The sequence below is a fragment of the Mycobacterium sp. 2YAF39 genome (genome assembly GCF_052114565.1).
GTDB lineage: Bacteria > Actinomycetota > Actinomycetes > Mycobacteriales > Mycobacteriaceae > Mycobacterium.
Map to the genome: position 1 here is coordinate 458,854 of NZ_JBFREZ010000003.1, position 57,671 is coordinate 516,524.

54 protein-coding genes, 1 tRNA gene, 1 rRNA gene and 1 other annotated feature (2 of these 57 only partly in view) are annotated in these 57,671 nt (G+C 64.6%); of the genes, 19 read left to right on the plus strand and 37 right to left on the minus strand.

Annotated features, from left to right (window positions below):
- Positions 1-559 carry the 5' portion of an Lrp/AsnC family transcriptional regulator gene (locus tag AB4Z42_RS11620; RefSeq protein WP_442009304.1) on the minus strand. 386 nt of this gene lie to the left of the window's left edge, so the window shows 559 of its 945 coding nt (coding positions 1-559); its start codon is at positions 557-559; its stop codon lies beyond the left edge, outside the window.
- A gap of 223 nt (positions 560-782) precedes the next feature.
- On the opposite strand from AB4Z42_RS11620, the gene speB reads away from it, so the two are divergent.
- Genes speB through AB4Z42_RS11640 form a run of 4 tightly spaced genes read left to right on the plus strand, consistent with a single transcriptional unit; the run spans position 783 to position 6,338 of the window.
- A complete protein-coding gene (gene speB, locus AB4Z42_RS11625) occupies positions 783-1,742 on the plus strand; it encodes an agmatinase (protein WP_442009305.1) in 960 nt (319 codons plus the stop codon).
- Positions 1,735-3,360 carry a thiamine pyrophosphate-binding protein gene (locus AB4Z42_RS11630; RefSeq protein WP_442009306.1) on the plus strand — a complete coding sequence of 542 codons (1,626 nt, stop codon included), beginning with the start codon at positions 1,735-1,737 and terminating at the stop codon, positions 3,358-3,360. Before speB ends, AB4Z42_RS11630 begins: the two co-directional genes overlap by 8 nt.
- A gap of 14 nt (positions 3,361-3,374) precedes the next feature.
- Positions 3,375-4,856: a sodium:solute symporter gene (locus AB4Z42_RS11635; protein WP_442009307.1), complete on the plus strand. Its 1,482-nt coding sequence runs from the start codon at positions 3,375-3,377 to the stop codon at positions 4,854-4,856.
- Between the two features lie 42 nt (positions 4,857-4,898).
- The gene (locus AB4Z42_RS11640; RefSeq protein WP_442009308.1) at positions 4,899-6,338 is read left to right on the plus strand and encodes an amidase; all 1,440 of its coding nucleotides are present in this window, start codon (positions 4,899-4,901) and stop codon (positions 6,336-6,338) included.
- Positions 6,339-6,348: 10 nt separating this feature from the next.
- Here AB4Z42_RS11640 and AB4Z42_RS11645 read toward each other — a convergent pair.
- Positions 6,349-6,431: transfer RNA gene (locus AB4Z42_RS11645), tRNA-Leu, on the minus strand.
- 110 nt (positions 6,432-6,541) lie between these two features.
- On the opposite strand from AB4Z42_RS11645, the gene AB4Z42_RS11650 reads away from it, so the two are divergent.
- Genes AB4Z42_RS11650 through AB4Z42_RS11660 form a run of 3 tightly spaced genes read left to right on the plus strand, consistent with a single transcriptional unit; the run spans position 6,542 to position 7,972 of the window.
- Positions 6,542-7,288, plus strand: coding sequence for a helix-turn-helix domain-containing protein (locus AB4Z42_RS11650; RefSeq protein WP_442009309.1), 747 nt, complete (start codon positions 6,542-6,544; stop codon positions 7,286-7,288).
- Positions 7,269-7,643 carry a hypothetical protein gene (locus AB4Z42_RS11655; RefSeq protein ID WP_442009310.1) on the plus strand — a complete coding sequence of 125 codons (375 nt, stop codon included), beginning with the start codon at positions 7,269-7,271 and terminating at the stop codon, positions 7,641-7,643. The genes AB4Z42_RS11650 and AB4Z42_RS11655 overlap by 20 nt, the downstream gene beginning before the upstream one ends.
- On the plus strand, positions 7,640-7,972 hold the full coding sequence (locus AB4Z42_RS11660; RefSeq protein WP_442009311.1) for a DUF3817 domain-containing protein: 333 nt from the start codon (positions 7,640-7,642) through the stop codon (positions 7,970-7,972). The genes AB4Z42_RS11655 and AB4Z42_RS11660 overlap by 4 nt, the downstream gene beginning before the upstream one ends.
- Positions 7,973-7,976: 4 nt before the next feature.
- Here the strand turns inward: AB4Z42_RS11660 and AB4Z42_RS11665 are convergent, their stop codons facing one another.
- On the minus strand, positions 7,977-8,861 hold the full coding sequence (locus AB4Z42_RS11665; RefSeq protein ID WP_442009312.1) for a haloalkane dehalogenase: 885 nt from the start codon (positions 8,859-8,861) through the stop codon (positions 7,977-7,979).
- Positions 8,862-8,916: 55 nt separating this feature from the next.
- On the opposite strand from AB4Z42_RS11665, the gene AB4Z42_RS11670 reads away from it, so the two are divergent.
- Entirely contained in the window at positions 8,917-9,537 is a 621-nt protein-coding gene (locus AB4Z42_RS11670; protein ID WP_442009313.1) for a TetR/AcrR family transcriptional regulator, read from the plus strand.
- Here the strand turns inward: AB4Z42_RS11670 and AB4Z42_RS11675 are convergent.
- Entirely contained in the window at positions 9,495-10,952 is a 1,458-nt protein-coding gene (locus AB4Z42_RS11675) for an MFS transporter (protein WP_442009314.1), read from the minus strand. The genes AB4Z42_RS11670 and AB4Z42_RS11675 overlap by 43 nt on opposite strands.
- 46 nt (positions 10,953-10,998) lie before the next feature.
- Complete coding sequence (gene rdgB, locus AB4Z42_RS11680; RefSeq protein ID WP_442009315.1) at positions 10,999-11,610, minus strand: RdgB/HAM1 family non-canonical purine NTP pyrophosphatase; 612 nt, start codon at positions 11,608-11,610, stop codon at positions 10,999-11,001.
- A gap of 292 nt (positions 11,611-11,902) precedes the next feature.
- Here rdgB and AB4Z42_RS11685 point away from each other — a divergent pair, with 292 nt between their 5' ends.
- Positions 11,903-12,070 (plus strand): hypothetical protein, encoded by a 168-nt coding sequence (locus AB4Z42_RS11685; RefSeq protein WP_442009316.1) that lies wholly within the window; start codon positions 11,903-11,905, stop codon positions 12,068-12,070.
- An 85-nt stretch (positions 12,071-12,155) separates the two neighbouring features.
- Here AB4Z42_RS11685 and rph read toward each other — a convergent pair whose 3' ends face one another.
- The 10 genes from rph to clpS are packed head-to-tail and all read right to left on the minus strand — an operon-like array spanning position 12,156 to position 18,933.
- Positions 12,156-12,938 (minus strand): ribonuclease PH, encoded by a 783-nt coding sequence (rph, locus tag AB4Z42_RS11690; RefSeq protein WP_442009317.1) that lies wholly within the window; start codon positions 12,936-12,938, stop codon positions 12,156-12,158.
- Between the two features lie 32 nt (positions 12,939-12,970).
- Positions 12,971-13,744 (minus strand): cyclic nucleotide-degrading phosphodiesterase, encoded by a 774-nt coding sequence (locus tag AB4Z42_RS11695; protein WP_442009318.1) that lies wholly within the window; start codon positions 13,742-13,744, stop codon positions 12,971-12,973.
- 58 nt (positions 13,745-13,802) lie between these two features.
- Entirely contained in the window at positions 13,803-14,636 is an 834-nt protein-coding gene (murI, locus tag AB4Z42_RS11700) for a glutamate racemase (RefSeq protein WP_442009319.1), read from the minus strand.
- Complete coding sequence (locus AB4Z42_RS11705; protein WP_442009320.1) at positions 14,633-15,316, minus strand: rhomboid family intramembrane serine protease; 684 nt, start codon at positions 15,314-15,316, stop codon at positions 14,633-14,635. Before AB4Z42_RS11705 ends, murI begins: the two co-directional genes overlap by 4 nt.
- Positions 15,307-16,278, minus strand: a complete 972-nt coding sequence (locus AB4Z42_RS11710; protein WP_442009321.1) for a cysteine synthase — start codon at positions 16,276-16,278, stop codon at positions 15,307-15,309. Before AB4Z42_RS11710 ends, AB4Z42_RS11705 begins: the two co-directional genes overlap by 10 nt.
- Positions 16,279-16,551: a MoaD/ThiS family protein gene (locus AB4Z42_RS11715; protein ID WP_442009322.1), complete on the minus strand. Its 273-nt coding sequence runs from the start codon at positions 16,549-16,551 to the stop codon at positions 16,279-16,281.
- Between the two features lie 24 nt (positions 16,552-16,575).
- A complete protein-coding gene (locus AB4Z42_RS11720; RefSeq protein WP_442009323.1) occupies positions 16,576-16,989 on the minus strand; it encodes a Mov34/MPN/PAD-1 family protein in 414 nt (137 codons plus the stop codon).
- Between the two features lie 30 nt (positions 16,990-17,019).
- The gene (locus AB4Z42_RS11725) at positions 17,020-18,039 is read right to left on the minus strand and encodes a P1 family peptidase (protein ID WP_442009324.1); all 1,020 of its coding nucleotides are present in this window, start codon (positions 18,037-18,039) and stop codon (positions 17,020-17,022) included.
- Between the two features lie 2 nt (positions 18,040-18,041).
- On the minus strand, positions 18,042-18,623 hold the full coding sequence (aosR, locus tag AB4Z42_RS11730; protein ID WP_442009325.1) for an oxidative stress transcriptional regulator AosR: 582 nt from the start codon (positions 18,621-18,623) through the stop codon (positions 18,042-18,044).
- A 7-nt stretch (positions 18,624-18,630) separates the two neighbouring features.
- On the minus strand, positions 18,631-18,933 hold the full coding sequence (clpS, locus tag AB4Z42_RS11735; RefSeq protein WP_442009326.1) for an ATP-dependent Clp protease adapter ClpS: 303 nt from the start codon (positions 18,931-18,933) through the stop codon (positions 18,631-18,633).
- Between the two features lie 332 nt (positions 18,934-19,265).
- On the opposite strand from clpS, the gene AB4Z42_RS11740 reads away from it, so the two are divergent.
- From AB4Z42_RS11740 to AB4Z42_RS11750, 3 genes are all read left to right on the plus strand, one after another.
- Positions 19,266-20,606 (plus strand): nicotinate phosphoribosyltransferase, encoded by a 1,341-nt coding sequence (locus tag AB4Z42_RS11740; RefSeq protein WP_442009573.1) that lies wholly within the window; start codon positions 19,266-19,268, stop codon positions 20,604-20,606.
- A gap of 35 nt (positions 20,607-20,641) precedes the next feature.
- Positions 20,642-22,594 (plus strand): ATP-dependent DNA helicase, encoded by a 1,953-nt coding sequence (locus AB4Z42_RS11745; RefSeq protein WP_442009574.1) that lies wholly within the window; start codon positions 20,642-20,644, stop codon positions 22,592-22,594.
- Positions 22,595-22,669: 75 nt separating this feature from the next.
- Entirely contained in the window at positions 22,670-24,109 is a 1,440-nt protein-coding gene (locus tag AB4Z42_RS11750) for a neutral zinc metallopeptidase (RefSeq protein ID WP_442009327.1), read from the plus strand.
- A 10-nt stretch (positions 24,110-24,119) separates the two neighbouring features.
- Here the strand turns inward: AB4Z42_RS11750 and AB4Z42_RS11755 are convergent, their stop codons facing one another.
- The 3 genes from AB4Z42_RS11755 to AB4Z42_RS11765 all read right to left on the minus strand — a co-directional run bounded on the left by AB4Z42_RS11755 (position 24,120) and on the right by AB4Z42_RS11765 (position 28,456).
- Positions 24,120-24,878: an MspA family porin gene (locus AB4Z42_RS11755; RefSeq protein ID WP_442009328.1), complete on the minus strand. Its 759-nt coding sequence runs from the start codon at positions 24,876-24,878 to the stop codon at positions 24,120-24,122.
- Positions 24,879-24,998: 120 nt separating this feature from the next.
- Positions 24,999-25,847: a virginiamycin B lyase family protein gene (locus tag AB4Z42_RS11760; protein ID WP_442009329.1), complete on the minus strand. Its 849-nt coding sequence runs from the start codon at positions 25,845-25,847 to the stop codon at positions 24,999-25,001.
- Positions 25,844-28,456 carry a glycosyltransferase family 1 protein gene (locus AB4Z42_RS11765; protein WP_442009330.1) on the minus strand — a complete coding sequence of 871 codons (2,613 nt, stop codon included), beginning with the start codon at positions 28,454-28,456 and terminating at the stop codon, positions 25,844-25,846. The genes AB4Z42_RS11760 and AB4Z42_RS11765 overlap by 4 nt, the downstream gene beginning before the upstream one ends.
- 164 nt (positions 28,457-28,620) lie before the next feature.
- On the opposite strand from AB4Z42_RS11765, the gene AB4Z42_RS11770 reads away from it, so the two are divergent.
- Complete coding sequence (locus AB4Z42_RS11770) at positions 28,621-30,711, plus strand: alpha-1,4-glucan--maltose-1-phosphate maltosyltransferase (RefSeq protein WP_442009575.1); 2,091 nt, start codon at positions 28,621-28,623, stop codon at positions 30,709-30,711.
- Between the two features lie 4 nt (positions 30,712-30,715).
- Positions 30,716-32,923 carry a 1,4-alpha-glucan branching protein GlgB gene (gene glgB, locus AB4Z42_RS11775; protein WP_442009331.1) on the plus strand — a complete coding sequence of 736 codons (2,208 nt, stop codon included), beginning with the start codon at positions 30,716-30,718 and terminating at the stop codon, positions 32,921-32,923.
- Positions 32,924-32,937: 14 nt separating this feature from the next.
- Here the strand turns inward: glgB and AB4Z42_RS11780 are convergent, their stop codons facing one another.
- From AB4Z42_RS11780 to AB4Z42_RS11790, 3 genes are read right to left on the minus strand one after another with little or no spacing between them, the layout of a single operon-like run.
- Entirely contained in the window at positions 32,938-33,828 is an 891-nt protein-coding gene (locus tag AB4Z42_RS11780) for a co-chaperone YbbN (protein ID WP_442009332.1), read from the minus strand.
- Between the two features lie 13 nt (positions 33,829-33,841).
- Positions 33,842-34,225: a DUF3817 domain-containing protein gene (locus tag AB4Z42_RS11785; RefSeq protein ID WP_442009333.1), complete on the minus strand. Its 384-nt coding sequence runs from the start codon at positions 34,223-34,225 to the stop codon at positions 33,842-33,844.
- 44 nt (positions 34,226-34,269) lie between these two features.
- Positions 34,270-35,451 carry an acetyl-CoA C-acetyltransferase gene (locus AB4Z42_RS11790; RefSeq protein ID WP_442009334.1) on the minus strand — a complete coding sequence of 394 codons (1,182 nt, stop codon included), beginning with the start codon at positions 35,449-35,451 and terminating at the stop codon, positions 34,270-34,272.
- An 81-nt stretch (positions 35,452-35,532) separates the two neighbouring features.
- Between AB4Z42_RS11790 and mce the strand changes: the two genes are divergently transcribed.
- Positions 35,533-36,003, plus strand: a complete 471-nt coding sequence (mce, locus tag AB4Z42_RS11795; RefSeq protein ID WP_442009335.1) for a methylmalonyl-CoA epimerase — start codon at positions 35,533-35,535, stop codon at positions 36,001-36,003.
- A gap of 9 nt (positions 36,004-36,012) precedes the next feature.
- Here mce and AB4Z42_RS11800 read toward each other — a convergent pair whose 3' ends face one another.
- Both AB4Z42_RS11800 and nucS read right to left on the minus strand, forming a co-directional pair.
- On the minus strand, positions 36,013-36,306 hold the full coding sequence (locus tag AB4Z42_RS11800; RefSeq protein WP_442009336.1) for a hypothetical protein: 294 nt from the start codon (positions 36,304-36,306) through the stop codon (positions 36,013-36,015).
- A 10-nt stretch (positions 36,307-36,316) separates the two neighbouring features.
- Positions 36,317-36,988 (minus strand): endonuclease NucS, encoded by a 672-nt coding sequence (gene nucS, locus AB4Z42_RS11805; protein WP_442009337.1) that lies wholly within the window; start codon positions 36,986-36,988, stop codon positions 36,317-36,319.
- Positions 36,989-37,034: 46 nt separating this feature from the next.
- Here nucS and AB4Z42_RS11810 point away from each other — a divergent pair, with 46 nt between their 5' ends.
- On the plus strand, positions 37,035-38,639 hold the full coding sequence (locus AB4Z42_RS11810; protein WP_442009338.1) for an adenylate/guanylate cyclase domain-containing protein: 1,605 nt from the start codon (positions 37,035-37,037) through the stop codon (positions 38,637-38,639).
- Between the two features lie 2 nt (positions 38,640-38,641).
- On the opposite strand, the gene AB4Z42_RS11815 is transcribed toward AB4Z42_RS11810, so the two are convergent.
- Entirely contained in the window at positions 38,642-39,148 is a 507-nt protein-coding gene (locus AB4Z42_RS11815; RefSeq protein ID WP_442009576.1) for a hypothetical protein, read from the minus strand.
- Between the two features lie 162 nt (positions 39,149-39,310).
- Here AB4Z42_RS11815 and AB4Z42_RS11820 point away from each other — a divergent pair, with 162 nt between their 5' ends.
- Both AB4Z42_RS11820 and AB4Z42_RS11825 read left to right on the plus strand, forming a co-directional pair.
- On the plus strand, positions 39,311-40,795 hold the full coding sequence (locus AB4Z42_RS11820; protein ID WP_442009339.1) for an AlkA N-terminal domain-containing protein: 1,485 nt from the start codon (positions 39,311-39,313) through the stop codon (positions 40,793-40,795).
- Positions 40,795-41,298, plus strand: a complete 504-nt coding sequence (locus AB4Z42_RS11825; protein WP_442009340.1) for a methylated-DNA--[protein]-cysteine S-methyltransferase — start codon at positions 40,795-40,797, stop codon at positions 41,296-41,298. The genes AB4Z42_RS11820 and AB4Z42_RS11825 overlap by 1 nt, the downstream gene beginning before the upstream one ends.
- A gap of 67 nt (positions 41,299-41,365) precedes the next feature.
- Positions 41,366-44,522: a sequence feature (most likely nonfunctional fraction of RNA operon), on the minus strand.
- A gap of 441 nt (positions 44,523-44,963) precedes the next feature.
- On the opposite strand, the gene AB4Z42_RS11830 is transcribed toward AB4Z42_RS11825, so the two are convergent.
- Together AB4Z42_RS11830 and murA are read right to left on the minus strand one after the other, a co-directional pair.
- A 16S ribosomal RNA gene (locus tag AB4Z42_RS11830) occupies positions 44,964-46,483 on the minus strand.
- A gap of 202 nt (positions 46,484-46,685) precedes the next feature.
- A complete protein-coding gene (murA, locus tag AB4Z42_RS11835) occupies positions 46,686-47,939 on the minus strand; it encodes a UDP-N-acetylglucosamine 1-carboxyvinyltransferase (protein WP_442009341.1) in 1,254 nt (417 codons plus the stop codon).
- Positions 47,940-48,009: 70 nt separating this feature from the next.
- Here murA and AB4Z42_RS11840 point away from each other — a divergent pair, with 70 nt between their 5' ends.
- A complete protein-coding gene (locus tag AB4Z42_RS11840; RefSeq protein WP_442009342.1) occupies positions 48,010-48,588 on the plus strand; it encodes a cob(I)yrinic acid a,c-diamide adenosyltransferase in 579 nt (192 codons plus the stop codon).
- Here the strand turns inward: AB4Z42_RS11840 and AB4Z42_RS11845 are convergent.
- The 11 genes from AB4Z42_RS11845 to AB4Z42_RS11895 all read right to left on the minus strand — a co-directional run.
- A complete protein-coding gene (locus AB4Z42_RS11845; RefSeq protein ID WP_442009343.1) occupies positions 48,585-49,031 on the minus strand; it encodes a DUF2550 domain-containing protein in 447 nt (148 codons plus the stop codon). The two genes, AB4Z42_RS11840 and AB4Z42_RS11845, sit on opposite strands and share 4 nt — an antisense overlap.
- Before the next feature lie 7 nt (positions 49,032-49,038).
- Positions 49,039-49,404, minus strand: coding sequence for a F0F1 ATP synthase subunit epsilon (locus tag AB4Z42_RS11850; protein WP_442009344.1), 366 nt, complete (start codon positions 49,402-49,404; stop codon positions 49,039-49,041).
- A gap of 3 nt (positions 49,405-49,407) precedes the next feature.
- A complete protein-coding gene (gene atpD, locus AB4Z42_RS11855) occupies positions 49,408-50,928 on the minus strand; it encodes a F0F1 ATP synthase subunit beta (RefSeq protein WP_442009345.1) in 1,521 nt (506 codons plus the stop codon).
- A gap of 24 nt (positions 50,929-50,952) precedes the next feature.
- Positions 50,953-51,882 carry a F0F1 ATP synthase subunit gamma gene (locus AB4Z42_RS11860; protein ID WP_442009346.1) on the minus strand — a complete coding sequence of 310 codons (930 nt, stop codon included), beginning with the start codon at positions 51,880-51,882 and terminating at the stop codon, positions 50,953-50,955.
- Positions 51,883-51,919: 37 nt separating this feature from the next.
- A complete protein-coding gene (atpA, locus tag AB4Z42_RS11865; RefSeq protein WP_442009347.1) occupies positions 51,920-53,563 on the minus strand; it encodes a F0F1 ATP synthase subunit alpha in 1,644 nt (547 codons plus the stop codon).
- Between the two features lie 50 nt (positions 53,564-53,613).
- Entirely contained in the window at positions 53,614-54,945 is a 1,332-nt protein-coding gene (locus AB4Z42_RS11870) for a F0F1 ATP synthase subunit B/delta (RefSeq protein ID WP_442009348.1), read from the minus strand.
- Positions 54,946-55,449, minus strand: a complete 504-nt coding sequence (locus tag AB4Z42_RS11875; RefSeq protein ID WP_442009349.1) for a F0F1 ATP synthase subunit B — start codon at positions 55,447-55,449, stop codon at positions 54,946-54,948. It abuts the gene before it with no gap.
- 9 nt (positions 55,450-55,458) lie between these two features.
- Entirely contained in the window at positions 55,459-55,713 is a 255-nt protein-coding gene (locus AB4Z42_RS11880) for a F0F1 ATP synthase subunit C (RefSeq protein ID WP_014212097.1), read from the minus strand.
- An 87-nt stretch (positions 55,714-55,800) separates the two neighbouring features.
- Positions 55,801-56,595 carry a F0F1 ATP synthase subunit A gene (gene atpB, locus AB4Z42_RS11885; protein WP_442009350.1) on the minus strand — a complete coding sequence of 265 codons (795 nt, stop codon included), beginning with the start codon at positions 56,593-56,595 and terminating at the stop codon, positions 55,801-55,803.
- Positions 56,596-56,605: 10 nt separating this feature from the next.
- Entirely contained in the window at positions 56,606-57,052 is a 447-nt protein-coding gene (locus AB4Z42_RS11890) for an ATP synthase subunit I (RefSeq protein ID WP_442009351.1), read from the minus strand.
- 245 nt (positions 57,053-57,297) lie between these two features.
- Positions 57,298-57,671, minus strand: partial view of a glycosyltransferase family 4 protein gene (locus AB4Z42_RS11895; protein WP_442009577.1) — the final stretch only. It continues 841 nt past the right edge of the window; only the last 374 of its 1,215 coding nucleotides appear in the window; its start codon lies off the right edge, out of view; it ends in the stop codon at positions 57,298-57,300.

Below are 57,671 nucleotides of genomic sequence, written 5' to 3' on the forward strand. Positions count from 1 at the left end.
CGCGCCGCCGCGCGCCCGCGGGCGAAAGCCCAACCACGGCAGCGAGATCGACGTAGGAGGCACGACCGTCGTCCTGCAGCGCTCGCAGCAGCGCAAGGTCGACGGTGTCGACTTCGGTACGCATCTCGCCGACCGGGCCGATCACGTCGCGGACCACCTCGACATAAGTCAGGGTGTCAACGCCGACGACGTTGTCGAGCGCGCGCAGTTCGGCGATCGTGTGGTCGATATCGCGAGCGGAAGCGGCGCGCACCTCGGCGACCAGCCCATGGGCTCCGCTGGTCAGTGACAGGAATGGCACGTCGTCGCGCAACGCGATCTCGGCGGCCAAAGGTGCCGCGGGCCCACTTACGACGAAGCCGACATGTGCGAGCGCAGCCTGACCGATCACCGCGGGATGCACCGCGCCGCGCACGATCACCTGACCGCTGGTGATCAGGCGCTGCACGCGGGCCGCCGACGCCGACCGAGACAAGCCGACTAACCGTGCGATTTCGCGATGAGTGAGGCGCCCGTCGACCTCGAGGAGTTCGACGATTGCCTCGTCGATCTCGTCCATTCAGACCCCTATCGCCAAGGTTTTTCGAAGATTTTTCGGCCAGCACGGCGCTACAGATGCGTCGTGAACCAGCACAATAATGCCCATTATGGAGCGATAGATGCCTTGATACCGGTAAATCGTGACGAATTAACTCCGTGTTACGAACGAACTGCTTGCAGGCGCCAGTGGATGGTCATACAGTGACGCGCACCACACTTCCCCGAGGCGCAAGGACTCCACCATGACCCAGACGATCGGCCCCGTGGATGCCTCGAAGACGCCGCGCTTCGCCGGCTTCGCCTCCTTCGCCCGGCTGCCACGGCTCGATCAGGTGGCATCGGCGGACGTCGTCGTCGCCGGCGTGCCGTTCGACTCGGGCGTCTCTTACCGTCCCGGTGCGCGGTTCGGGCCCACCCACGTGCGGGAGGCCTCGCGACTGCTCCGGCCCTACAACCCGGCGCTCGACGTTTCACCGTTCGATATCGCCCAGGTCGCCGACGCCGGCGATATCGCGGTCAACCCGTTCAACATTCACGAGGCCATCGAGACCATCGAGGCCGCCGCACTGGAACTGACGGCCGACGGCACCAGCCTCGTGACGATCGGCGGCGACCACACGATCGCTCTTCCCCTGCTGCGCGCCGCAGCCAACCGGCACGGCCCGGTCGCGCTCGTGCACTTCGATGCCCACCTTGACACCTGGGACACCTACTTCGGCGCCGAGTACACCCACGGCACCCCGTTCCGGCGCGCGGTCGAGGAAGGCATTGTCGACACCGAGGCGCTGAGTCACGTCGGGACGCGGGGCCCGCTGTACGGCAAGAAGGATCTCGAGGACGACCGCCGTTTCGGTTTCGGCATCGTCACCTCGTCAGACGTCTATCACCAGGGCGTGGTTGAGGTCATCGACAAGCTGCGGCAGCGAGTCGGCGACCGGCCGGTGTACGTCTCCATCGACATCGATGTGCTCGATCCAGCGCATGCACCGGGCACCGGCACACCCGAGGCCGGCGGGATGACGAGCCGCGAGTTGCTCGAGATCCTGCGTGGCTTCCGTGGTTTGAACATCGTCGGCGCCGATGTCGTCGAGGTCTCCCCCGCGTATGACCACGCCGAAATCACCGGCATCGCCGCATCTCACGTCGCCTACGACCTGGTCTCGCTGTTGGCGCTGCGACACGAGGAGGCCGCCGGTGGCTGATCATGTCCGCAACGGCGGCGACGTCGTCGTGGAAACACTTGCTGCACTCGGTGTTTCGCATGTCTTCGGCATCCCGGGTCAGCATGCACTCGGCTTGTTCGACGCCATACGCCGCAGCGATTTGCGGTTTGTCAGCTCGCGGGTGGAGAACAACTCGGCATTCGAGGCCGACGGATATTCACGAGCCACGGGCGAGGTCGGCGTGCTGTTTCTCTCCACCGGTCCCGGTGCGCTGACGGCGTTGGGCGCACTGCAGGAGGCGTACGCGACCGGCGTGCCGCTGATCGTCATCGCCAGCCAGGTTCCGCGTACCGGCCTCGGACTGCGCAAGGGCATGCTGCACCAACTCGACGATCAACAGCGCAGCGCCGTCAATGTCACCAAGAGCACCGCCGTGGCCCGCGAAGCGGCCGAGATCCCCAGTCTGCTCGCCGATGCGTGGGCGCTGGCCCAGTCGGCCCCGGCCGGCCCCACCTGGGTCGAGATCCCCGAGGATGTGCTGCTCGAGGCGACGGGAGTTCCCGAAGTGAAGTCGGTGGTGACGCACATCGCCGAACGACCTGCGCGCCGAGAACTCATCGAAGAGGCTGCGGCCCTGCTCAATTCGGCCCAGCGGCCGGTGATCCTGGCCGGCGGCGGCGTTCGGCGCTCCACCGACGGACCCGGAGCACTCGCCGCCCTCGCGGAACTCCTGGACGCGCCCGTCGTCAGCACCGTCGGCGGTAAAGGCGCCCTGCCCTTTGACCATCCGCTGTCCGCCGCATCCTGGATCGAGGATCGCCACACCACCGAGCTGCTCGAGAACGCCGACGCACTCCTTGCTGTGGGCACGTCGATGGGCGAGGTGACGAGCAACTACTTCACCTTCCGCCCACGCGGCCGCCTCATTCACATCGATGCCGAACCGCGGGTGCTCGAGGCCAACCATCCCGCCCTGGGCATCCACGCCGACGCCGCGCTGGCACTTCAGGCGATCGCGAAGCTGGTGTCCCCGAGGGAGGCGAACACAGGGTCGACGACTGCGGCTGAACTGCGGAAGTCGGTGGAGCGCAGGCTCGCTGAGCAGGATCTTGCCGCCGAGCTGACTCTCATGCGCGATCTGCGCGTCGCGGTCCCGCCCGCCACTGACACGTTCTGGGATATGACGATCGCCGGCTACTGGGCGTGGTCGGCGTGGGATCCGCTCGACGGCGAGTTCCATTCAGCGCAGGGCGCGGGCGGCCTCGGGTTCGCTTACCCGGCGGCGCTCGGCGCGGCGATCGGCTCGGGCCGTCGCACGTTCGCGGTCTCAGGTGACGGCGGCGCCATGTACTCCATCGCCGAGTTGGCGACCGCCCGACAGCACGACGCCGACGCCACCTGGCTCATCGTCGACGACGGCGGCTACGGGATCCTGCGTGAGTACATGACCGGTGCATTCGGCCAAGCCACCGCCACCGAACTCGCGCGGCCCGACTTCGCAGCCTTGGCAGCAAGTTTCGGCATTCCGGCCCATACGGCCACACTCGAAACCGTCGGCCGAATCGTCGCCGAGACGTTCGCGTCCACAGGTCCCGCTGTGGTCGTCCTCCCCACCGTTCTGCGGATGTTTTCTCCCACTCATCTCTCGGCCAACTGAAGAGGAGCATCACCATGGGTAAGCCCCTTGACGTCGCGATCATCGTCGTCTACCTCGCCGCCATGCTCGCGTTCGGCTTCTGGGGCAAGACGCGGACGAAGGACTCCGCCGACTTCCTCGTCGCGGGCCGGCGACTCGGCCCGACGCTCTACACGGGCACGATGGCGGCGGTCGTTCTCGGCGGCGCCTCGACGGTCGGCGGCGTCGGCCTCGGCTACAAGTTCGGCATCTCGGGCATGTGGCTCGTCGTGGCCATCGCCATCGGTCTGCTGTTGTTGAGCCTCATCTTCGCCGGACGCATTCAGCGCCTGAAGGTGTACACCGTCGCGCAGATGCTCAAGCTGCGGTACGGCATCGACGCCACGTCGGCATCTGGGATCGTCATGGTCGCGTACACGCTGATGCTTTCGGTCACCTCGACAATCGCGTACGCCACAATCTTCAACGTGCTGTTCAACACCAACCGCACACTGTCGGTGGTCATCGGCGGCGCGATCGTGATGCTCTACTCGTCAATCGGCGGCATGTGGTCGATCACGTTGACCGATATGGTCCAGTTCGTCCTCAAGACCATCGGCGTGTTCTTCCTGCTGCTGCCGTTCACCTGGAACAAGGCGGGCGGTCTCGACGGGATCAGGGAGCGCGCCGGCGACACGGTCTTCGACCTCGGCGCGATCGGGATGCCCACCATCATCACGTTTTTCGTCGTCTACAGCTTCGGAATGCTGATAGGCCAGGACATCTGGCAGCGCGTCTTCACCGCGCGCTCGCCGCAGGTCGCGAAGTGGGGCGGCACGACCGCGGCGATCTACTGCCTGCTCTACGGCATCGCCGGTGCGGTGATCGGGGCGGCGGCGTCGACGTTCCTCCCGGACGTCGAGGCGAAGGACGACGTCTACGCACTGATCGCCGAGACCATCCTGCCGGTGGGAATCAGCGGCATCGTCCTCGCGGCTGCTGTCGCCGCCATGATGTCCACCGCGTCGGGCGCGCTCATCGCGACGGCGACAGTGGCGAAGACGGATGTGGCTCCCCTGCTGACAAGGATGTTGGGACGCGGGACAGAAACCGCCGACGACGACGAGCGCGACGTGCACTCCGACCGGCTGTACACAGTGGCGCTGGGGATTGCAGTCATCGTGATTGCCGCTCTGCTCAACGACGTCGTGAACGCACTGACCATCGCCTACGACATCCTGGTCGGTGGCCTGCTGGTGCCGATCCTCGGCGGGTTCCTGTGGAAGCGTGCGACCGGCATCGGTGCCCTCAGCGCGATGGCGGCGGGAACCGTTGTCACGCTCGGCTCCATGGCCATCTTCGGGGTCGCCGCCAACGAACCGATCTACTACGGACTCGCCGCCAGCCTCATCGCCTACGTGGTCGGCAGCCTGGTCAGTTCTCGCACGCCGGCGAATGTTCTGCAGGTGTGGGACGACCGGCTCGCAGGGCGTGACGCCGCAGCGGCCGAAAGAGTGGACAAGACCTCGCCCGCCTGAATCTCGCAGGAGCAGACACCAGTTCGTGCTACACAGGCTGACATGGGCGCGCTCGCTGATCAGACACGCTGGATGGATGCGACGGACCAGGCCGCACTCGTCGCATCGGGCGACGTATCGCCGAGCGAGCTGTTGGAAGCGGCGATCGAGCGCATCGAACGCATCGACCCTGCGTTGAACGCCGTCGTGATCCGCTGGTTCGACCACGCCCGCGACAACGCCGTCAGCTCAGATCTCCCCGGCGGGCCGTTCCGTGGTGTGCCGTTCCTCATCAAGGACCTCTTCGCCGACTACGCCGGGCAGCGGATCAGCAACGGCAACGTCGCATTCAAAGACGCGAACGTCATCGCCGACGCGGACACGACGCTCGTCAGCCGCTATCGCGCGGCGGGCCTGGTGATCGCCGGCCGCACGAACAGCCCCGAACTCGGCAGCGTGCCAACCACCGAACCCGTGGCATGGGGCGCGACGCACAACCCGTGGGATACAACGCGCACGCCGGGCGGATCGAGTGGTGGTGCGGCCGCAGCGGTGGCCTCGGGGATGGTGCCGTTCGCCCACGCCAGTGACGGCGGCGGATCGATCCGCATCCCTGCGTCGTGTTGCGGGCTGGTGGGGCTCAAACCGAGCCAGGGTCGCATCACGCTCGGCCCGATCCGCGACGAGAGCGGGCTTGCGGTCGAGCATTGCGTTGCCCGCACCGTCCGCGACTCGGCCGCACTACTCGACGCGACTCGCGGACCAGGCGTCGGCGACACGGTGATCGCACCGCCACCCGCGCGTCCCTATGTCGAGGAACTCGGCGCAGACCCGGGCCGGTTGCGCATCGGGATCCTCGATCACCACGCGCAGGGCGGGCGAGTGGATTCCGAAGTCACCCAAGCGACGCAGGCGGTCGGGCGGCTGCTCGAATCGTTGGGTCACCACGTCGAGGCGGCGTGGCCGAAGGCCTTGGAGGACGAGACGCTCGGCTCCAAGTTCGGCGCGATGTGGAGTGTCAACGTGGGAGTCTCCAAGCGCCGGTTCGAGGAACGGCTCGGGCGCCCGCTCGAGGATGGCGAATTGGAACCGATGAATCGGGTCCAGGCCGACTTCGCCGACCAATTCACCGCCGTCGACTACGCGCTTGCGCTCTCCGGTATCGCGCAGTTTCGCCGCGCGATGCACGCGTGGTGGCACGAGGGGTGGGATCTGCTGCTGCTGCCGACGGTTGCCGAACTGCCGCTCAAGCTCGGCACGATCGTCAACGACCCCGACAACCCGATGGCACCGATGCGTCGCGCAGGCGAGTTCGTACCGTTCACTCCCCCGTTCAACACCAGCGGCCAGCCTGCGATCAGCCTGCCGCTCGAGTGGACGCCCGAAGGCCTGCCGGTCGGCGTGCAGCTCGTCGCGGCCTACGGGCGCGAAGACGTACTGATTCGGGTTGCGAGTCAGCTCGAGCAGGCCAAGCCGTGGGCCGATCGGAAACCGGAGATCTGAGAGAAAAGAGTGCGCGAGGGGGGACTCGAACCCCCACGCCCATAGGACAATGGCACCTAAAGCCATCTCGTCTGCCAGTTCCGACACTCGCGCGCAAGTGGAAATCGTACCTGCTGGCTCGTCCCGTCTGTCGGTGGCGCTTCCTATGGTGGAGGCACCCGGCGAAAGGCCCGATGATGCGGTCAGCAGACGAATTCGAGACGGTGCGGAAGCTGATCGCGGCGGGCATGAACGATTGCGCCATCGCTCGACTAACCGGCATTCCGCGACCAACGGTGCGCGACTGGCGCTGCCGTCCGCAATTCCGATCAAGAGTCCCGGCCGGCTCCGCGGAGTGCGGCGTTGGCCATAACTTCGCGGCATTGCCCGCAGCGCCATATTCGTATCTGCTCGGCATGTATCTCGGCGACGGTTGCATCTCGCGGAGTCGTCAAGTCTGGCGTCTCCGCATCGTGCTGGACGCGAAGTACCCAGCAATAATCGAACGCTGCTGTCAGGCCATCGCGATGCTCATGCCAGACCAACGAGCAGGCATTGTGAAATGCGTTGGATGTGTTGCCGTTTCGTTGTACTCAAAGCACTGGCCTTGCCTGTTCCCCCAGCACGGCCCAGGAGTGAAGCACAAGCGGCGGATTGCCCTCGAACCGTGGCAACAAGTTCACGTCGATCAGGCCACCGAAGAGTTCGTCCTCGGATTGATCCACAGCGACGGCTGCCGCGTCATCGCCAACGACCGCGGGGTCCGCAGCATCCGTTACCACTTCTCGAACCGGTCCGAGGACATCATCGGTCTGTTCACCGCCGCCCTCGACAAGCTGGGCATCCATTGGACGCGGTCGACGAAGTACATCGTGTCCATCTATAGAAAGGCCGATACAGCTCGTCTAGACGAGTTCATCGGCCCGAAGACCCGCGCGGTACCGTTGGAAGGTGTCCACTACGCGGCGTAGGAGACCGGCGCTCATCGCGCTGGCGGCCCTCGGCGCCGCCGGCTGCCTGGTCCTTGCCTGGTGGCAGTGGACGCGCTTCGAGTCCGCATCGGGCACCTTCCAGAACCTCGGCTATGCCCTGCAGTGGCCGCTGTTCGCCGGGTTCGTCGTCTACGCGTACTACAAGTTCGTGCGCTACGAAGAAGCACCGCCCGAGCCAAGGCGGCAGGATGAGATCACCGAGATACCTGCCGGCCTGCTCCCCGAACGACCCACGGCCGCGACCCAACCGAACGACGACGACCTCGCGCTGAGCGAGTACAACGCTTATCTCGCCGACCTCGCCAAAGAAGACAAGGAACGACCGACGACATGACGGAGACCACCGGCACCCCCGTTGAAAGCATCCGCAAGGCACTGCTGGGCTATCGCGCCACGGCGTGGATCACGGGCATCTGGCTCATCGCACTCTGCTACGAGATGGTGATGAAGTACGGCTTCGGAGTCGAGGGCCTGAACTGGATCGCCGTAGTCCACGGCTGGGTGTACTTCGTGTACCTGCTCTTCACCGCCAACCTCGCGGTCAAGGTGCGCTGGCCGATCGCCAAGACCGTCGGTGTCCTGCTGGCCGGCACCATCCCGCTGGTCGGCATCATCGTCGAACAGATCCAGTCCAGGGAGATCAAGCAGAAGTACGGGCTCTAGCCCCTCAGGTCAGGTGTTTGAGCACCTCTTCGGCCAGACGCTCGCCGCGATCCTCCTGCAGGAAGTGTGACGCGCCCTCGACCTTCACCTGCTCCGTCGCGGTCGGAATCAAATCGCAGAAGGCCTGCCCCGCTTTGGGATACGGGAAGATCGGATCCTGATCGGAGAACGCGATCAACGCCGGCTTCTGCCATCGTGACAGCTCATCGGCGACCACACCCATCTCACGCGCGCCGGGCGCGTCCTCGGAGATCGGCACCAGAAGCGGGAACTGCGCCGCACCGGCCTTCGACTCGACCGTCGGAAACGGTGCGTCGTAGGCGGCCACCACATCGTCGGGGAGTTCCGTCGCCGTGGCGCCCTGGATCACGAATCCGACGGGCAGGTCCGGGTTCTTCTCGGCGAAGGCCCGCCAGTTCAGGAACCCTTTGGAAACCCGTCCGGTGAACAATCCGGTGTTGAAGATCGCCAGCGCCCCCACACGATCGGCGTTCTCCACGGCCCACCGCAGTCCGATGGCACCACCCCAGTCCTGCACCACCACGATGGCGTCGCTCAGATCGAGACCGGCGAGCACACGCGACGTCAGCTCGGTGTGCCGGTCGTAGGTGTACCAGCCCCGGTCGGTCGGCTTGTCCGATCGTCCGAAGCCCGCGTAGTCGGGAACGACCACGCGATGACCCGCCCCCACAAGTGGGCCGATCATCTTGCGGTACAGGTACGCCCAGCTAGGTTCGCCGTGAAAGCACACGATCGGCCTGCCGGTGCGTGGCCCCTCGTCGACGTAGTGCATGCGCAAGCCGTCGACGTCGACGTAGTTGGGCGCGAAGTCGTAGCCCGGCAGATTGTCAAAGCGTTCGTCCGGTGTCCGGAAGACCTCATCATTCATGCTGACAACCTATCCACGACTTGACCGACCGGTCAACTACCGTAGAATCATCCCCATGCCACGGACGTCGGATGCGCGCGAGCGGATCGTCGCGACGGCCGCACGGCTCTTCCTCGAGCGCAGCTATCAAGCCGTCGGCGTGGACGAACTGTGCCAGGCCGCCGATGTCCGGAAGGGCAGCTTCTACCACTACTTCTCGTCGAAGTCCGAACTCGCCAAAGCGGTGATCGACCTGCACGCCGAGGTTTTTGCGCGACGGTTGGGCGGCTCGCCCGCCACGACGCCCGCGGAAAAACTGCACGCGATACCCGACGCAATCGGCCGAATACAGTCCGCGCTGGAAGCACAGTTCGGGCGAGCGGTCGGCTGCCCCTTCGGGAACCTCGCCGCCGAACTTTCAACGACGGACGACGATCTGCGAGCGCACCTCGCCGGGGTGCTCGGCGCGATGGAGGGTCACCTCGCAACGGCGTGCCGCGACGCGGCGGCGGCCGGCGTGCTGCGCGACAGCACCGACCCGCACCGCCTGGCCCACGCACTACTTGCGCAATATCAGGGCCTCATCCTGCTCGCCAAGCTCAACGACTCGGGAGTCGAGGACCTCGCTCCGGCGCTTCACGACTTCCTCGACGGCTACCTCGTCGACGCGCGCACCTCCACCGACACGAGATCCTGATCGGCATCGGCCACCGGAATCAATACCGCCAGGACCCCCGCGAGTACCGCCATGCCCGCTGCGATCAGCAGACCGATCCGAAACGCGGTCATTGACGGAAACTGGTGGCCCGCAATCGAGATCGTCAACCCCGTCAAGACGGCACCGATCACGGCGCTCGATATCGACGTCCCCAGCGCTCGCGCAAGGGCATTGATTCCATTGGCCGCAGCCGTTTCCGACATCGGCACCGCGGCATTTATGAGTGCGGGCAGTGACGAATAGGCGAACCCCACCCCGACACTGACCAAAACGTTGAACAGGCACACCTGCCATGCGGTGCCGAGGAGCACAAACCCCGCGAAGTACGCGGCCGCGATGACCGCACAGCCGAGGGCCAGGGTGAACCTCGGCCCGCGGGTGGCGGCGATTCTGGACGCGATCGGCGAGGACACCATCATCGCCAGGCCGCCGGGCGCCAACCACAGACCTGCGTCCACCATCGAAAGCCCCAGCCCGTAACCGGTGGCGACGGGCAACTCGAGGATCTGCGGGCCGATCAGCGCCAGCGCGAACATCGCGAAACCGACCGCCACCGACGCGACGTTCGTCATCAGCACCGGCCGTTTGACGGTCGTCCGCAGGTCGACAGTGGGCGACTCGATACGCAGTTGCCACCACGCGAACATCGCGAAGATGACGATCGATGCGGCGAACATTCCCAGCGTGGTGGCGCTGCCCCATCCCCAGCTGCCGCCCTTGGATATTCCGAGCAACAGCGTCACGAGCCCGGCCGCAAGCCCAAGGGCGCCAAGCGGATCGAGTCGGTCGCTCGACGCCGACGGAATTCGCGGCACCAGCACCGCGAACAAGACTCCGGATACCGCACCCAGCATCGCTGCGAACCAAAACACCGCATGCCAGTCGAAATGGTTGGCGATGATCGCCGCCAACGGCAACCCGAGAGCGCCACCGACGCCGAACGATGCACTCATCAATCCCATCGCCGTTCCGACGCGGTGCGCGGGCACGCAGGTCCGCAACACACTGATTCCGAGCGGGACGATGGGCACGCCGAAGCCCTGTAGGGCCCGACCGATGACCACCGGCACCCAGGCGCTCGTCGATGCCGCGATCAGTGAGCCGACGGTCATGAGGACCGCGCAGGCGATCAACAACGGCTTGGGGCCGTACATGTCACCGAGCCTGCCGACCACCGGTGTCGCGACGGCCGCAGTGAGCAGCGTCGCCGTGATCACCCATGACGCATTGGACGCGTTCGTTTGCAGCAGCGTCGGCAACTCGGGAATCAGCGGAATCACCAGCGTCTGCATCAGAGACATGCAGGTGCCAGTTGTCGCCAGCACAGCGACCACGACGGCGGGATGGCGAGTGCGCCCGACGTCGCCGATTATCGGCGTGGTGAGGCTGCGCACCTCGGGGATGCTACCGATTAGTTTGGCTATACAAAATTTGCGCGTATTACATGGCGCTCAAGGCCAGCTCCCGCAGCGCGGGCACCAACAACGCCAACGCCCGCCCACGATGCGATGCCGCATCCTTCTCGGACGCGCTGAGCTCCGCGGCCGTACGGTCTGACCCCGATGGCAGGAAAACCGGGTCGTAGCCGAATCCGCCGCCCCCGCGCGGTTCTCGCACGATGCTGCCCGGCCACTCGCCGCGCACCACGACCTCGCCCGCAACAGACACCAGCGCGCACGCCGACACGAAGGCAGCGTCGCGTCGCGCGTCCGGCACATCGCCCAGTTGCGCCAACAACAGCGCGGTATTGGCCGCGTCCTCGCCGTGGCGACCCGACCACCGCGCCGACAGCACGCCCGGCATTCCGTTCAACGCCGCCACCTCGAGACCCGAGTCGTCGGCCACCGACGGCTTACCCGTGGCCCGAAACGCGTCGCGCGCCTTCGCCAGCGCGTTCTCCTCGAACGTGGCGCCGGTCTCCGGGGCCTCGTCGAATGCCGCGACGTCATCGAGCGACAGCAGCGTCAAACCCGAGATTCCCGCTGAGTCGAGCACGCGGTGGAGCTCGGCGAGCTTCTTGCGGTTGCGGCTGGCGACCAGTAGGTCGGTCAACGGTCGTTCCCAAACACCGATCTCTTCATCGGCCTCAACTTAACGGCGGGTGACGTCGCTCGCGCGAGAGACCGTCCCCCCGAAGAGCTTCGCGAAAGTGAAGTTGCGGCGCTACTTTGCCTCACTGTGGCCTCGGCCACATACGCGGGCGCCGTTTCGCGGCTGATTACTGCCAGCCGACGCGCATTTACTGCCATTGGAATTATTGCTCTGAACTGCATGTTTAGAACAGTATGCCGGTGCGAAAGAGCAGAAACCAGCCGGTACTGAGAGACAAGAAGAAGGCATCAAAATGAAGAAGTTCGGATTTGCCACCATGGTCGCTAGCGGTCTGGCCGCGGCGGTCCTTGGACTGGCCGGAAGCGCGCAGGCCGACATCGGCCACAACGATTGGGTGCACGACCTCCAACAGCATGCGTCCGTTGGAACAGTCACCCCGGTCTTCGGCGACGGCCGCTGACCCACAACGTCAAAAAGAAGGGGCGCCCGAAAAGGGCGCCCCTTTTGCATGTCCTGAAGCCGCGCGACCGGCGACTAGCGCTCGGTCAGTTGCCGAACGCCTTCTTCGGGGCCTCCGCCGACTCCGGCAGCTCGCCGGGGTACGGCAACTCGAGCGCCTCACGCTGGATCACGAAGATCTGCTCACACGCAGCCATCGCGGCGTCGAGCATCTTGTCCAGCGTGGAGCGCGGGAACGTGGCCCCTTCACCGGTGCCCTGGATTTCGACCAGCGTGCCGGTGTCGGTGGTGACGACGTTCATGTCGACCTCGGCGCGTGAGTCCTCGGTATAGGGCAGGTCGACGCGGACACGTCCGTCGACCACTCCGACACTGACCGCCGCGATCGCGCACGACAACGGCCGCGGATCCGACAGCTTGCCTCCCGCGCCCAGATACGTCACCGCGTCGGCGAGCGCCACATACGCACCCGTGATCGCCGCGGTGCGAGTGCCACCGTCGGCCTGCAGCACGTCGCAGTCGATTGCGATGGTGTTCTCGCCCAGCGCCCCCAGATCGATGCAGGCGCGCAACGACCGTCCGACAAGCCGGCTGATCTCCTGAGTGCGGCCACCGACGCGGCCCTTGACCGATTCGCGGTCCGAGCGGTCGTGGGTGGCGGCGGGCAGCATCGCATACTCGGCGGTCAGCCAGCCCTGCCCCGAACCCTTGCGCCAGCGAGGCACGCCTTCGGTGACACTCGCCGTACACATGACCCGGGTCTGGCCGAATTCCACGAGCACAGAACCGGCCGGATGGGTGGTGAAGCCGCGGGTGATGCGGACCGGGCGCAGCTCGTCGTCGAGCCGGCCATCTTCTCGTCTGGACACGGGCCAACCCTATCGGGTGGGACCGACGGCACTCAGGACCGAGCGACCTCGAATGACTCGCCGCACACCACGGCGTGCACCGGACCGTCGAACTCGGCCTTCGCCTCACTGATCACGTCTTCGCGCGACGTCCACGGCGGGATGTGCGTCAACAGCAGTTCACCGACGCCTGCATTGGCCGCCGCCCGGCCTGCTTCCGTCCCCGACAGGTGCAGCCTCGGCGGCCGATCGGGTGAATGCGTCCACGACGACTCGCAGAGAAAGACGTCGGCGCCGCGGGCCAGGTCGATCAGCGCATCGCAGTAGCCGGTGTCGCCGCTGTAGACCAGCGTCGCGCCCGCAGGGTCGGTGATCCGGATGCCGTACGACTCGGTGGGATGGCAGACCAGTCGCGGCACGACGTTCAGCGAGCCGATCTCCACCGGGCGATTGTCGACCCAGTGCCGGATGTCGAAAATGTCGGAGAAGTCGTCGATCTCGCCGCCCTCGGGCGACGATGCCGCACCCAGCCGCGCCCACGTGTTGGCCGGGCCGAACATCACGCCGCGCTCCTGTGCCGGTGACGGGTGATATCGCCGCCAGACGAACAGGCCGGGCAGATCCAGACAGTGGTCGGCATGCAGGTGCGTGAGCAGAACGTACACCGAGTTGGGGTCCGCATAGCGCTGCAGCGCACCGAGCACGCCGCCACCGAAATCGAGGACTAGCGGCGGGGTGTCAGGAGCGGTGACCAGATATCCGGACGCTGGCGAATCAGGCCCGACGACACTGCCGGAGCAACCAAGTACGGTGATTCGCACACTCACTAGCTTGCCATGCCCATCAGCCACTTGACGAAAACATCGCCGGTTTGCGCGACCGAATTCACTTTTTGACGTCGATGTGCGGCTGAACAGGGCGAACACCATCCAACGTCGGACCGAGGAATCGGCTTGCAAGTGTGGTGAACGCCTCAGGATCACCGGTCGCTTCGAAACGGCGGTGAGCTGCCGACCCCGGATCGTCCGGATGGGGATGCAGCAAATCAAGTTCGGTCAGTACCCGGAGTAAGTCCTTGGCGGTCTCCTCGGCGCTGGACACCAACGTCACGTGATCTCCCATGGCGAGTTGGATCAGTCCCGACAACATCGGGTAGTGCGTGCACCCCAGCACCAACGTGTCGACCTCGGCGCGTTGCAGCGGCTCCAGATATCCCTCTGCGAGGCCGAGCACCTGCCGGCCGCTCGTCACTCCCCGCTCGACGAAATCCACGAACCGTGGGCATGCGACCCCGATCACCTCGGTGTCGCGCGCCGCCGCGAAGGCGTCGTGATACGCCCCCGACGCAATGGTCGCCTCCGTACCGATGACGCCGATGCGGCCGTTGTGGGTCGCGGCCACCGCGCGACGGACGGCGGGCAGAATCACCTCGATCACGGGCACGGGTGCGTACCGCTCCCTGGCGTCACGCAAGCAGGCAGACGACGCCGTGTTGCATGCGATCACCAATGCCTTAACACCACGCGATACGAGATCGTCGCCGATCGCCAACGCATGGGCGCGGATCTCCGGAATGGTCAACGGACCGTACGGGCCGTTGGCGGTGTCGCCGACGTAGATGATGTCTTCGTCGGGCAGTTGGTCGATGATCGCGCGGGCGACCGTCAACCCGCCGACCCCCGAGTCGAAGATGCCGACGGGCGCAGTTGCAGAACTCACGACGTCAGGTATGGGTTCTTGGTCGAGACCTTGCGGCGCTCCCGCGCCTTGCGCTCCGGCCCGGACAGCAGGTAGGCCGCGAAGATCCCGGCGATCGCGCCGCACAAGTGGCCCTGCCACGAAACCCCTGGGGTGCCGGGCAACACGCCGAACAGCACGCTGCCGTAGATCAACAGCACGACGACGCCGACCACGATCTCCCACACCTTGCGGGTGAAGAATCCGAACACGATCAGGAACGCGAGCCAGCCGAAGATGAGTCCCGAGGCGCCGATGTGGTTGGTCTCGCAGCGCACGCCGACGTAGGGGCAGTGCGCGCCGATGTTGCCGATCAGCCAGGTGCCGACGCCGCCGAGAATCCAGACGATGGCGGTGGCGTAGATGAAGCGCGACAGCCCCGCAAGCGTCATCAGGAAACCGAGCACGAGCGCCGGAACGGTATTGGCGATCAGGTGATCCCAGTTCGAATGCAGCAGCGGCGCGACGAGGATGCCCCATAGCCCATCGGTCTCCAACGGGCGGATGCCGTTGTCATCGAGCCGGTGGTTGGTCAGCGAGTCCCACAGCTCGATGACCCACAACAGCACGACGAAGCTGACGACCGTGATGCCGCCGAGCACCCATGCGGGCCGCTTCTTCGGCGCCGCGGGAGCCTCCTGGTAACCCGGACCTACGCCCATAGCTGCCCTTCCAACGCGTCCTCCGCGTCATCAAGGCTACCGGCGTACGCGCCGGTCGACAGATACTTCCAACCGGCGTCGGCGACGACGAACGCGACGTCGGCCTCCTCCCCGGCCTTGACGGCCTTGGCCGCCATTCCCAGAGCGGCGTGCAGCACCGCGCCGGTCGAGATACCTGCGAAGATGCCTTCGACCTGGACGAGCTCACGGGTCCGCTTGACGGCGTCGTACGAGCCGACGGAGAAGCGCGTCGTCAGCACGTCCGGGTCGTACAGCTCGGGAATGAACCCCTCGTCGATGTTGCGCAGCGCATAGACGCCCTCGCCGTACCGGGGCTCCGCCGCCACGATCTGAACGCCGGGCTTGTGCTCGCGCAGATACCGCCCGGTGCCCATCAACGTGCCGGTGGTGCCCAGGCCCGCCACGAAGTGGGTGATCTCCGGCAGGTCGGTCAGCAATTCGGGCCCGGTGCCCTCGTAGTGCGACAGCGCGTTCGCCTCGTTGCCGTACTGGTACAGCATCACCCACGAAGGATTTTGCAGCGCAAGCTCTTTCGCGTGAGCGACCGCGGTGTTCGAGCCGCCCTCAGCTGCTGAGTAGATGATCCGTGCGCCATAGAGTTCGAGCAGTTGCCGCCGCTCGATGGAGGTGTTCTCGGGCATCACGCAGATCATCTGGTAGCCCTTGAGCAGCGCTGCCATGGCCAGTGAGATGCCGGTGTTGCCACTGGTCGGCTCGAGAATCGTTGCGCCGGGCTGCAATACACCCCGGCGCTCGGCGTCCTCGATCATCCGCAACGCGGGCCGGTCCTTGATGGAACCGGTGGGGTTGCGGTCTTCCAGCTTGGCCCACAACCGCACGTGCGGGCCGCCGTCCTCGCCGTTCCAGCGGGGCGACAGTCGCTGCAGGCCCACCAGCGGCGTATTGCCGAGCGCCTGGGTCAGAGAGTCGTATCGGGTCACTCAGCCACCCGCGACGGCGGGCAGGATCGTCACCGAATCTCCGTCGGAGACCGAGGTGTCCAGCCCTCCGGAGAACCGCACATCCTCGTCGTTGACGTAGATGTTGACGAAACGGTTCAGCTTGCCGTTATCCATCAGGCGATCCGAGATTCCCGAGTAGTTGGCCTCGAGATCGCTGATGACCGCACCCAGGGTGTCGCCTGCCGCGGCAACACGCTTCTCACCACCGGTGTGGGTGCGAAGGATGGTTGGGATCGACACGGTGACAGACATGGGCCGGCCACTCCTTTCGAAGTTCTAGTACTGCTCGACGATCTTGACGGGTTCTTCGGTGACGACGCCATCGACGATGCGGTAGCTGCGCAGCTCGTGCTCGTCGGGGTCGCGGGTCGACACCAGCACGTAATGGGCGTCGGGTTCGGACGCGTAGGAGATGTCGGTGCGGCTCGGGTACGCCTCGGTGGCCGTATGCGAGTGATAGATCACGACGGGCGCCTCGTCTGCATCGTCCATCGAGCGCCACACCTTGAGCTGCTCTCCGGAGTCGAACCGGTAGAACGTCGGTGAGCGTTCGGCGTTGGTCATCGCGATGAACCGTTCCGGGCGATCGGCGCCCTCTGGTCCCGCGATCACTCCGCACGCTTCGTCGGGGTGGTCGGCGCGGGCATGGGCGACCATGGCGTCGACCAAATCCGCTCGGATCACCAACACTGTCCTTCTCCTATTTCTAACCGCGTCCGGTCATTCGAACGCTCCGGGCAACATGTCCCGGTACGTCGGTATTCCGGCTACCGACTCCGCTGCCAGGACCCCGATCATGACCGCGCGGGCCAAACAATCTGCGGCGGCCGCACCCAACGCGGTGATCAGGGGCACCTCCGGCGACATCGACGCTGGTGTCGTCGGGTCGGGCGGCACCTCGATGGCTCCGGTGGCCAGCGCAAACACCGTATCGCCATCAAGTGGGGTGTGACACGGCCGGATGGTCCGTGCGAGCCCGTCGTGCGCGGCGACGGCCATCCGGCGACAGCCGGCCTTGCTCAGCACCGCGTCGGTGGCGACGACCGCGATGGTGGTGTTGAGCGGGCTGAGCTCGGTGTGGCGGTCCGCGTACGCGGCGATCTGATCGGCAGGCGGGCCGATGAGGCCGAACTCCTCGATCTGATCAGCGAGCCAGGGCAACCCGGTCGCGGGAGCCACGGCGTCACCAGCGGCATTGACCACAACCACCGCTCCTACCGTCACACCGGATTCGAGCGTCACCGATGCCGTGCCGACGCCGCCCTTGAGCACTCCGACGCGCGCCCCGACCCCGGCGCCCACCGTGCCGACGGCGACGTCGGTACACGCGCTCTCCGCGGCGGCCCGACCGAACTCCGCACTCGGACGGCACTTCCATCCACCGACCGGAAGATCAAAAATCACCGCGGCCGGAACGATCGGCACGACGCCACCGTCCATCGCGACCCCTCGGCCCTGCTCCTCCAGCCACTCCATGACGCCGTGCGCCGCGGCCAGTCCGAACCCGCTGCCTCCGGTGAGCACCACCGCGTCGACGTGGCGCACCGAGTTGATCGGGTCGAGCAGGTCCGTCTCGCGGGTTCCGGGTGCACCGCCGCGACAATCGACGGCGCCGACCGTCCCCGGCGGCGTCAGCAGGACTGTTGTTCCGGTGGCCCAACCCGAACCGAGTTCGACATCCGGATCGAGCCGGTGATGATGGCCGACGCGGATTCCGCCGACGTCGGTGATCGCACCCATGGCTATGACTTCCCCATCATTGAAAGCACCAGATACTCCTGCAGCACGGTCAGCCACTGATACACGTCCAGATGGCCGGCCATCGGATGTTCGGGCGGCAGTTCCTGAGGACCGTCCTGTGCGATATCGAGCATCGTGCCCAGCGCGAGCCGCATGTCGTTGACCGCCGCGGCCCAAGACTGCGCGTCGTCCTCATTGAGCTCGAACTTGCCGCCGTTCTGCGGCACCGTGTCCAGCAACCGTTGTGCCGCTTCACGTTTGGCGTCGATGATGGCCGGTTCGTGCAGGCTGCGCAGCGCGCTGTTGAGACTCTCGGCAGGCCCGGAGCCAGCCGGGTGCTCGGTCTGCGGCCGGAAGAAGTCAGGCAGCAGCCGCTTCATCGTCTCGTCCTGCGGCGGCGACGGGTGGCCGGTACGCATACCGGTTATCTCTTCGAGTTCATCGGCGGGAGAGGATGATTCGCGATCGTCGAGCATTCCGACCAGAGACGTGGCCAGGTTCTGCAAAAGCGACACCTCGTGTGCGGCCAGGGCCGATCGGAAGCGCGGGCCATCGGCGGTATCGACCCGTTTCCATTTGCGCACAGTCGGATCAGCGGTCCTGCTGGAGGGTCGCCCACAGGCCCGCCGCGTGAAGTTTGGACACGTCGACCTCCATCGACTCCCTGCTGCCCGCCGACACCACGGCCTTGCCCTCTTCGTGCACCTGCATCATGAGTTTGGTCGCATGCGGCTCGCTGTAACCGAAGAGCTTTTGAAAGACGTACGTCACGTATGTCATCAGGTTGACCGGGTCATCCCAGACCAGAGTCACCCAGGGGCTATCCGTCGCATCGAGCGTGGCGACGTCCCGTTCTTCACGAGTTCCCGGTTGGGCCTTCGCCGGCGTGACCATGTGGATAAGGATAGCGAGACGATCGGCTCTCGCTGCGCCGGATACTCCGCTTGACCGGTTCACTGTGAAAGGTGGAATCTGCCGCCGTCGACTAGCACGTCTGGAGCGATGCGACCTCGATGAACCTCGGCCGCCTCTTGGCGCACATCGCGAGATGCGCGGCGTTGGCCCCGCCCGACGTGTGGGCAGGCCGCCGCCGCTATCCACACAGAACGAGAATCCGGCTCTGGTGGTCGGTCAGATCAGCCCGGTGGCCGGCCGCAACACGCGTGCCCCGCAGAATGAGATGAACCTTGCCGCGCATCAGCCGATACGGTTGCGGTGTGGTCCCGATGCCCACGGGGATGTCCCCGGCATTACTCACCGACAAGTACGAGTTGACGATGCTCGCGGCCGCTCTGCGCGACGGTACCGCGCAGCGCCGGACCACGTTCGAGGTGTTCGCCCGCCGCCTTCCCGAAGGACGTCGCTACGGCGTGGTCGCCGGAACAGCCCGATTCGTGGAAGCGTTGGCACAGTTCACATTCGATGAAGCGGCGCTGGCGTCGCTTTCGGATTTTTGTGATCGCGAGACGCTGGCGTACCTCGCCGAATACCGTTTCCGCGGCGATGTCGACGGGTACGCCGAGGGTGAGCTCTACTTCCCCGGCTCTCCGGTACTGGCCGTGCACGGCACCTTCGGCGAGTGCGTCGTCCTGGAAACGCTTGCGCTGTCGATCCTGAACCATGACACCGCGATCGCCTCGGCGGCCGCCCGGATGGTTGTCGCGGCACAGGGCCGCGCATTGATCGAGATGGGCTCGCGCCGCACTCACGAGCAGGCCGCAGTGGCCGCTGCGCGCGCCGCCTACATCGCGGGATTCGCCGGATCGTCCAACCTCGAAGCGCAACGCACCTACGGAGTGCCTGCCCTCGGCACGAGCGCGCACGCGTTCACGCTGCTGCACACGACAGGCACGGCGGGCATGGGTGATGAGCCGCCCGGGCGAAGAACATCTGAATGGGAGAAGGCGGCTTTCAGGGCACAGGTGGATGCGCTCGGCGTCGGAACCACGCTGCTCGTCGACACCTACGACATCACCGCGGGGGTGGCCAACGCGGTGGAGGTGGCCGGCCCGGAACTGGGCGCGGTCCGCATCGACTCCGGTGACCTGGGTGTGCTTGCGCGTCAGGTGCGTGACCAGCTCGACGGCCTCGGCGCCCACCGGACCCGAATCGTGGTGTCGGGCGACCTCGACGAGTTCGCGATCGCTGCCCTGCGCGCCGAACCCGTCGACACCTACGGCGTGGGAACCTCGGTGGTCACCGGCTCGGGCGCGCCAACCGCTTCAATGGTCTACAAGCTGGTCGAGGTCGACGGGATACGGGTGGAGAAACGCAGTATTCACAAGGAGTCCCACGGGGGCCGCAAACAGGCGCAGCGCCTGGCCAAGTCCACGGGGACCGTCGTCGAGGAGGTCGTGCATCCCTTTGGGTCGGGACCGTCCGGCCCGCCGGGCGTCGTCGTACGTCCGCTGACCGTGCCACTGGTTCAGCAGGGTGACCCCGTCGGGAACCCCGGGCTCGAGGCGGCGCGCGAGCGCGTCAAGGACGGATTGCTCAGCTTGCCCTGGGACGGTCTGAAACTGTCCCGCGGCGAGCCCGCGATCCCGACCCGCATAGTCAGTCGGTAGGAGCAGCCACGGGCGAGACGGAGAACGTCACCGACCTGCTGGCCACCGCGGTCACAGCACTGGGCGGTTCGGAGCGCCTCGGCCAGATCGAGATGGCCGAGGCGGTGGCGCATGCCTTCGAGAGCGGCGAGCACCTGGCGGTTCAGGCGGGCACGGGGACCGGGAAGTCACTGGCCTACCTGGTGCCGGCGATCGCAAGGGCGGTCGACACCGAAGAGCCTGTCGTCATATCCACGGCGACCATCGCCCTGCAGCGCCAGCTCGTCGACCGCGACCTCCCGCGACTCGCCGAATCGCTGACCGAAGCACTACCGCGCAGCCCTGAATTCGCGCTCCTCAAGGGCCGCGGAAATTATCTGTGTCTCAACAAGATTCACAACGGATCGGCGACAGAGCCGGGCGAGCAGCCACAGGAGGAGCTCTTCGAACCGGTCGCGGCGTCAGCCCTCGGCCGCGACGTGCAACGGCTTGTCGCGTGGTCGTCGGATACGGAGACAGGTGATCGCGACGAGCTGACGCCCGGCGTGCCGGACCGGTCGTGGTCGCAGGTCAGCGTGTCGGCGCGGGAATGCATAGGCGTGTCACGCTGCCCGTTCGGCACCGACTGCTTCGCGGAGAAGGCCCGCGACAAGGCCGGACACGCCGATATCGTCGTCACCAATCACGCCCTGCTGGCCATCGACGCCGTTTCCGACGCCGCGGTGCTCCCCGAACACCGCCTGCTCGTCGTCGACGAAGCACACGAACTGGTCGAGCGGGTGACAAGCGTTGCGACAGGAGAGCTTTCGGCGACGTCGATGGGCGTCGCGCATAGACGCTCGGCGCGCCTGGTCGACCAGGAACTCGCGCAGAGGCTGGAGGCCGCGACCGCAACCCTTTCGTCGGTCATCCATGACGCCACGCCCGGGCGCATCGACATACTCGACGACGAAATGGCCACCTATCTGACCGCGCTGCGCGACGCCGCGCACCGGGTCCGGTCGGCGATCGACACCAGTCCGAGTGATCCGAAGGCGGCTTCGGCGCGCGCCGAAGCCGTTACCGCGCTGAACGATATGGGTGACACCGCATCGCGCATCCTGGACTCCTTCGTGCCTGCCATCACGGACCGTTCTGATGTGGTGTGGCTCGACCATGAGGACAACAGGGGCAACGTCCGCGCGGTGCTGCGGGTGGCGCCGTTGTCCGTGTCGGGCCTGTTGCGCAGCAGGCTCTTCGAACAGTCGACGGCGGTTCTCACCTCGGCCACCCTGACCATCGGCGGCACGTTCGACGCGATGGCGTCCGCGTGGGGGCTGGCCGGTGATGACGACAAGGTCCGGTGGCGCGGCATCGACGTCGGATCGCCGTTCGAGCATGCGAAGTCGGGCATCCTCTATGTCGCCGCGCACCTGCCACCGCCGGGCCGCGACGGTACCGGCTCGGCGGAGCAGCTCGACGAGATCGCCGCACTCGTCACCGCCGCGGGCGGCCGCACGCTTGGCCTGTTCTCCTCGATGCGCGCGGCCAAGGCCACCGCCGAGATCATGCGCACCCGACTCGACTCCCCGATCCTGTGTCAGGGCGAGGACACCACCTCGGCGCTGGTGAAGCGGTTCGCGGATGATGCCGAGACGTCGCTGTTCGGGACGCTGTCGCTGTGGCAGGGCGTCGACGTCCCCGGCCCGTCGCTGTCACTGGTGCTCATCGATCGCATCCCGTTTCCCCGGCCCGACGATCCCTTGCTGACAGCACGCCAGCGTGCGGTGGCCGCGCGCGGTGGAAACGGCTTCATGGCGGTCGCCGCCAGCCACGCGGCGCTGCTGCTCGCCCAGGGCGCCGGCCGGCTGCTGCGGCGCATCGACGACCGGGGTGTGGTCGCCGTGCTCGATTCGCGGATGGCCACCGCCCGATACAGCGGGTTCCTGCGGGCATCGCTGCCACCGTTCTGGGCGACCACCGACTCGATCCGGGTTCGCGAGGCCCTCGAACGCTTACGCGCGGGGTGACTTATTTCACTATCCTGTCGGGCAACTCCACGTGCGCGCCGCCCGGGCCGCCGGCAGCCCCGAAAGGCGGCCTCAATGCCCCCACGACTCCTGGTGGGCGCCGTGATCGCGACGGCCGCGGCGCTGCTCGTCACGTCGTGCAGCACGACGCTGCAGGGCAATGCGGTGTCGGTGTTCGACGACCCCTTCAGAGTCGCGGGCATGCCCGCCACCGACGGGGCCAGCGGTCTGCGCCCCGTGCCCGACCGCCCGTCGCGGGTCGTGCTCGGTACCGATGACGGCGATATGGACGAACTCGGTCGCCAGGCGATCAGCGACATCGAACAGTTCTGGGCAAGCACCTACAGCGAGTCGTTCGACGGCGAGTTCCAGACCGTCGACAGCCTGATCTCCTGGGACGCGAACGGCTTCGAGGACACGGAGTTCTGCGGGGACAGCACCTACGGAATCGTGAACGCGGGCTACTGCCTCGACGATCACACCATCGGATGGGACCGCGGCGAACTGATGCCCGCGCTGCACGAGGCGCACGGCGACATGGGTGTGACGATGGTGCTCGCGCACGAGTACGGGCACGCCATCCAGTACCAGTCCGGGATGGCAAACGACGACGTTCCGACCCTGGTGGCCGAACAGCAGGCCGACTGCCTAGCCGGCGCCTATATGCGCTGGGTGGCCGAAGACAATTCGCCACGCTTCACGCTGTCGACCGGTGAAGGGCTGAACAGTGTGCTTGCGGCCGTCATCGGTTTCCGCGATCCCGTGCTGAACGAGGATGACCCCGAAGTCGGCGTGGACGAACACGGTTCGGCGTTCGAGCGGGTGTCGGCATTCCAGTTCGGGTTCACCGACGGCGTGCAGGCCTGCAAGTCGATCGATATGAGAGAGATCGGCCAGCGCCGCGGCGACCTGCCTGTACTGCTCCCCGAGGATCGCACGGGTGAACTGGCGGTCACCAAGAAGTCGGTAGAGGACATCTACGAAGTCATGGGCACGTTGTTCAGCCCGAAGAACCCGCCGGAGTTGAGCTTCGATCCCGTCGACTGTCCCGACGCGCGCCCAAGTCCGCCGGTGTCGTTCTGCCCGGCATCCAACACGATCGCCGTCGATCTCCCCGAACTCGAAGCGATGGGCACCCAGTCGCAGACCGACGACGCCGTCGGCCTGGCGACCGGCGACAACACCGCGTACTCGGTATTCGTATCGCGGTACATGCAGGCCATTCAGAACGAGCACGGCGGCGTGGCGCTCGACAACGCCGAGGCCGCACTGCGCACCGCGTGTTTGACCGGTGTCGCCACCACGAAGCTCTCGAAGGACAGCTCCACGCCCGACGGGAACACCATCGTGCTGACCGCGGGGGACGTCGACGAGGCGGTGTCGGGGATCCTCACCAACGGGCTGGTCGCCAGCGACGTCAACGGTGAGTCGGTGCCGTCGGGATTCTCACGGATCGACGCGTTCCGCGTCGGCGTGCTCGGCGACCAGGACCGCTGCTTCAAGCGTTTCGACTGACCTCGATCTTCTAGATCTTTTTGGTCACGCCGTACCACGCCAGGACGGCTTCGGATTGGCTGGTCGACCTGGTCAGGAACGCGTACGAGCGGATGAACGACTCGCCCACGCAGCCGTCGATCTTGACGCGGAAGCCGCTGACCATCACCCACGGGTCGGTGCCGGAGTACTCCTTCTTCGTCACCGGGACCACGTTGACGAGGCCGGGCTTGAGTCCGACCGTGATGCCGGCGCCCATGTTTCCGCCGAGGGAGGGCAGGATGCCGTCGATCCCTGGTGAGATGACGTCGATGCCGATCAGCCCGATGGACGGGTTGAGGCCCATCGTGCCGGTCAGCGAGACACCGTTGGACGTGCTCATGTCGATACCGCAGCCGATCTCGTAGCCGACCTCGAGGGTGCCACCGGGTTCCTCGCCGTCGTCCGGTCCTGTCAGCGAGCCCATGTACGTTCCGCCGACGACGTATTCGCGCGACGACAGCGCGGTGGTGAGCGGCGGAATCGGGCCCTGCGTCTCGTCCTTCGCCGACAGCGTGAGCTGCCAATCATCGGGTGTGTTCGTCACCGCAGGGGGTGACGACTCGACGCGGCCGTCGTCAACCGGCGGTGCACCCCCGGGCGACAAGGGGGCGGCCGCGGGTGCGGGCGCATCGAAGGCGACAGGATCGGGCTGGGGCTGGGCGGAGGCAGTTCCGGCCAACGCACCACTCAGCAATCCGCCGATGGCCAATACCGTAGCGCCGCGCCGCAGCACATCCCCAAACGTCACAGCCGAGCCCTTCCCCAGACGTCACGGGAATTGACGCCCTGACCCCGGAACCTACCTCGATCGCTGTATGCACCGGGCAGGTGTCGGCGAGATCGTTTGATCGGCTTCCCAAAGCAGCGTCTAGGAAGGCATGCGCAACACAAAGCCGGATTCCAACGCGACCCAGAGCTCGCCATCCGGGCCGATCGCCAGGCCGTGCGGTTCACTGCCCGGCGGCAGGTCGATGGTGACGATCTCACCATCGCCGCTCACCCGCGCGAGCTGATTCGACCCCCACAGGCTCACCCACACACCGTCGTCCGGATCGGCGACGACGGCGTGCGGTTTGCCGGGCAGGTCGATCTCCTGGATCGCCTCGTCCATCGGAATACGGCCCAACTTCTCGGCGAGGATCTCGGTGAACCAGATCGCGTCGTCGTGCGTCGCGGAGATGCCGACCGGACCGGCTGCGGCAGTAGGTAATTCGCGCACAGTGAGGTCGCCTGACACCGTCAGACGGCCGATCGCACTGCGCTGGTTGAGGGTGAACCACAGCGCGTTGTCGGGCCCGCTGACGATCATCGAGGGCACGCCGCCGACGGCATGCAGGTCGGACAGCTCCCCGTCGACGGCGATTCTGCCGACGGCGCCCGTCGTCATCGCGGTGAACCACAGCGCACCGTCCGCCCCGACCGTGATGCCGTACGGCGCGCTTCCCTCGCCGACCTCGAAGGCGCTGAGCTCCCCCGCTGTGCTGATCCGCCCGATGCGGTCATCGCCGTTTCGGGTGAACCACAACGCACCGTCGGGACCCGCGGTGATGATCGACGGACGGCAGTCCGGCGCGACGGGAAACACTTCGGAATCGCCGCCCGCCGTCACCCGCGCGATCGCGCCACCGTGCACGAGCGTCACCCACATCGCCCCGTCCGGGCCTTTGGCCAGTGCGTACGGACCGCCGTCGAGGGAGACCTTGAGTGCTGCTGTCACGCGAGCGTGACGAGGCCGAGTTCGTTGTCTCCTGCCAGCAACGGATGATGAGGTAACACCCGCACCGTGTATCCCACCGGCCCCGCAACCGGCAGCGGCGCTGTCGTCGTGAAGATGTCGTTGCCACCGTCGGCCGTGCCCGTGTGCTGCATCGGCACGGTCACGGGTTCCACCAACACGTCCCCGGCGTCGACACGTCCCAGCACCGCCTGCACCGAGACCTCTTCGGGCTTCAAGTCGGCCAAGTGCACCGTCGCGGTCAGTGTCAGTTCGGAGCCCAGCACCGGCGTATCCGGAAGTCCATAGCTGTCGACATCGGTGATCTGGATCTTCGGCCATTCATCGGCCACGCGCTCGCGGTAGGCCGCCAGCTCGCGGGCGGCTCCGAACGGTTCCCCGTCGGCGCCCGGTTCGACGGTCCTGCGCAGCGATTGGGCGGCAGGTGCGTAGTACTGCTCGGTGTAGTCGCGCACCATCCGTGAAGCCAGCACCTTCGGCCCGAGCGCAATCAGCGTGTGACGAACCATCTCCACCCACCGCATCGGGACGCCGTGCTCGTTGCGGTCGTAGAACTTCGGGGCCACCGACTTCTCCATCAGGCGGTACAGCGCGGCGGCTTCGAGATCGTCGCGCCGCCCCTCGTCGGCCAGACCGTCGGCGGTCGGTATCTCCCAACCGTTCTCGCCGTCGTACCACTCGTCCCACCAACCGTCGCGGATCGACAGGTTCAGGCCGCCGTTGAGCGCACTCTTCATGCCCGACGTGCCGCACGCCTCCAGTGGTCTCAGCGGGTTGTTCAGCCACACGTCGCAGCCCCAATACAGCAGGCGCGCCATCGACATGTCGTAGTCGGGCAGGAACGCGATGCGATGCCGCACCTCGGGACGATCGGCGAACTTCACCACCTGCTGGATCAGCGCCTTTCCGCCGTCGTCAGCGGGGTGGGACTTGCCCGCAACGATCAACTGGATCGGTCGATCCGCATCGAGCAGCAGCTTCTCCAGCCGGTCCGGATCACGCAGCATCAGGGTCAACCGTTTGTAGGTCGGAACTCGCCTCGCGAACCCCATGGTCAACACATCGGGATCGAACGCCGTTGCAACCCAGCCCAATTCGGCCTCCGACGCGCCGCGCTCGAGCCAGGATCGTCGTAACCGTGCTCGGACGTCGTCGACGAGCTTCTTGCGCAGCTGCGAACGGATCCACCACATGTGCCCGGGATCGACCTGATGTAGCCGTTCCCACACCGCGGGCTCCCTCAGTTCGCCGAGGTCTTCACCGCCGATCAGTTCGCGGCCCAGCTCCATCCATTCGGGTGCCGCCCAGGTGGGCCCGTGCACGCCGTTGGTGATCGAGCCGATCGGTACCTCACCCGAGTCGAAGCCCGGCCACAACTCGTTGAACATGCCGCGGCTGACCTTGCCGTGCAGCAGTGAGACGCCGTTGGCGCGCTGGGCGAGCCGCAGGCCCATATGCGCCATGTTGAACTTCGACGGGTCGTCCTCGGCGCCGAACCAGATGATGCGGTCCAGTGAGACACCGGGCAGCAGCCGCGAATCGGCCCCGGCGGGTGCTCCCGGCGGGCTGCCGAAATACCGCTTGACCATCTCCACCGGAAACCGGTCGATTCCCGCGGGAACGGGGGTGTGCGTGGTGAACACCGTCGATGAGCGCACCACCGTCAGCGCGGTGTCGAAATCCAGGCCGGCGTCGATCAGTTCTCGGATGCGCTCAACACCCAGGAAACCGGCGTGCCCCTCGTTCATGTGGAACACCTCGGGGGAAGCCAGGTTCTCGATTTCGGTGTAGGCACGGATCGCGCGCACACCACCGATACCCGCAAGCATCTCCTGCTTGATCCGGTGTTCCTGGTCGCCACCGTAGAGCCGGTCGGTCACGCCACGCAGGTCGTGATCGTTCTCCGGAATGTCGGAATCTAACAGCAGCAACGGAATTCGGCCGACCTGGGCGATCCAGACGCGGGCGCGCAGCTCGTTGTCCTCGGGCATCGCGAGGTTGACCAAAACCGGCTCGTCCTTGGCGTCGGTGAGCAGCCGCAGCGGGAGTCCCTGCGGATCCAGCGACGGATAGCTTTCGTGCTGCCATCCGTCGGCGGTCAACGACTGCCGAAAGTAGCCGGAGCGGTACAGCAGGCCCACCGCGATCAGCGGCAGTCCGAGGTCTGACGCGGACTTCAAATGGTCGCCGGCGAGAATGCCAAGACCACCTGAGTAGTTGGGCAACACCTCGGCGACGCCGAATTCCATCGAGAAGTACGCGATACCGTTCGGCAGTTCGGCCCCATGTTCGAGCTGTTGCTGGTACCAGAGCGGCCGAGCCAGGTAATCGTCCAGTTCGGCAGCCAGTTCGTCGAGCCTGTGGAGAAATGATTCATCCACCGCGAGTTCGTCGAGACGTTTGGGGCTCACCTGCCCCAGCAACGCCACCGGGTCGTGTCCGACCTGCTTCCAGAGCTCCGAGTCGATCGTCGCGAACAGATCCTGGGTCGGTTTATCCCACGACCACCGCAGGTTGATCGACAACCTGTCCAGCGCAGCCATGCGATCGGGAAGATGGGCGCGGACGGTGAACCTTCGCAACGCTTTCACGCGACTCAACCTTACTGACATTTCGCCGGGCTGCAGTGCCGGTCCCCGTACTGCTTCACCTCCACTTGATTGGGCAGCGCACTACGGTGGGTATAAGGCGCGAAGAGGCGCGCACAAGCCGAACAACTGAGCTGAAACGACACAATGTGAAGGAGTGGTGGGAAGTGGTCGGTCGGATCGGGATCGATGACGTCGCCCCCGTCGTGTCCGGCGGACGTTACCCGGCCAAAGCGGTCGTCGGCGAGATCGTGCCGGTCCGGGCGACGGTATGGCGCGAGGGCCACGACGCGGTTTCGGCCACGCTCGTCGTCCGCTACCACGGCTCTGCCTATCCACAGCTCGTCAACGGACCCGCGGGCCTGCCTGCTGCGGCGTCGGAGGCGGTGCCCATCGACACCGTCGTCAGCCCCCGAGCCCGCATCACGCGCCACCACCTGCCGATGGCCACGGGAAAAACGCCCGATGTCTTTCACGGTCAATTCACCCCCGACAGCGTCGGACTGTGGACGTACCGAGTGGACGGGTGGGGCGATCCGATCGCGTCGTGGCGTAAGGCCGTCACCGCCAAGCTCGACGCCGGGCAGGGCGAAGTCGAGCTCGCCAACGATCTCCTGATCGGGGCGCGTTTGCTCGACCGAGCTTCGACGGGAATACCGCGCAAGCTGCGTGACCCGGTCATCGAAGCGGCGGAGCTTTTGCGCAAGCCCGGCGACCCGTTCACTCGTGCGGGTGCAGCGCTGTCGGCAGAAGTCACGGAGCTGCTCGCCGAGTATCCGTTGCGCGAATTGGTAACCCGCGGAGAGCAATACGGCGTATGGGTGGATCGACCACTGGCCCGGTTCGGCGGCTGGTACGAGCTGTTTCCGCGGTCGACCGGCGGCTGGGACAAGAAGGGCAAGCCGGTCCACGGAACGTTCGCAACCGCCACCAAGGCGCTCCCCCGTGTCGCCGCCATGGGCTTCGACGTCGTCTATCTCCCGCCCATTCACCCGATCGGCAAGGTCCATCGCAAGGGCCCCAACAACTCGGTGACCGCCGCGCCCGGCGATGTCGGCTCACCGTGGGCGATCGGCAGCGAAAAGGGCGGCCACGACGCGATCCATCCAAAACTGGGCACCATCGAGGACTTCGACGAGTTCATCGCCGCGACCCGCGATCACGGCATGGAAGTGGCACTGGACCTGGCCCTTCAGTGCGCCCCCGACCATCCGTGGGCCCAGGCCCATCCGGAGTGGTTCACGGTGCTGCCCGACGGCACCATCGCCTACGCCGAGAATCCGCCGAAGAAGTACCAGGACATCTATCCCATCAACTTCGACAACGACCCCGCAGGGTTGTACGAAGAGGTGCTACGGGTGGTCCGGTTCTGGGTCTCCCACGGCGTCAAGGTTTTTCGGGTGGACAATCCGCACACCAAGCCGCCTGATTTCTGGGCGTGGCTGATCGGCAAGGTCAAGAACGACGATCCCGACGTGCTGTTCCTCGCGGAGGCGTTCACCCGACCGGCACGTCTCTACGGTCTGGCCAAACTCGGATTCACGCAGTCCTACACGTATTTCACATGGCGCACGGCCAAGTGGGAGCTCATCGAGTTCGGCGAGCAGATCGCAGAGCACGCCGACTACGCGCGCCCCAATCTGTTCGTGAATACGCCCGACATCCTGCACGAGAGCCTGCAGCACGGCGGCCCGGGGATGTTCGCCATCCGGGCGGCGCTCGCTGCGACGATGAGCTCGACGTGGGGCGTGTATTCGGGCTACGAGCTTTTCGAGCACCGGCCCGTGCGCGAGGGCAGTGAGGAGTATCTCAATTCCGAGAAGTACGAGCTGCGGCCGCGCGACTTCGAAGCGGCCTTGGCGGACGGCGAATCACTCGAGCCATTCCTGACCCGGCTCAACGAGATCCGCCGCGTACACCCGGCGCTGCATCAGCTGCGCACCATCAAATTCCACCACGTCGACAACGACGCATTGTTGGCGTACAGCAAGTTCGACCCGGTGACGGGTGACCAGGTGCTGGTGGTGGTGACGCTCAACCCGTTCGGCCCGGAAGAGGCGACGCTCTGGCTTGATATGGGCGCACTGGGGATGGAACCCTACGACCGCTTCTGGGTGCGTGACGAGATCACCGGAAACGAATATCAATGGGGCCAAGCGAATTACGTTCGCCTCGACCCGGCCAACGCCGTGGCACACGTGTTGAACATGCCCCAGGTGCCGACCGACCAACGACTCAACCTACTGCGTAGGGAGTGACGAGATGACGCAGACCAATGAACGCATCAGCCCGAATCTGCGGCCACACACGGCCGACCTGAACCGCCTGCTTGCGGGCGAACATCACGATCCACATTCAGTTCTGGGCGCACACGAGTACGACGACCACACGGTCATCCGCGCCTATCGGCCCCACGCTGTCGAGGTGGTGGCCATCGTGGGCGGCGAGCGATACCCGTTCCAGCACATCGAAGGCGGCCTGTTCGCCGTGGCGTTGCCGATGACCAACCTGGTGGACTACCGCCTCGAGGTCGGCTACAACGCGGACGACGCACACGACGTGCACACCATCGCCGACGCCTACCGGTTCCTGCCGACGCTCGGCGAGATAGACCTACACCTCTTCGCCGAGGGCCGCCACGAGCGGCTCTGGGAGATCCTCGGCGCGCACCCCCGGAGTTTCACCACGCCCGACGGTGTGGTTGAGGGAGTTTCTTTCGCGGTGTGGGCACCGAATGCCAAGGGCGTCAGCCTGATCGGTGAGTTCAACCACTGGGATGGCAACGAGGCCCAGCTGCGAGTGCTCGGCTCGACGGGCGTGTGGGAGCTGTTCTGGCCCGGTTTCGAGATCGGCGAGCTCTACAAGTTCCGGGTGCACGGTGCTGACGGCTCGGTGGCCGACCGCGCCGACCCGATGGCGTTCGCGACCGAGGTGCCGCCGCAGACGGCGTCGAAGGTCACCAAGAGCGAATACACCTGGGCGGATCAGGACTGGATGACCCAGCGGGCGAAGCAAAACCCCGTCTTCGAGCCGATGAGCACCTACGAGGTGCATCTGATGTCGTGGCGACCGGGTCTGAGCTATCGCGAATTGGCAACCGAGCTCACCGATTACGTGGTGACCAACGGCTTCACCCACGTCGAATTGATGCCGGTCGCCGAGCACCCGTTCGGCGGTTCGTGGGGCTACCAGGTGACGTCGTACTACGCGCCGACGTCCCGATTGGGGACACCCGACGAATTCCGTCACGTGGTGGACGCCCTGCATCAGGCCGGTATCGGCGTGATCATGGACTGGGTCCCCGCGCACTTCCCGAAGGATGCGTGGGCATTGGGCCGCTTCGACGGCACCGCGCTGTATGAGCACTCCGACCCCACGCGCGGCGAACAACTCGACTGGGGCACGTACGTGTTCGACTTCGGCCGCGCCGAGGTCCGCAACTTCCTGGTGGCCAATGCGCTGTACTGGCTGCAGGAGTATCACATCGACGGCCTGCGGGTGGATGCCGTCGCATCGATGCTCTACCTGGACTATTCGCGGCCGGCCGACGGCTGGACACCGAACATCTACGGCGGACGCGAGAACCTCGAAGCCGTGCAGTTCCTGCAGGAGATGAACGCCACGGTGCACAAGCTGGCGCCCGGAGTCGTCACCGTCGCCGAGGAGTCCACGTCATGGCCCGGCGTCACCCGGCCGACAAACCTTGGTGGCCTTGGCTTCTCGATGAAGTGGAATATGGGCTGGATGAACGACACATTGGAGTTCATCAAGCGCGACCCCATCCACCGAAGCTTCCACCATCACGAGATCACGTTCTCGATGCTGTACGCCTTCAGCGAGAACTTCGTGTTGCCCATCAGCCACGACGAGGTGGTGCACGGCAAGGGCACGCTGTGGGGCCGCATGCCGGGCAGCGACCACGTCAAGGCAGCGGGCCTGCGTGGCCTGCTGGCCTATCAGTGGGCTCATCCGGGCAAGCAACTGTTGTTCATGGGCCAGGAGATCGGTCAGCGGGCCGAGTGGTCGGAGGAGCGCGGCGTCGACTGGTATCAACTCGACGAGAACGGCTTCTCCACCGGCGTGCAGCGCTTCGTGCACGATATGAACGGCATCTACCGCAGCAGGCGCGCGCTGTGGTCTCAGGACACGAAGCCGGAAGGTTACTCGTGGATCGACGCCAACGACTCGGCCAACAACGTGCTGAGTTTCATGCGGTTCGGCGATGACGGTTCGAAGTTGGCGTGCGTGTTCAACTTCTCCGGCACCGAACACACTCGGTATCGGCTCGGCCTACCGCATGCGGGCACCTGGCGGGAAGTTCTCAACTCCGACGCCGACATCTACAACGGTGCGGGCATCGGCAACTACGGTGCGGTCGAGGCGACCGACGAACCGTGGCACGGTCGTCCGGCGTCGGCGGTCATGGTGCTGCCCCCGCTTGCCGCGCTCTGGTTCGAACCCGCGGACTAGCTCCTCGCGGTCGACTAGTACAGCGCGTTGGCCAGCTTGCGCCGGCCGGCGATCACCTCGGGGTCGGCCGGGTCGAAGAGGTCGAACAACTCGATCAGCCGGGTTCGTACTCTCGTGCGGCCGTCGTCGGCGGTTCGCTTGAACAGTGCGATCAGTCGGTCGAACGCCGATGCGATGTTCTGCTGCAGGATCTCCACATCGGCCGCGGCGAGCCCCGCGTCGATATCGTCCGGTGCGGCATCTGCCACCGCCACCGCATCGGGGTTGTGCGCCGATGCGCGCTGCAAGAACGCGATCTGACGCACGGCGCCCTTGGCCTCGGGATCATTCGGCTTGGCATCCAGAATCGCCTGATACGCCTCGCGCGCGGCGTCGAAGTCGCCGTCGTCAAGATGTGCGCGTGCCTGGGCCAGTGCGGGATCCACCTGTTCGGGATCCTCGGCTCCGTCGCCGCCGCTGAGCTTTCCCGCGGTCGCTTCGAGCAGCGAGTCGATCCAGCCGCGCAACTGCTCGGGCGGCTGGGGCCCCTGAAAACTCGAGAGCGGTTGGCCAGCGCCCAGGGCGACCACAGTCGGGATGGCTTGCACGCCGAACATCTGCGCCACCCTCGGGACGGTGTCGACGTTGACCGTCGCCAGCGACCACTTGCCGCCGTCGGCGGCCGCAAGACCCGCCAGCGCGTCGCCCAGTTGAATACTTGCGTCGCTGCGCGGTGACCACAGCAGGACGACGACAGGAACCTGACTGGAGCGGACCAGAACCTCGGCTTCCAGATTGGCCTCGGTGACCTCAACACCACCAGTTGGGGCGGACGCGCCGCCAGCGGCGGCAGCAGCCGGCTGTTTGAGGGCCGAAAGGTCGATCGCACCAGCCATGGACGCCGCGACGGGACGTGGACGAGTCACGCCCACAAGTTTGTCACGTCGTTTCGGGTACCGGCTGCCCCGGTTGGATGATCGCCGCGACCGGCGCCGCAACGCCCATTTTGCCCGTCCGATCTGCCCATATGAGGAAGATCACACTGCCCAGCGGCACGATGCTCCCGATCAGCGCCAGCAACCACGTTCCGATCGTCCATTTGAATGCGAATCCGGTCAACGCGGCGACCACCACAAAGGCGACGAAGACCAGGCCGTGGGCCATGCCGAACACCTTCACGCCGATCTCGGTTGGCGCGCTGGCCAGGTACTTGAAATACATCCCGACCAGCAGGCCGACCCAGCTGACGGCCTCGAGAAGAGCCACCAGTCGAAACCATCCAGCAACGGAACGAAAATCAAACGCGCCTGTCATGGCCGCCATTGTGCCCGAAAACGGCACGAGTTACTACGCGCCGTCGTAGACCGCTAGCCCGCTCGCAGCACCAGCGCGTCGCCTTGGCCGCCGGCTCCGCAGAGCGCCGCGACGGCATATTCGGAACCGCGCCGTGCCAGCTCAAGGGCGGCATGCAGGGTGATCCGGGCGCCCGACATACCGATCGGATGGCCGATGGCGATCGCACCGCCGTTGACGTTGACCTTCTCCGGGTCGACGCCCAACTCCTTCATCGACGCGAGCCCGACCGCGGAGAACGCCTCGTTGATCTCGATGACATCTAGCTGATCGACCGAGATACCTTCGCGGGCAATCGCTTTCTTGATCGCATTGGCCGGCTGGGACTGCAGGGTGGAATCCGGGCCCGCAACCACACCGTGGGCGCCGATCTCGCACAGCCAGGTCAGCCCCATCTCCTGGGCCTTCTCCTTGTTCATCACCACAACTGCGGCCGCGCCGTCGGAGATCTGCGACGCCGATCCGGCTGTGATGGTGCCGTCCTTGCGGAAAGCCGGCTTGAGGCCGGCCAACGACTCGGCGGTGGTGTTGGCGCGGATGCCCTCGTCTTCGGTGAACTCGATCGGATCGCCTTTGCGCTGCGGGATCTTCACCGGCACGACCTCGTCGGTGAAGACGCCGTCTTTCCATGCCGCAGCGGCCTTTTGGTGCGAACGCGCCGCGAATTCGTCCTGCTCGGCCCGGGTGAACTGGTCAGCGTCGTTGCGCTGCTCGGTCAGTGCGCCCATCGGCTGATCGGTGAAGACGTCGTGGAGACCGTCGTACGCCATGTGATCGAGAACGGTGACGTCGCCGTACTTGTATCCGGCGCGGCTGTCCATCAGCAGGTGCGGCGCCTTGGTCATCGACTCCTGGCCACCTGCGACCACGACGTCGAACTCCCCTGCGCGAATCAACTGATCGGCCAGCGCGATGGCGTCGATACCGGACAGGCACATCTTGTTGATGGTCAGCGACGGGACATCCCAGCCGATGCCGGCGGCGACCGCCGCCTGCCTTGCGGGCATTTGCCCGGCTCCGGCGGTGAGGACCTGGCCCATGATGACGTATTCGACGGCCGAGGCCGGGACCTTGGCTTTTTCCAGTGCGCCTGCGATGGCAACGCCCCCCAGGTCGCTACCGGAGAAGTCTTTGAGCGACCCCATGAGTTTGCCGACTGGTGTGCGGGCTCCAGCAACAATTACCGATGTCGTCATTACTTACCTCCGGGGAATCCTGACGGCCAATGTGACCGATTACGCATATGCAACCGTTCTAGTAAACGTTACCGTTGGGTCATGACTGCCGAGCAGGTTGATGCCCGTCCGATCCTCGCAAGTGCGTTGGTGACAGCAATCGACCACGTCGGCATCGCGGTTCCCGATCTCGATAACGCCATCAAGTGGTACCACGACAACCTCGGGATGATCGTTCTGCACGAGGAAGTCAACGACGATCAAGGCATCCGCGAAGCCATGCTCTCCGTGCGCGGCGCGCCGGTCGGCAGCGCCCAGATCCAGTTGATGGCGCCGCTCGACGACACCTCGACCATCGCCAAATTCCTCGACAAGCGCGGCCCCGGGCTTCAGCAGATCGCCTATCGGGTCAGCGACCTCGATGCGCTCACCGAGCGCCTGCGCGCCGACGGCGTTCGGCTCATCTACGACGCACCCCGCCGCGGCACCGCAAACTCGCGGATCAACTTCATCCATCCCAAGGATGGCGGCGGCGTTCTCATCGAACTCGTCGAGCCCGCCGCAGATCACTGACGCCGCGCGTCAGGACCATCTGCGGGTCGGACCCCGGTTAGCCCGGTGAGTCCAGCAGGGTGTGTGCCAATGCCGTCTTTCGGAGGCGGCCTCTTCGCCGCCGTCAGCCGGCCAGACGACTAGATGCGCGGTGCCGGGACGGATTTCGTGATCACACCCGGGGCAGCGGTAGGTCTTGGCCGCACGCGCGGCCGCTATCGGGCGCACCTCGTACTCATAGCCGTCTTGACCGATTTCGATGCGCCTGGACGGGGGCAGCGGCGCAGCGCGCTGCTTGCGCGACGGTGTACGGCGCCGGGGCATGTCGTGACGCTCAGAAGAGCCGGAACTCGTCGCTGTCCATACCGCGCATCTGGTCGTAGTCCAATGTCACGCAACGAATCCCGCGATCGGTCGCCAGCGTCCGGGCCTGAGGTTTGATCTGCTGGGCGGCGAACACTCCCGCGACAGGCGCGAGAACGGTGTCGCGATTGAGGAGTTCGAGGTAGCGGGTGAGTTGTTCGACTCCGTCGATCTCGCCTCGCCGTTTGATCTCGACGGCGACCGAGCGGCCGTTTTCGTCGCGACACATCAGGTCGACCGGCCCTATCGCGGTCATGTATTCGCGGCGCACCAGCGAGTAGCCCGCGCCGAGCAGCTCGACGTGTTCGGCCAGCAGCTCCTGCAGATGCGCCTCGACACCGTCCTTCACCAATCCCGGATCGACTCCGAGTTCGTGGCTGGAGTCGTGCTCGACGTCCTCCAGCGTGATGCGCAACTGCTCCCCCGCCTTGTTTTCCACCACCCACACCGGTGCGGGCCCGTCGGGCTCCTCGGTCAGCCAGCAGGGCGGGCTCATCCAGTTCAGCGGCTTGTAGGCGCGGTCGTCGGCGTGGACGCTGACCGACCCGTCGGCCTTGATGAGCAACAGGCGGCGGGCCGACGGCAGATGAGCGGTCAGGCGCCCGACGTAGTCGACGGTGCATTGGGCGATCACGAGACGCACCCGAACCACCTTAGGGGGCGGCCCGGCAATTTACGCTGAGGGCACGATGACGGCCAACAAGTCCCTGGCACAGCGACTCGGTCGCGTGCTCGAGCGGGTCACAAGCCAGAGCAGCCGCGTACCCGCCACGCCTGAATACGGCTCGTGGGTACTGGGCCGGGTGTCCGAAAGCCAGCGCCGACGACGCGTGCGCATCCAGATCATTCTCACCGTATTCGTCGTCGTCGCGAACCTGATCGGGATCGGGGTGGCCACGCTCGTCGTCATCGTGGCATTCCCGACGCCGAACGTGTTCGACCCCGAGGCCCGCTGGATCACCTTCATCGCAGTCCCGATCTACGTCGCGACCGCGTTGATCGTCGGGGTGTTCTGGGCGACCCAACGTGTCATGAACAACGTGCGCTGGGCCATCGAGGAACGTCCGCCGACGCGCGAGGACCAGCGCAATACGTTCTACGCGCCGTGGCGGTTGACCCGTGTGCTGCTGGCCCTCTGGGGCATCGGCACCATCGTGCTCACTACGTTGTACGCACAGGTCAACACCGACTTCATCCCGAAGTGGTTGTTGGGCATCAGCTTTCCCGGCATCGTCGTCTCGGCCAGCTGCTTCCTGTTCACCGAGTTCGCGTTACGGCCGGTGGCAGCACAGGCGCTCGAGGCGGGCAAACCTCCGCGCCGCTTCGCCGAAGGCCTCATGGGCCGCACGATGCTGGTCTGGGCCCTGGGCTCAGGCGTGCCGGTCCTTGGCATCTTTCTCGCCGCGGCCATCACGTTGATACAGCAGAACGTGACGCCGACGCAGTTCACCGTGGCCGTCATGATTCTCGCGTTGTTCGCGTTGGTCTTCGGGTTCATCCTGATGTGGATCCTGTCGTGGCTCACCGTCACGCCGGTACGGGGAGTGCGCTCCGCCCTCAACCGCGTGGAGCAGGGCGACCTCGACACCAGCCTGGTGGTCTTCGATGGCACCGAACTCGGCCAGCTACAGCGGGGCTTCAACTCGATGGTTGCGGGATTACGTGAGCGAGAGCGCGTTCGGGATCTGTTCGGTCGCCACGTCGGCCGTGAGGTCGCTGCGGCGGCAGAGAAGCAGCGGCCGAAGCTGGGCGGCGAGGAGCGCCACGTCGCGGTGATTTTCGTCGACATCATCGGGTCCACACAATTGGTGACCGGCAGGCCGGCAACCGAGGTCGTCGAGCTGTTGAACCGATTCTTCGCGGTCATCGTCGATGAGGTCGACCGCCACCACGGCTTCGTCAACAAGTTCGAAGGCGACGCCGCACTTGCCGTGTTCGGCGCGCCCAATCATCTCGACAATCCGGAGGGCGAGGCGTTGGCTGCAGGTAGGGCGATCGCCCGGCGCATCCGCGATGAGGCGCCCGAATGCGACGCCGGCATCGGTGTCGCAGCGGGTGAGGCGGTCGCCGGCAACGTCGGCGCCAACGAACGCTTCGAGTACACCGTGATCGGCGAGCCCGTCAACGAGGCCGCCCGGCTCTGTGAACTGGCAAAAGACGCGCCCGGTCATCTACTTGCGTCGTCGGCGGCGGTGTCGAACGCAGACGAAGATGAACGAGCGCACTGGACTCTCGGTGATTCGGTGACGCTGCGTGGGCACGACGAACCGACTCAGCTCGCGCTTCCCGTCTAGCGTCAGCTGCTTTCGCCGCCCACTTCGGCAGGTAGCGGAGGCGGCAATGGGGTTGTCGGCGTTGGTGTCTCATCGGCGGCCGGCGGTGACTCTCCCACCTCCGACGTCTGCGCGGTGTTGATGTCTGTCATCGTTTCTTCGCGGATCACCCGCGAGCCCGCGCTGACGACCAATGAGTCGTCTGTGACCGTGTAGGTGATTCCGTCGTTGTCGGCGGTGTATTCGTCACCCGACTTCGTGGCGGGGACGACCAATTTGGCACCGTCGCGCAGACGCACACCGCGGTAGACGTACTCGCCGTCTACCTTGCAGATCGCCACCCGCGACGTAGTGGTGCTGCCGAACAAGACGGTCGCGCTGGCCGAGTCGCACCGCGCAGTGGAATTTATATAGCCCTGATCGTCAGCTGTGGGGGCTGCGGAAGCCGGTCCCCATCCAATAGTGGCCAGCACTGAGAACGCCGCCGCGGCGGCGATCAGGCGGAGGGCGGCCAGCCCGCGATTCGACATCGTCATCCACCAGAGCATGATCTGGCCTGTCGCGCGAGAGCCGATGCCGACAGTTGACGAGATCGTTAGGACCTCGAGACAACATTTGCGGTTCCATGCACCCCAACCACGATGTCGGTTTTCCGCCAGTGATGTCGGTGGGAGCGTGTAATCGTTTGAGGTATGCACGAGGATTTCGACCGCTGCTACCGGGCCGTCCAGTCCAAGGACGCGCGGTTCGACGGCTGGTTCGTCACCGCCGTGCTGACCACGAAGATCTATTGCAGGCCTAGCTGTCCCGTGCGCCCACCGTTCGCCAGGAACATGCGGTTCTACCCCACCGCCGCCTCGGCGCAGAAGGCCGGCTTTCGCGCCTGCAAGCGTTGTCGACCGGACGCGTCACCGGGATCGCCAGAGTGGAATGTCCGTGGCGACGTGGTCGCCAGGGCGATGCGACTCATCACCGACGGCACGGTCGACAGGGAAGGCGTCACGGGCCTCGCTGCTCGGGTGGGATACACCACGCGCCAACTCGAGCGGCTGTTGCAGGCAGAGGTTGGGGCCAATCCCCTCGCGCTGGCCAGGGCGCAGCGCGCACAGACCGCCCGCGTGCTCATCGAGACCACGGAATTGCCCTTCGGCGACGTCGCGTTCGCAGCGGGCTTCTCCAGCATCAGGCAGTTCAACGACACGGTACGCGCGGTTTGCGATCTGACACCGACCGCTCTGCGTCAGCGTGCGCGCTCGCGGTTCGGCCGCGGCGAAGGCGCGACCGGCACACTGTCGTTGCGGCTGCCGGTGCGCACACCGTTCGCCTACGAGGGACTGTTCGGCCACTTGGCGGCCAGTGCCGTGCCGGGCGTCGAGGAAGTGCGCGACGGTAGGTACCGCCGCACGTTGAGACTGGCCAATGGCAACGGAATCGTCAGCCTGACACCGCAACCCGATCATGTGCAATGCGAGATCGTGCTCGACGACTTTCGCGATCTCGCCGCCGCGATCGCACGATGCCGGCGTCTGCTCGACCTGGACGCGGATCCGGAAGCGGTCGTCGACGCGCTCGGTGCCGACCCTGACCTCGGTGTGGTGGTCGCCAAAGCACCGGGCCAGCGGATACCGCGGACCGTCGACGAGCACGAACTGGCGCTGCGCGTCGTGCTCGGTCAGCAGGTGTCGATAAAAGCCGCACGTACGCATGCCAGCCGCATCGTCACTGCTTATGGCCGGCCGGTCACCGACGTCAATGGTGGCCTCACACATGTGTTCCCGGCCGTGGAGGATCTCGCCGCAATCGACCCGACACACCTCGCGTTTCCGAAGTCGCGACAGCGGTCACTGATCGCGCTGATCGCTGCGCTGGCCCAGCGTGAGGTGGTGCTGGATGCCGGATGCGACTGGGAGCGGGCCCGTGCGCAGCTGATGGGGCTGCCCGGTATAGGACCGTGGACCGCGGAGATGATCGCGATGCGTGGGCTCGGGGACCCGGATGCCTTCCCCGCCAGCGATCTCGGAGTGCGTATAGCGGCAGAACAACTGGGTCTGCCTGCGGAGCCGCGGCCGCTGATCGAACACACCATGCGATGGCGCCCGTGGCGGTCATATGCCACCCAGCATCTTTGGACATCTTTGGATCACGCGGTCAACGAGTGGCCGCCGAAGGAGAAATGATGGATAACTTGCAATTTCGCGCCGTCAACAGCCCGGTCGGCCTGCTCACCCTTGCCGGCAAAGACGGACGGCTGAGGCATTTGAGGATGGTCGACCAGACCTATGAGCCGAGCCGCGAAGGATGGGAAGGCGATGAGACGGCGTTCCCCGACGCTGTCGAGCAGCTCGAAGCGTACTTCGCCGGGGAGAGAACCGATTTCGACATGAGCCTCGAGCTGGTCGGCACCGAGTTCCAACGACGGGTATGGGCAGCCCTGCTGACGATCCCGTACGGCGAGACGCGATCGTACGGTGAGATCGCACGGCAGATCGGATCACCCGGTGCGTTTCGGGCGGTCGGGCTGGCCAATGGCCACAACCCGATCGGCATCATCGTGCCGTGCCATCGGGTGATCGGGTCCAACGGCAGCCTCACCGGATACGGCGGCGGATTGGACCGGAAGCGGGCGTTGCTCGACATGGAACGGAATCGGGTTTCACCCGGCGCCACATTATTTGATTGAGGTCGAAACGCACTCCACGAATGCCTGTGCCCCCCAATAGAATTGGGGGGCACAGGGCTTAATTTGTGTTCGGCGGTGTCCTACTTTTCCACCCGTGTTGGGTAGTATCATCGGCGCTGGCAGGCTTAGCTTCCGGGTTCGGGATGGGTCCGGGCGTTTCCCTGCCGCTATTGACCGCCGTAACTTTATTCACTTTTCAAAGTGCCCCTGGTCTTGGAGGGGGTTTCCCGCTTAGATGCTTTCAGCGGTTATCCTGTCCGAACGTGGCTATCCAGCGGTGCCCCTGGTGGGACAACTGGTGGACCAGAGGTTCGTCCGTCCCGGTCCTCTCGTACTAGGGACAGGTTTCCTCAAGCTTCTGACGCGCGCGGCGGATAGAGACCGAACTGTCTCACGACGTTCTAAACCCAGCTCGCGTGCCGCTTTAATGGGCGAACAGCCCAACCCTTGGGACCTGCTCCAGCCCCAGGATGCGACGAGCCGACATCGAGGTGCCAAACCATCCCGTCGATATGGACTCTTGGGGAAGATCAGCCTGTTATCCCCGGGGTACCTTTTATCCGTTGAGCGACACCCCTTCCACTCGGGGGTGCCGGATCACTAGTCCCGACTTTCGTCCCTGCTTGACGTGTAGGTCTCGCAGTCAAGCTCCCTTGTGCACTTACACTCAACACCTGATTGCCGTCCAGGTTGAGGGAACCTTTGGGCGCCTCCGTTACTTTTTAGGAGGCAACCGCCCCAGTTAAACTACCCGCCAGGCACTGTCCCTGAACCGGATATACGGTTCGAGGTTAGAGGCCCAATACGATCAGAGTGGTATTTCAACAACGACTCCACCATCACTGGCGTGATGGCTTCATAGTCTCCCACCTATCCTACACAAACCGTATCGAGCACCAATACCAAGTTGTAGTGAAGGTCCCGGGGTCTTTTCGTCCTGCCGCGCGTAACGAGCATCTTTACTCGTAATGCAATTTCGCCGAGTCTATGGTTGAGACAGCTGAGAAGTCGTTACGCCATTCGTGCAGGTCGGAACTTACCCGACAAGGAATTTCGCTACCTTAGGATGGTTATAGTTACCACCGCCGTTTACTGGGGCTTAAATTCTCCGCTTCACCCCGAAGGGTTAACGGGTCCTCTTAACCTTCCAGCACCGGGCAGGCGTCAGTCCGTATACATCGTCTTGCGACTTCGCACGGACCTGTGTTTTTAGTAAACAGTCGCTTCTCACTGGTTTGTGCCACCCCCCAACGCTGCCGGCCGCGAAGGCCATGACGTGAGGGGGTCCCCCTTCTCCCGAAGTTACGGGGGCATTTTGCCGAGTTCCTTAACCATAGTTCACTCGTACGCCTTGGTATTCTCTACCTGACCACCTGTGTTGGTTTGGGGTACGGGCCGTGTACACGCTCGCTAGAGGCTTTTCTCGACAGCATAGGATCACCAAATTCGCCTCACTCGGCTATGCATCACCTCTCAGACATGTGAACGACGGATTTGCCTATCGTTCGTCCTACAGGTTTGCCCCAGTATTACCACTGACTGGTATGGCTACCTTCCTGCGTCACCCCATCGCTTGACTACTACCCAACCGGGTCCCACGCAGCCGGTGATTCTCGCTCCCCGAAGGGATTGATGAACCACCATTTGGGTGGTTAGCAGATTGAATTCATCAGGGACGCTTATACACGGGTACGGGAATATCAACCCGTTGTCCATCGACTACGCCTGTCGGCCTCGCCTTAGGTCCCGACTCACCCTGGGCGGACTGGCCTGGCCCAGGAACCCTTGGTCTTTCGGCGGGCAAGGTTCTCACTTGCCTTATCGCTACTCATGCCTGCATTCTCACTCCCACACCCTCCACAGCTGGATCACTCCGCTGCTTCACTGGATGCAGGACGCTCCCCTACCCAACGTCACCCCCCGAAAGGGGTGGTCGTTGCCGCGGCTTCGGCGGTGTGCTTGAGCCCCGCTACATTATCGGCGCACAATCACTTGACCAGTGAGCTATTACGCACTCTTTCAAGGGTGGCTGCTTCTAAGCCAACCTCCTGGTTGTCTTTGCGACTGCACATCCTTTTCCACTTAGCACACGCTTAGGGGCCTTAGCCGGCGATCTGGGCTGTTTCCCTCTCGACGCACGGAGCTTATCCCCCGCCGTCTCACTGCCACACTCTTGGACTTGTCGGCATTCGGAGTTTGGCTGACGTCAGTAACCTAGTAGGGCCCATCGGCCATCCAGTAGCTCTACCTCCAACAAGAAAAATGTGACGCTGCACCTAAATGCATTTCGGGGAGAACCAGCTATCACGGAGTTTGATTGGCCTTTCACCCCTACCCACAACTCATCCCCTCAGTCTTCAACCTAAGTGGGTTCGGGCCTCCACAACATCTTACTGCTGCTTCACCCTGGCCATGGGTAGATCACTCCGCTTCGGGTCCAGAACACACCACTACACCAATTCCTATGAATTGGATACGCCCTATTCAGACTCGCTTTCGCTGCGGCTACCCCACACGGGTTAACCTCGCGACATGTCCCTGACTCGCAGGCTCATTCTTCAAAAGGCACGCCATCACCCCACACATAAAGCGAGGGCTTTGACGGATTGTAGGCACACGGTTTCAGGTACTCTTTCACTCCCCTCCCGGGGTACTTTTCACCATTCCCTCACGGTACTAATCCGCTATCGGTCACTGGGAAGTATTCAGGCTTACCGAGTGGTCTCGGCAGATTCACAGCAGATTTCACGGGCCCGCTGCTACTCGGGGACACTGCGACAACAGAGCACGTGTTTTCGGTTACGGGGCTCTCACCCTCTACGGACAGGCCATCCCAGACCACTTCACCTAACACGAGCTTTTATCACTGCTGCTCCGATCGGCGGACCGAAGAACACAGACCCCACAACACCGCACACACAACCCCCGCCGGGTATCACATGCACACGGTTTAGCCATCCTCCGCTTTCGCTCGCCACTACTCACGGAATCACTTTTGTTTTCTCTTCCTACGGGTACTGAGATGTTTCACTTCCCCGCGTTCCCCCCCACACCCTATGTATTCAGGTGTGGGTGACACGACATCACTCGTGCCGGGTTTCCCCATTCGGACATCCTCGGATCAACGCTCGGTTGACAGCTCCCCGAGGCATAACGCAGCCTCCCACGTCCTTCATCGGCTCCCAGTGCCAAGGCATCCACCATGCGCCCTTAAACACTTACAACACAAAACAGTTAAAAAATTCTCGGAAGAATCTAAAAATTGCATTATCAGACACACAAAAAACACCAACCCCAAAGGGCCGGCAATCCTCTGCGCGCCAGATGCTCGCAACCACTATCCACAAATCAAACACCACACCCCACCACCAAAGTGAGGCGACAACAACCACCCCGAACTCATCGAGGCGCCACCCACCGGGCGGCAATCCATCTCCGGTTTCCCACACGGGACGAAGAGATAGCGGGCCTGTTGTCTCAAAGCCCAATAGTGTGTCTGGCAATCCATCACCGCAAAACCCAGCAAGCTGGATCCCGTTGCGGCTCAACGTTTGTCGTGCACCAGACCCCCACCCACTACAGGCGAAGGCCATCTTCACGATTCGCCCAAGGTCGCGGTGATCCGCACAATGCGGGCCGGCCTCAAGTCTCGTGGTGCTCCTTAGAAAGGAGGTGATCCAGCCGCACCTTCCGGTACGGCTACCTTGTTACGACTTCGTCCCAATCGCCGATCCCACCTTCGACGGCTCCCTCCCACAAGGGGTTAGGCCACCGGCTTCGGGTGTTACCGACTTTCATGACGTGACGGGCGGTGTGTACAAGGCCCGGGAACGTATTCACCGCAGCGTTGCTGATCTGCGATTACTAGCGACTCCGACTTCACGGGGTCGAGTTGCAGACCCCGATCCGAACTGAGACCGGCTTTGAAAGGATTCGCTCCACCTCACGGCATCGCAGCCCTTTGTACCGGCCATTGTAGCATGTGTGAAGCCCTGGACATAAGGGGCATGATGACTTGACGTCATCCCCACCTTCCTCCGAGTTGACCCCGGCAGTCTCTCACGAGTCCCCGCCATTACGCGCTGGCAACATAAGATAAGGGTTGCGCTCGTTGCGGGACTTAACCCAACATCTCACGACACGAGCTGACGACAGCCATGCACCACCTGCACACAGGCCACAAGGGAACGCCTATCTCTAGACGCGTCCTGTGCATGTCAAACCCAGGTAAGGTTCTTCGCGTTGCATCGAATTAATCCACATGCTCCGCCGCTTGTGCGGGCCCCCGTCAATTTCTTTGAGTTTTAGCCTTGCGGCCGTACTCCCCAGGCGGGGTACTTAATGCGTTAGCTACGGCACGGATCCCAAGGAAGGAAACCCACACCTAGTACCCACCGTTTACGGCGTGGACTACCAGGGTATCTAATCCTGTTCGCTCCCCACGCTTTCGCTCCTCAGCGTCAGTTACTGCCCAGAGACCCGCCTTCGCCACCGGTGTTCCTCCTGATATCTGCGCATTCCACCGCTACACCAGGAATTCCAGTCTCCCCTGCAGTACTCAAGTCTGCCCGTATCGCCCGCACGCCCACAGTTGAGCTGTGAGTTTTCACGAACAACGCGACAAACCACCTACGAGCTCTTTACGCCCAGTAATTCCGGACAACGCTCGGACCCTACGTATTACCGCGGCTGCTGGCACGTAGTTGGCCGGTCCTTCTTCTACAGGTACCGTCACTTTCGCTTCGTCCCTGCTGAAAGAGGTTTACAACCCGAAGGCCGTCATCCCTCACGCGGCGTCGCTGCATCAGGCTTGCGCCCATTGTGCAATATTCCCCACTGCTGCCTCCCGTAGGAGTCTGGGCCGTATCTCAGTCCCAGTGTGGCCGGTCACCCTCTCAGGCCGGCTACCCGTCGTCGCCTTGGTAAGCCATAACCTCACCAACAAGCTGATAGGCCGCGGGCCCATCCCACACCGCAAAAGCTTTCCACCACAACCCATGCAGGCCGTAGTCCTATCCGGTATTAGACCCAGTTTCCCAGGCTTATCCCGAAGTGCAGGGCAGATCACCCACGTGTTACTCACCCGTTCGCCACTCGAGTACCCCGAAGGGCCTTTCCGTTCGACTTGCATGTGTTAAGCACGCCGCCAGCGTTCGTCCTGAGCCAGAATCAAACTCTCCAAACAAAAACAACCCATGCAAAACACAGGTGAATTCGAATCAGAACAAGCCTGAAACCAAAACAAAGACACCAAAACTGGCATCAAAAAACATCCACCCCTAAACGGGAAAAAGAGGTGAACAAAAACAACAACAAACAAAAACCACCAAACACACTATTGAGTTCTCAAACAACACACCCTCAGTCCCAAACGCAGACTTCGAGGCCTAGGCGATCCGCTCGATCTCCGCCCCGAGGCTGGTCAAATTCTCGACAAACAGCGGGTAGCCGCGATCTATGTGGAACACATCGTGGACTTCGGTGTCGCCGTCTGCGACCAGGCCGGCCAGGACCAACCCGGCACCCGCGCGGATATCCGACGACCAGACCGGTGCGCTGGACAGCTGCGGAATCCCCCGCACTACCGCGTGGTGTCCGTCGGTGCGCGCGTCGGCACCCAGCCGGATCATTTCCTCGACGAAGCGGAACCGCGCCTCGAAGACGTTCTCGGTGATCATCGACGTGCCGTCGGCGATCGATGCCAAACCGATGGCCATCGGCTGCAGGTCCGTCGGGAACCCCGGGAACGGCAGCGTCGCGACGTTGACCGCCTTCGGCCGCTCGTACTGGACGACTCGAAAGCCGTTGTCGTTCTGGGTGACCGTCGCGCCGGCGTCGTGAAGTTTGTGCAGCACCAGTTGCAGGTGCTGCGGGTCGACACCAGTGACCGAGATGTCACCGCGGGTCATCGCCGCCGCGATGCCCCATGTCGCGGCGACGATGCGGTCGCCGATCACGCGGTGCTCGGTCGGATGCAGCCGGTCGACGCCCATGATTGTCATCGTCGGAGTTCCGGCCCCCGAGATCTGCGCCCCCATTTGATTGAGCATCGCGCACAGGTCGATGACGTCGGGCTCGCGCGCGGCGTTGTGAATGGTCGTCACGCCCTCGGCGACAACCGCAGCCATCAGAATGTTCTCGGTGGCACCGACCGACGGGAACTCCAGCTGAATCTCCGCGCCGCGCAGGTGGTCCGCTTCAGCGACGACGCAGCCGTGCTCGATATTGCACCGCGCGCCCAGCTGACGAAGTCCGGCCTGATGCATGTCCAGGGGACGCGATCCGATCGCATCACCGCCGGGCAAGGCGACCTTGGCGCGCTTGCAGCGTCCGACCAGCGGACCGAGAACACACACCGATGCACGGAACTGCCGGACCGCTGCAAAGTCGGCGTCGTACTTGGGTTCGTCGGGCGAGGTGACCCGCACGACGTCACCCTCGAGTTCGACGGTCGCGCCGAGACCGCGCAGCACCTCCGCCATCAGCGGCACATCGAGGATGTCGGGACAGTTCGTGATCGTGCTCGTGCCCTCGGCCAGCAGTGAAGCCGCCATCAGTTTAAGAACGCTGTTCTTCGCCCCCCCGACGGCAACTTTGCCTGCTAACCGGTTTCCACCGGTCACCACGAAACGCTCGCTCACGCCGGTCAGTGTAAACAGCGCGGTGAGCGGTGTCAGTTTCCTTGGCCACCTTCTCCGGTACGGTTTGGGCATGGCAGTGCATCTGACCCGCATCTATACGCGGACGGGCGATGACGGAACCACTGGACTCAGCGATTTCAGCAGGGTGTCGAAGAACGACCCACGACTCGCGGCATATGCCGACTGTGACGAAACCAATGCGGCCATCGGCGTCGCGGTGGCCCTGGGCAGTCCCGATGAGCAGATTCTCAAGGTCCTGAGGCAGATTCAGAATGACCTCTTCGATGCGGGGGCTGACCTGTCCACGCCGGTGGTCGAGAACCCCGAATATCCGCCGCTGCGCATCTCGCAGACCTACATCGACCGCCTCGAGGGTTGGTGCGACGAGTTCAACGAGTCGCTGCCCGCCTTGAATTCTTTTGTACTGCCCGGCGGTTCGCCGTTGTCCGCACTACTCCATGTCGCCCGCACCGTCGCGCGGCGGGCCGAACGGTCGGCGTGGCTGGCGATCGATGCTCACGGCGACTCGATCAGCGCGCTTCCCGCGAAGTATCTGAACAGGCTCTCGGACCTGCTGTTCATCCTGTCGCGGGTGGCCAACCCCGGGGGCGACGTGCTGTGGCAGCCCGGCGGGCCCGCAACTGGTTAGGACGAACGGCGTCGCGCTCGCGGCGACGGCCGAGACTCCAACCAGGACAAGAACGCGGTGAGGGCACCGCGGTCCAATGCAACCTCGTAGGCACGCCGACGTTCGGGGCTCGAGTCCCGAATCTCCAGGACCACGATCTCGTCTGTCATGATGTCGAATTCGTCGCCCCGCGGCCCGCGCCGATTCACGACCTCCAGGCCGCGACGGCTCAGCGTCCGATCCGGCCACCATCGGATGCTGGACAGCCGGTAGAAGCCGGCTTCGCCCCCGTGGTAACGCATTACGCCGTGCCGCCAGCCATGTCCACCGACGGCGGGGACGTCACGAAGGATCGCGGCCGTGCCGCCGACCTGTCGAAGTTTCCACAGCCGGTAGCACATCATCACGACGACCACCAGCAGCACACCAATCAGCGCGACCATGAACAGCATGGGCACGCTCATCGGCGGCCTAGTCGATCTGGCCTAGAGCGCGCAAACGCGCTCTGCCCCAAGCTGCGGTGCGCTCGTCCTCGGACTCCGAGTCCTGCTTTGCGCTGTCTCCGTTGATCTCTGACTCGAACTCGGCGTTCTCGACCAGGATCCGCACCGTCTCCTCGGTGACCGAGAGAAACCCACCGTCGACCGCGATCCGCAGATCGTCTTCGCCTTCGCGTTCGACGCGAACCATCGCGTCGTCCACGAGCTGAGCCACCAACGGAATGTGATGCGGCAGAATGCCGATCTCACCGGAGGTGGTACGGGTGAAAACGAAATTGGCCTCACCCGACCAGAGCTCGCGCTCGACGGCGACGATCTCAACGGTCATTTCGGCCATGAGCTAGTCGTCCTCGCCCTTGGAGTCGTCGGCCTTTTCGCTCTTCTTGTCGTCCTTCTTGTCGTCCTTCTTGGAGGACCCGCCACTGCTGCCCTTGTCGATCTTGGCGCCGAGGCTCTCGGCCTTCTTCGCCAGATCGTCCAGGCCGCCTATGAGGAAGAAGGCCTGCTCGGGCAGGTGGTCGAAGTCGCCCTTCGCCAGCTTGTCGAAGGCCTCGACCGTCTCCTTGAGCGGCACCGTCGAACCAGGCTGGCCGGTGAACTGCTCGGCAGCCATCATGTTCTGGCTCAGGAAGCGCTCGATACGGCGTGCGCGCTGCACCAACTGCTTGTCCTCTTCGGCGAGTTCGTCGATACCGAGGATGGCGATGATGTCCTGAAGGTCCTTGTAGCGCTGCAGGATTCGAATGACTTCCTGCGCGACCCGGTAGTGCTCGTCGCCCACGACCGCGGGGTCGAGGATCGTCGAGCTCGACGCCAGCGGATCCACCGCCGGGAAGATGCCCTTCGAGAACACCGCACGCGAGAGCTCCGTGGTGGCGTCGAGGTGCGCGAACGTGGTCGCGGGCGCCGGGTCGGTGTAGTCGTCGGCGGGCACGTACACGGCCTGCATCGAGGTGATGGACTTGCCGCGGGTCGAGGTGATGCGCTCCTGCAGCTCGCCCATCTCGTCGGCCAGGGTCGGCTGATAACCCACCGCCGACGGCATACGACCGAGCAGCGTCGAGACCTCGGAGCCGGCCTGGGTGAACCGGAAGATGTTGTCGATGAACAGAAGCACGTCCTGGCCCTGCTCATCGCGGAAGAACTCGGCCATGGTGAGCGCCGACAGCGCGACGCGCATACGGGTGCCGGGCGGCTCGTCCATCTGACCGAACACCAACGCGGTGTCCTTGAGCACGTCGGCATCCGCAAGCTCGACCCACAGGTCGTTGCCCTCACGGGTGCGCTCGCCGACGCCGGCGAACACCGAGGTACCGCCGAAGTTGCGGGCGATGCGGTTGATCATCTCCTGGATGAGCACCGTCTTACCCACGCCGGCACCACCGAACAGGGCGATCTTGCCGCCACGCACGTAGGGGGTCAGCAGGTCGACGACTTTGAGGCCCGTCTCCAGCATCTCGGTGCGAGGCTCGAGGTCGGCGAAGGCCGGTGGCTTGCGGTGGATCGACCAGTGGTCGAAGTCCTTGCCGTAGCCGGGCTCGTCGAGGCAGTCGCCAAGTGCGTTGAACACGTGGCCCTTCACGCCGTCGCCGACGGGCACCGAGATCGACGCACCGGTGTCGGTCACCTCGACACCACGCACGAGACCATCGGTCGGCTGCATGGAGATAGCGCGCACGAGGCTGTCCCCGAGGTGCTGTGCGACCTCCAGCGTCAGCGTCTTCGCCATCTGCTTATAGGTGATCTCGGCGTGCAACGCGTTGAACAGTTCGGGCACGGAGCCGCGCGGGAACTCCACGTCGACAACCGGACCCGTGATGCGGACTACCCGGCCTGCGGACTTTTCTGCGGTAGCAGTCATATCTCTCTTCGCTTCCTACGGGGCTTACTTGGCGTCGGCCAGCGCGTTGGCGCCGCCGACGATCTCGCTGATTTCCTGGGTAATCTGCGCCTGACGTTCACGGTTGGCCATCAAGGTCAGGTCCTTGATCAGATCGTCGGCGTTATCGGTGGCGGACTTCATTGCGCGGCGCCTCGACGCCGATTCTGAAGCCGCTGCTTCGAGCAGCGCAGCATAGACACGGGTGGCGACGTAGCGGGGTAGCAGCGCATCGAACAACGTCTCGGGGTCCGGCTCGAACGAAAACAGCGTGCGCGGACCATCTTCGGGCGAATCATCCTCGACGTATTCGACGACCATCGGTGCGATGCGTCGCGCCGCCGCACTCTGCGACAGCATCGACTTGAACTCCGTGAAGACGATGTGCAGTTCGTCCACACCGAGAATGCCGTCCGCGCCTGCATCGTCGCCTTCGTCGTCGGCGCCGGACATGAACGCCGTCACGAGGGTGTCGGCGATCTCACGCGCCTGCTCGTAGGTGGGCCGCTCCGAAAATCCCGTCCACGATTCCGTCACCTCGCGCTGCCGGAAGCTGTAGTAGCCCAACGCCTTCCGGCCAACCGTATACAGCACCGGGCTCTTGCCCTCTTCGCGCAACAGTGAGAAGAGTTCCTCGGACTGGCGCAGCACGTTGGCGTTATAGGCACCGCACAGACCGCGGTCCGACGACACCACCAGCACAGCCGCCCGCTTCGGGTTCTCCCGCTGCACCAGCAGCGGGTGGTCAAGCGCGCTGGCGCTGGCCAATTCGGTGAGCATGTTCGTGATTTCGGTCGAGTAGGGCCGAGCGGCCTGAACTCGGGCCTGCGCCTTGGCGATTCGCGACGTGGCGATCAGTTCCTGAGCCTTGGTGATCTTCTTGATCGACCCAGCGGAACGGATGCGCCCACGTAGCTCGCGCAGTGTTGCAGCCATCTAGCTTCTCCAGACCCTTTCTCGGCCTCTTCCGTCGCTACTTCTTGCCGGCCTTGCGGACCTTGACGGATTCCTTCTCGACGTCTTCTTCGTCCATGGCCTCGGTGTCGGCCTCGTTCACCGCAACCGAACTGCCGTCGCTGGCCGAGAAGCCCTTCTTGAACTCATTGATGACGTCGGACAGCTTCTCCTCGTCCTCTTCGGAGAGCTTCTTGGTCTCCCGGATCGCCTTGAGGATGTCCTCATGAGAGGCCTTGACGTGCTCGAGCACCTCCTGCTCGAAGCGCGCAACGTCTTCGATCGGAACGGAATCCAGATGACCACCGGTGCCGAGATAGATGGACACAACCTGGTCCTCGACCGAATACGGCGAGTACTGGGGCTGCTTGAGCAGCTCCACCAGCCGGGCGCCGCGGTCGAGCTGCGCCTTGGAGGCCGCGTCCAGATCGGATGCGAAGGCGGCGAATGACTCGAGTTCGCGGTACTGCGAAAGCTCGAGACGCAGCGAGCCCGCGACCTCTTTCATCGCCTTGATCTGAGCGGCACCGCCGACTCGGGACACCGACACGCCGACGTTGATGGCCGGACGCACACCCTGGTTGAACAGGTCAGACTCCAGGAAGCACTGGCCGTCGGTGATCGAGATGACGTTGGTCGGGATGAAGGCCGAGATGTCGTTGGCCTTCGTCTCGATGATCGGCAGACCGGTCATCGAGCCACCACCCAGCTCGTCGGACAGCTTCGCGCAACGCTCCAGGAGCCGCGAATGCAGGTAGAACACGTCGCCGGGGAAGGCCTCGCGGCCCGGCGGGCGACGCAGCAGCAGCGAGATCGCGCGGTAGGCATCGGCCTGCTTGGACAGGTCGTCGAACACGATGAGCACGTGCTTGCCGTCGTACATCCAATGCTGGCCGATGGCCGAACCGGTGTAGGGCGCAAGCCATTTGAAGCCGGCGGCGTCGGAAGCCGGGGCCGCGACGATGGTGGTGTACTCCATCGCGCCACCCTCTTCGAGGGCGCGCTTCACGCTGGCGATCGTGGTGCCCTTCTGGCCGATCGCGACGTAGACGCAGCGCACCTGCTTGTCGGGATCGCCGGTCTCCCATGCCTCACGCTGGTTGAGGATGGTGTCGACGCAGACCGCGGTCTTGCCGGTCTTGCGGTCGCCGATGATCAGCTGACGCTGGCCGCGTCCGATCGGTGTCATGGCGTCGATGGCCTTGATGCCCGTTTGCAGCGGCTCCGAGACGCCCTGACGCTGAACCACCGACGGTGCCTGCAGCTCGAGCGCGCGACGGGTGTCGGACTCGATGTCGCCCTGTCCGTCGATCGGCTCTCCGAGCGGGTTGATGACACGTCCGAGGAAGGCATCACCCACCGGCACCGAGAGAACGTCGCCGGTGCGCTTGACCTGCTGGCCCTCCTCGATCTTCTCGAAGTCGCCGAGGATCACCGCGCCGATGCTGTGCTCGTCGAGGTTCAGCGCCACCCCGAGCACGCCGCCGGGGAACTCGAGGAGTTCCTGCGTCATGACGGAGGGCAGACCCTCGACGTGGGCGATGCCGTCACCTGCATCGATGACGGTGCCAACTTCTTCCCGCTCGGTGTCGGCGGAAAACGAGGATACGTAATCCTCGATGGCACCTTCGATGTCAGCAGCGGAGATGGTCAACTCTGCCATGGTTTTTCGTCTTCCTGCCTAGCGTTAACGGGTGGTCTGGTTGTGTTCGGTCAGTCCGGCAACTGGCTCTCGGCGGCCGCAAGGCGAGATGCGATCGAGCCGTCGATCACCTCGTCGCCAACGGTGACGGAGAGTCCGCCGAGCAGATCTGGATCGACATGCAACTGCACGGCGACGGGGTGCCCGTAGATCCGGGTGAGCACCTCGGTCAGCCGCGTGCGCTGCGCATCGGAAAGATCAGCCGCCGCGGTCACGTGGGCCACGATCTCGCCTCGCCGCGCAACGGCCAGTTCGGCCAGGTCGATAACGGCCTCGTCGATACGTTCGCCGCGCAGCAGCGTCACAGTCTGCGCAAGGAGCGCCCTGGCCGTTCGGTTGACGCCGTCTCCGAGCACCTTGTCCAGCAGGGCGATTCGGCCGTCTGCGGGCGCCGTGTAGTCGCTCAGAACTGCCGTGAGCCGCGGCTCGGCGTCTAGCACGCGGCCGAACCGGAATAGCTGGTCCTCGACTTCGTCGACTTCGTCGTTGACCTCTGCAAGCTTGAGGAGCGCCAGTCGTGCGATGTGCTCGATTCCGGCCAGCAGGTCGGCGTCGGACGACCAACGCTGCGAAACCGCCGTCCGCAGCAGCTCCAGGGTGTGGGTATCCAACTTGTCCGACAGAAGACTGTCGACGAGACCGATCTTGGCCTGTGGGTTGTCGTTGGGTTCCGCGAGATGCCTGTTCAGGATCGGCTCGTTCACGAGGAGCGTGACCACAGAAGTCAGTTCGTCGGCGAGCGTGGTGAGACCGGGTTCGCGTAGCCGGCCGGCGACGTTGTCGAACTCTTCCGTCAACGCTGCCATCGCCTGCCTGCTGGCGGCACGCAGTCGGGCTGATGCCCCGGTTTCGATCACCGCGGTCGACGAAGACATGCCATCGAGGTCGTCGAGGAAGCGGTCGACGGTCGCGGCTCGGGCCGCCGGATCGGCGACGTGTTCCCGCACCAGTTCGCCGGCCTTCTGCACAGACCCCTCACCCAGGCCATTGCGCAGTTGTCGGATGACCTGCTGACGCAGCAGATGGACCTGCTGTGAGCCTTGGGCCTTGATTCGCTCGGCGTCGACGCCCGCCTGCTCCTGCAGCGCAGCGGCGATCCGCTCTGAATCCTGCCGCGCTTCGTCAGTCACCTTCGCCGATTCGGCTTCGGCATCCTCGACCGCCCTGGCGTGCATCGCGTCCGCGTCTTCGAGTTTCTTCGCCGCCTCGGCGCTCTCTTCGAGGGCGGCGCGGATCGCGTCCTGCTGCTTGCGCATCATGTCGCGCACCAGCGGAGCGACCCACTTCATGAGAATGAAGACGATGACCGCGAAGCCGATCAGCTGGCCGATGAAAGTCGACATCTATTGCTTCCCACCTGGTTTCACGTCTACGCCGAGAATCTTGCTGGCCAGCGTGGCGGACAACCCGTCGACCGACGAGTACAGCTCCGTCTGAGTTGCCGCGCCCTGCGCCGACAGCCGCTGTTCGGCGTCTCGCAGGGTGTCTGCAACCTCGCCACTTGCCTCGGCCCGCTTCTCATCGATGACCTTCCGGCCGGCCGTACGGGCGCCGTCGCGGATTGACGACGCTTCACCGCGCGCGCCAGCCATCTTCTCGTCATAGTCGGCCTGAGCCGCCGCGAGTTGCTCGGCCGACTTGCGGTTGTCGGCCGTCGTCTTGGCCAGCATGGCTTCGCGTGCGGCGAGCACCTTGCCGACCGGGGGCACCACCCATTTCCAGATCACGGCGAGCGTGATCAGGAAGATGAGCAGCACCGCGAAGAAGGTGCCGTTGGGGACCAGAAAGTTGCTCTGTCCCCCACCACCTTCTTCCGCGGCGAGGATCGTCGTGGTCAGTTCAGTCATGCTGTCGGACTACGACGCACCCGGCGTGGCGAAAACGAACAGCGCCATGAAGGCCAGGTTGATGAAGTAGGCCGCCTCGACCAGACCGACGGTGATGAAGAACGGCGTGAACAGCCGGCCCTGAGCCTCGGGCTGACGTGCGATGCCGGCGATCAGCGCGTTACCCGCGATGCCGTCACCGATACCGGCACCGATGGCGCCGCCACCCATGATCAATCCACCGCCGATCAGAGCGCCAGCCGTGATGAGGGCGTTTGGATCCATTTCCTTTATCCTCCTTGATAACTGGCGTCCTCCGCCAGAGTTCGTGGTCGTTGGTGCTACAAGATTCAGTTGTTTTCGGTTTACCGCTCAGTGATGGTCGTCTTCGAGTTCCATCGATTGGCTGAAGTACAGGATCGTCAGCAGCGAGAAGATGAACGCCTGGATGAGTCCGACGAAGAGGTCGAACGTCTTCCAGATCGCGTTGGGCGCCCACTGGATGTACCAGGGGAACATTGCGATCAGCGCCACCAGGATGCCGCCGGCGAAGATGTTGCCGAAAAGTCGCAGTGCCAACGAGATCGGCTTTGCGAGTTCCTCGACGATGTTGATCGGCGCAAGGATCGCGACATGCCCCTTGATCACCCTGATCGGGTGACCGATGATGCCGCGCCGCCAGATACCGGCCGCGTGGTAGCAGACGAAGACGAACAGGGCGAGCGCGAGTACGAAGTTGATGTCTGACGCCGGCGGCTTGTAGAGCTCGGCCGCGGCGCCGTCGGAGCCGCCGTACTGCAGCGGCAGCACCGCCAGCCAGTTGGAGACGAGGATGAAGACGAAGATCGCAATCGATAGCGGGAGAACGAAAGGCGCGACCTTCATGCCGATGGCGCTCTCGATCTGATTGCGCATCTGGATGGTCAGTGCCTCCCAGAACAGCTGGACCCCGCCGGGAACGCCGGTCGACGTGACCTTGGCGCGCAGGACGAACGCAAGGGCGATGACGATCAGCGCGGTGATCCCGGTGGCCATGATGGTGTCGCCGTTGAAGGTCATACCGAATAACTGGAACACCATCGTGTGATGGCCGACGTGGATGGCTGCGCCACCCTGTTCCTCTGCGGCGAGAATGATCTCCGACGTCCCTGTCGTAGCCCAGTTCATGAAACCCTGCTCAACCCTTCGAATCCGTGTCCACGAAATCCAGACCGTCGGTTCGGATCTTCTTCATCACCGGAATGCTGGTGCTCATCACCAGCAGCGCCTGGAAGACCGCGAGTCCGAACACCACACCCAGACCGCCGTTGTGCTTGAAGAAGAACGCGATTCCCAGTGCGACTGCGGAGATCACCAGCAATCTGCTCGCCGAGTTCAGTGCCATCTTCTTCTTCAGCGGGTGGTCCTCGGCGGTGATCGACTCCACCGCCCGCTTAACCAAGATGGCGTTGAGCAAACCGAGTACCAGTCCGACTCCGAAGAAAACACCGAAGAAAGGATGGCCGGTGAACCAGGCCGCGGTCACCGCAATGGCGGTGAGCACAACGCACACGATGAGCAACCGCAGCGGCCGGAATGCAACCGACGGAAACACCAACGGCGCGTCCTGCGCTGGCGTCGTCACTGCTTCACCTCAATCCCGCGGTCACAGGGAATTTCCCGGACTGATCCCAACTTTTCTGTGAGTGGCGCCCCGAGCGTATCGGAGGGCATCGGGCTCACTGGAATCACCCTGGGGTCGCTCCCTTTGTCGGTCGTTGTTCCGCGCCAATCGGTGATTAGCCGATAGCCGGAGGCCGGCAACCCGCGAGGTTTTTTTCGGGTTCTATCTGAACCCTAACATATGGTGAGGGCCATAAAAGAGGTCTACTACTTTTCGTCGTACATTTCGTCCAACCGGCCGTCGCGGCGACGAAGAAGAGGGATCAGCGTGACCACGATCGCGACCAGAATCGCCGCCAGCATGACGGCACCGGTGTATCGCGGATCGAAGAAAATCGTGCTCGCCGCGCCCAGCGCGACGATCCCCACCCACAGGTAGACCAGCAGCACCACCCGCCGGTGCGTGTGACCGATCTGCAGCAACCGGTGATGCAGATGCATTTTGTCCGGACTGAACGGGCTGCGGCCCGCACGCGTGCGCCGCACGATCGCCAACAGCATGTCCAGCGCGGGCACGAACAACACCGCGACTACCAACAGGAACGGCGACAACAGGGCGAACACATCGCGGGCGCCATAGG

Bases quoted from the DNA above. Each gene is read 5' to 3' on its own strand.
- AB4Z42_RS11880 (WP_014212097.1), bottom strand. From the start codon at position 55,713: ATGGATCCAAACGCCCTCATCACGGCTGGCGCTCTGATCGGCGGTGGA.
- AB4Z42_RS11635 (WP_442009307.1), top strand. From the start codon at position 3,375: ATGGGTAAGCCCCTTGACGTCGCGATCATCGTCGTCTACCTCGCCGCC.
- glgB (WP_442009331.1), top strand. From the start codon at position 30,716: ATGACGCAGACCAATGAACGCATCAGCCCGAATCTGCGGCCACACACG.
- AB4Z42_RS11705 (WP_442009320.1), bottom strand. From the start codon at position 15,316: ATGGGCGTAGGTCCGGGTTACCAGGAGGCTCCCGCGGCGCCGAAGAAG.
- AB4Z42_RS11800 (WP_442009336.1), bottom strand. From the start codon at position 36,306: ATGCCCCGGCGCCGTACACCGTCGCGCAAGCAGCGCGCTGCGCCGCTG.
- AB4Z42_RS11740 (WP_442009573.1), top strand. From the start codon at position 19,266: ATGCCCACGGGGATGTCCCCGGCATTACTCACCGACAAGTACGAGTTG.
- AB4Z42_RS11660 (WP_442009311.1), top strand. From the start codon at position 7,640: ATGACGGAGACCACCGGCACCCCCGTTGAAAGCATCCGCAAGGCACTG.
- atpB (WP_442009350.1), bottom strand. From the start codon at position 56,595: ATGAACTGGGCTACGACAGGGACGTCGGAGATCATTCTCGCCGCAGAG.
- AB4Z42_RS11785 (WP_442009333.1), bottom strand. From the start codon at position 34,225: ATGGCGGCCATGACAGGCGCGTTTGATTTTCGTTCCGTTGCTGGATGG.
- AB4Z42_RS11725 (WP_442009324.1), bottom strand. From the start codon at position 18,039: ATGGGTGCGATCACCGACGTCGGCGGAATCCGCGTCGGCCATCATCAC.
- atpA (WP_442009347.1), bottom strand. From the start codon at position 53,563: ATGGCAGAGTTGACCATCTCCGCTGCTGACATCGAAGGTGCCATCGAG.
- AB4Z42_RS11825 (WP_442009340.1), top strand. From the start codon at position 40,795: ATGGATAACTTGCAATTTCGCGCCGTCAACAGCCCGGTCGGCCTGCTC.
- AB4Z42_RS11860 (WP_442009346.1), bottom strand. From the start codon at position 51,882: ATGGCTGCAACACTGCGCGAGCTACGTGGGCGCATCCGTTCCGCTGGG.
- speB (WP_442009305.1), top strand. From the start codon at position 783: ATGACCCAGACGATCGGCCCCGTGGATGCCTCGAAGACGCCGCGCTTC.
- AB4Z42_RS11840 (WP_442009342.1), top strand. From the start codon at position 48,010: ATGGCAGTGCATCTGACCCGCATCTATACGCGGACGGGCGATGACGGA.
- AB4Z42_RS11875 (WP_442009349.1), bottom strand. From the start codon at position 55,449: ATGACTGAACTGACCACGACGATCCTCGCCGCGGAAGAAGGTGGTGGG.
- AB4Z42_RS11820 (WP_442009339.1), top strand. From the start codon at position 39,311: ATGCACGAGGATTTCGACCGCTGCTACCGGGCCGTCCAGTCCAAGGAC.
- AB4Z42_RS11670 (WP_442009313.1), top strand. From the start codon at position 8,917: ATGCCACGGACGTCGGATGCGCGCGAGCGGATCGTCGCGACGGCCGCA.
- AB4Z42_RS11750 (WP_442009327.1), top strand. From the start codon at position 22,670: ATGCCCCCACGACTCCTGGTGGGCGCCGTGATCGCGACGGCCGCGGCG.
- AB4Z42_RS11640 (WP_442009308.1), top strand. From the start codon at position 4,899: ATGGGCGCGCTCGCTGATCAGACACGCTGGATGGATGCGACGGACCAG.
- AB4Z42_RS11715 (WP_442009322.1), bottom strand. From the start codon at position 16,551: ATGTCTGTCACCGTGTCGATCCCAACCATCCTTCGCACCCACACCGGT.
- AB4Z42_RS11870 (WP_442009348.1), bottom strand. From the start codon at position 54,945: ATGTCGACTTTCATCGGCCAGCTGATCGGCTTCGCGGTCATCGTCTTC.
- AB4Z42_RS11665 (WP_442009312.1), bottom strand. From the start codon at position 8,861: ATGAATGATGAGGTCTTCCGGACACCGGACGAACGCTTTGACAATCTG.
- clpS (WP_442009326.1), bottom strand. From the start codon at position 18,933: ATGGTCACGCCGGCGAAGGCCCAACCGGGAACTCGTGAAGAACGGGAC.
- AB4Z42_RS11815 (WP_442009576.1), bottom strand. From the start codon at position 39,148: ATGTCGAATCGCGGGCTGGCCGCCCTCCGCCTGATCGCCGCCGCGGCG.
- AB4Z42_RS11790 (WP_442009334.1), bottom strand. From the start codon at position 35,451: ATGACGACATCGGTAATTGTTGCTGGAGCCCGCACACCAGTCGGCAAA.
- AB4Z42_RS11845 (WP_442009343.1), bottom strand. From the start codon at position 49,031: ATGAGCGTGCCCATGCTGTTCATGGTCGCGCTGATTGGTGTGCTGCTG.
- atpD (WP_442009345.1), bottom strand. From the start codon at position 50,928: ATGACTGCTACCGCAGAAAAGTCCGCAGGCCGGGTAGTCCGCATCACG.
- AB4Z42_RS11810 (WP_442009338.1), top strand. From the start codon at position 37,035: ATGACGGCCAACAAGTCCCTGGCACAGCGACTCGGTCGCGTGCTCGAG.
- mce (WP_442009335.1), top strand. From the start codon at position 35,533: ATGACTGCCGAGCAGGTTGATGCCCGTCCGATCCTCGCAAGTGCGTTG.
- AB4Z42_RS11850 (WP_442009344.1), bottom strand. From the start codon at position 49,404: ATGGCCGAAATGACCGTTGAGATCGTCGCCGTCGAGCGCGAGCTCTGG.
- AB4Z42_RS11685 (WP_442009316.1), top strand. From the start codon at position 11,903: ATGAAGAAGTTCGGATTTGCCACCATGGTCGCTAGCGGTCTGGCCGCG.